The sequence below is a fragment of the Amycolatopsis sp. NPDC039088 genome (assembly GCF_055598845.1).
Window position 1 is genome coordinate 1 of sequence record NZ_JBVKAE010000025.1, and the last position, 56,289, is coordinate 56,289.

51 protein-coding genes and 1 pseudogene (1 of these 52 only partly in view) are annotated in these 56,289 nt (G+C 68.7%); 23 read left to right on the forward strand and 29 right to left on the reverse strand.

The features are described from left to right. The first annotated feature begins 911 nt into the window (after positions 1–911). The gene (locus tag ACZ7KI_RS28375) at positions 912–1,391 is read left to right on the forward strand and encodes a cysteine dioxygenase (protein ID WP_470276118.1); all 480 of its coding nucleotides are present in this window, start codon (positions 912–914) and stop codon (positions 1,389–1,391) included. Between the two features lie 17 nt (positions 1,392–1,408). On the opposite strand, the gene ACZ7KI_RS28380 is transcribed toward ACZ7KI_RS28375, so the two are convergent. The 6 genes from ACZ7KI_RS28380 to ACZ7KI_RS28405 are packed head-to-tail and all read right to left on the reverse strand — an operon-like array spanning position 1,409 to position 6,231. Next, positions 1,409–2,419 (reverse strand): asparaginase, encoded by a 1,011-nt coding sequence (locus ACZ7KI_RS28380; protein ID WP_470276119.1) that lies wholly within the window; start codon positions 2,417–2,419, stop codon positions 1,409–1,411. A gap of 49 nt (positions 2,420–2,468) precedes the next feature. Next, a complete protein-coding gene (locus tag ACZ7KI_RS28385) occupies positions 2,469–3,293 on the reverse strand; it encodes a class I SAM-dependent methyltransferase (protein WP_470276120.1) in 825 nt (274 codons plus the stop codon). Continuing rightward, on the reverse strand, positions 3,290–3,670 hold the full coding sequence (locus ACZ7KI_RS28390; protein ID WP_470276121.1) for a VOC family protein: 381 nt from the start codon (positions 3,668–3,670) through the stop codon (positions 3,290–3,292). The genes ACZ7KI_RS28385 and ACZ7KI_RS28390 overlap by 4 nt, the downstream gene beginning before the upstream one ends. A 42-nt stretch (positions 3,671–3,712) precedes the next feature. After that, complete coding sequence (locus ACZ7KI_RS28395) at positions 3,713–4,450, reverse strand: FAD:protein FMN transferase (protein ID WP_470276122.1); 738 nt, start codon at positions 4,448–4,450, stop codon at positions 3,713–3,715. Beyond that, positions 4,447–4,866, reverse strand: coding sequence for an FMN-binding protein (locus ACZ7KI_RS28400; RefSeq protein WP_470276123.1), 420 nt, complete (start codon positions 4,864–4,866; stop codon positions 4,447–4,449). Before ACZ7KI_RS28400 ends, ACZ7KI_RS28395 begins: the two co-directional genes overlap by 4 nt. Before the next feature lie 18 nt (positions 4,867–4,884). Further along, on the reverse strand, positions 4,885–6,231 hold the full coding sequence (locus tag ACZ7KI_RS28405; protein WP_470276248.1) for a ferredoxin reductase family protein: 1,347 nt from the start codon (positions 6,229–6,231) through the stop codon (positions 4,885–4,887). Between the two features lie 146 nt (positions 6,232–6,377). Between ACZ7KI_RS28405 and ACZ7KI_RS28410 the strand changes: the two genes are divergently transcribed. Together ACZ7KI_RS28410 and ACZ7KI_RS28415 are read left to right on the forward strand one after the other, a co-directional pair. After that, on the forward strand, positions 6,378–7,076 hold the full coding sequence (locus ACZ7KI_RS28410; protein WP_470276124.1) for a response regulator transcription factor: 699 nt from the start codon (positions 6,378–6,380) through the stop codon (positions 7,074–7,076). Beyond that, positions 7,073–8,509, forward strand: a complete 1,437-nt coding sequence (locus ACZ7KI_RS28415; RefSeq protein ID WP_470276125.1) for a sensor histidine kinase — start codon at positions 7,073–7,075, stop codon at positions 8,507–8,509. Before ACZ7KI_RS28410 ends, ACZ7KI_RS28415 begins: the two co-directional genes overlap by 4 nt. 15 nt (positions 8,510–8,524) lie before the next feature. On the opposite strand, the gene ACZ7KI_RS28420 is transcribed toward ACZ7KI_RS28415, so the two are convergent. Further along, positions 8,525–9,178: a pyridoxamine 5'-phosphate oxidase family protein gene (locus ACZ7KI_RS28420; RefSeq protein WP_465501499.1), complete on the reverse strand. Its 654-nt coding sequence runs from the start codon at positions 9,176–9,178 to the stop codon at positions 8,525–8,527. A 90-nt stretch (positions 9,179–9,268) separates the two neighbouring features. On the opposite strand from ACZ7KI_RS28420, the gene pdxR reads away from it, so the two are divergent. Together pdxR and ACZ7KI_RS28430 are read left to right on the forward strand one after the other, a co-directional pair. After that, positions 9,269–10,630, forward strand: a complete 1,362-nt coding sequence (gene pdxR, locus ACZ7KI_RS28425) for a MocR-like pyridoxine biosynthesis transcription factor PdxR (protein WP_470276126.1) — start codon at positions 9,269–9,271, stop codon at positions 10,628–10,630. A 39-nt stretch (positions 10,631–10,669) separates the two neighbouring features. Further along, positions 10,670–11,638, forward strand: coding sequence for a zinc-binding dehydrogenase (locus ACZ7KI_RS28430; protein WP_470276127.1), 969 nt, complete (start codon positions 10,670–10,672; stop codon positions 11,636–11,638). Between the two features lie 6 nt (positions 11,639–11,644). On the opposite strand, the gene ACZ7KI_RS28435 is transcribed toward ACZ7KI_RS28430, so the two are convergent. Together ACZ7KI_RS28435 and ACZ7KI_RS28440 are read right to left on the reverse strand one after the other, a co-directional pair. Beyond that, positions 11,645–12,187, reverse strand: a complete 543-nt coding sequence (locus ACZ7KI_RS28435) for a DUF3515 domain-containing protein (RefSeq protein WP_470276128.1) — start codon at positions 12,185–12,187, stop codon at positions 11,645–11,647. Between the two features lie 19 nt (positions 12,188–12,206). Beyond that, a complete protein-coding gene (locus tag ACZ7KI_RS28440; RefSeq protein WP_470276129.1) occupies positions 12,207–12,440 on the reverse strand; it encodes an Lrp/AsnC ligand binding domain-containing protein in 234 nt (77 codons plus the stop codon). Positions 12,441–12,573: 133 nt separating this feature from the next. On the opposite strand from ACZ7KI_RS28440, the gene ACZ7KI_RS28445 reads away from it, so the two are divergent. Further along, on the forward strand, positions 12,574–13,530 hold the full coding sequence (locus tag ACZ7KI_RS28445; protein WP_470276130.1) for a thiamine-phosphate kinase: 957 nt from the start codon (positions 12,574–12,576) through the stop codon (positions 13,528–13,530). Here the strand turns inward: ACZ7KI_RS28445 and ACZ7KI_RS28450 are convergent. After that, positions 13,527–14,075, reverse strand: a complete 549-nt coding sequence (locus tag ACZ7KI_RS28450; protein WP_470276131.1) for a GNAT family N-acetyltransferase — start codon at positions 14,073–14,075, stop codon at positions 13,527–13,529. The genes ACZ7KI_RS28445 and ACZ7KI_RS28450 overlap by 4 nt on opposite strands. Before the next feature lie 70 nt (positions 14,076–14,145). Here ACZ7KI_RS28450 and ACZ7KI_RS28455 point away from each other — a divergent pair, with 70 nt between their 5' ends. The 3 genes from ACZ7KI_RS28455 to ACZ7KI_RS28465 are packed head-to-tail and all read left to right on the forward strand — an operon-like array spanning position 14,146 to position 15,860. After that, entirely contained in the window at positions 14,146–14,616 is a 471-nt protein-coding gene (locus tag ACZ7KI_RS28455) for a GNAT family N-acetyltransferase (protein ID WP_470276132.1), read from the forward strand. 9 nt (positions 14,617–14,625) lie between these two features. Next, positions 14,626–15,171, forward strand: a complete 546-nt coding sequence (locus ACZ7KI_RS28460; RefSeq protein ID WP_470276133.1) for a gamma carbonic anhydrase family protein — start codon at positions 14,626–14,628, stop codon at positions 15,169–15,171. An 11-nt stretch (positions 15,172–15,182) separates the two neighbouring features. Further along, on the forward strand, positions 15,183–15,860 hold the full coding sequence (locus ACZ7KI_RS28465) for a uracil-DNA glycosylase (protein WP_061986757.1): 678 nt from the start codon (positions 15,183–15,185) through the stop codon (positions 15,858–15,860). A 129-nt stretch (positions 15,861–15,989) separates the two neighbouring features. Here ACZ7KI_RS28465 and rpmB read toward each other — a convergent pair whose 3' ends face one another. Continuing rightward, the gene (gene rpmB, locus ACZ7KI_RS28470; protein WP_007031450.1) at positions 15,990–16,181 is read right to left on the reverse strand and encodes a 50S ribosomal protein L28; all 192 of its coding nucleotides are present in this window, start codon (positions 16,179–16,181) and stop codon (positions 15,990–15,992) included. Positions 16,182–16,314: 133 nt separating this feature from the next. Here rpmB and ACZ7KI_RS28475 point away from each other — a divergent pair, with 133 nt between their 5' ends. The 5 genes from ACZ7KI_RS28475 (at position 16,315) to ACZ7KI_RS28495 (ending at position 23,134) form a co-directional block, all read left to right on the forward strand. Beyond that, complete coding sequence (locus ACZ7KI_RS28475; RefSeq protein WP_470276134.1) at positions 16,315–17,898, forward strand: DAK2 domain-containing protein; 1,584 nt, start codon at positions 16,315–16,317, stop codon at positions 17,896–17,898. Between the two features lie 4 nt (positions 17,899–17,902). Continuing rightward, positions 17,903–20,056, forward strand: a complete 2,154-nt coding sequence (gene recG / locus ACZ7KI_RS28480; RefSeq protein ID WP_470276135.1) for an ATP-dependent DNA helicase RecG — start codon at positions 17,903–17,905, stop codon at positions 20,054–20,056. Between the two features lie 98 nt (positions 20,057–20,154). Further along, entirely contained in the window at positions 20,155–20,535 is a 381-nt protein-coding gene (locus ACZ7KI_RS28485) for an effector-associated constant component EACC1 (protein WP_470276136.1), read from the forward strand. Next, positions 20,532–22,628 (forward strand): caspase family protein, encoded by a 2,097-nt coding sequence (locus tag ACZ7KI_RS28490; protein ID WP_470276137.1) that lies wholly within the window; start codon positions 20,532–20,534, stop codon positions 22,626–22,628. The genes ACZ7KI_RS28485 and ACZ7KI_RS28490 overlap by 4 nt, the downstream gene beginning before the upstream one ends. A gap of 2 nt (positions 22,629–22,630) precedes the next feature. Beyond that, complete coding sequence (locus ACZ7KI_RS28495; protein ID WP_470276138.1) at positions 22,631–23,134, forward strand: GNAT family N-acetyltransferase; 504 nt, start codon at positions 22,631–22,633, stop codon at positions 23,132–23,134. Here the strand turns inward: ACZ7KI_RS28495 and ACZ7KI_RS28500 are convergent. Then, the gene (locus ACZ7KI_RS28500) at positions 23,124–23,531 is read right to left on the reverse strand and encodes a hypothetical protein (RefSeq protein ID WP_470276139.1); all 408 of its coding nucleotides are present in this window, start codon (positions 23,529–23,531) and stop codon (positions 23,124–23,126) included. The two genes, ACZ7KI_RS28495 and ACZ7KI_RS28500, sit on opposite strands and share 11 nt — an antisense overlap. 44 nt (positions 23,532–23,575) lie before the next feature. On the opposite strand from ACZ7KI_RS28500, the gene ACZ7KI_RS28505 reads away from it, so the two are divergent. Then, the gene (locus ACZ7KI_RS28505; RefSeq protein WP_470276140.1) at positions 23,576–23,749 is read left to right on the forward strand and encodes a hypothetical protein; all 174 of its coding nucleotides are present in this window, start codon (positions 23,576–23,578) and stop codon (positions 23,747–23,749) included. 369 nt (positions 23,750–24,118) lie between these two features. Here ACZ7KI_RS28505 and ACZ7KI_RS28510 read toward each other — a convergent pair whose 3' ends face one another. Further along, the gene (locus ACZ7KI_RS28510) at positions 24,119–25,378 is read right to left on the reverse strand and encodes an HNH endonuclease signature motif containing protein (protein WP_470276141.1); all 1,260 of its coding nucleotides are present in this window, start codon (positions 25,376–25,378) and stop codon (positions 24,119–24,121) included. A gap of 270 nt (positions 25,379–25,648) precedes the next feature. On the opposite strand from ACZ7KI_RS28510, the pseudogene ACZ7KI_RS28515 reads away from it, so the two are divergent. Next, positions 25,649–26,200: pseudogene (locus ACZ7KI_RS28515) on the forward strand (transposase); the annotation flags it as partial. Between the two features lie 27 nt (positions 26,201–26,227). Here the strand turns inward: ACZ7KI_RS28515 and ACZ7KI_RS28520 are convergent. Beyond that, positions 26,228–26,836 (reverse strand): TetR/AcrR family transcriptional regulator, encoded by a 609-nt coding sequence (locus tag ACZ7KI_RS28520; protein WP_470276142.1) that lies wholly within the window; start codon positions 26,834–26,836, stop codon positions 26,228–26,230. A gap of 31 nt (positions 26,837–26,867) precedes the next feature. On the opposite strand from ACZ7KI_RS28520, the gene ACZ7KI_RS28525 reads away from it, so the two are divergent. The 5 genes from ACZ7KI_RS28525 (at position 26,868) to ACZ7KI_RS28545 (ending at position 34,888) form a co-directional block, all read left to right on the forward strand. After that, a complete protein-coding gene (locus ACZ7KI_RS28525; protein ID WP_470276143.1) occupies positions 26,868–28,037 on the forward strand; it encodes an erythromycin esterase family protein in 1,170 nt (389 codons plus the stop codon). Positions 28,038–28,082: 45 nt separating this feature from the next. Continuing rightward, on the forward strand, positions 28,083–29,006 hold the full coding sequence (locus tag ACZ7KI_RS28530) for a S8 family peptidase (protein WP_470276144.1): 924 nt from the start codon (positions 28,083–28,085) through the stop codon (positions 29,004–29,006). Positions 29,007–29,094: 88 nt separating this feature from the next. Continuing rightward, the gene (locus ACZ7KI_RS28535; RefSeq protein WP_470276145.1) at positions 29,095–32,472 is read left to right on the forward strand and encodes a pyruvate carboxylase; all 3,378 of its coding nucleotides are present in this window, start codon (positions 29,095–29,097) and stop codon (positions 32,470–32,472) included. A gap of 107 nt (positions 32,473–32,579) precedes the next feature. Then, a complete protein-coding gene (locus ACZ7KI_RS28540; RefSeq protein ID WP_470276146.1) occupies positions 32,580–33,374 on the forward strand; it encodes an arginase family protein in 795 nt (264 codons plus the stop codon). Between the two features lie 230 nt (positions 33,375–33,604). Next, entirely contained in the window at positions 33,605–34,888 is a 1,284-nt protein-coding gene (locus ACZ7KI_RS28545) for a PucR family transcriptional regulator (RefSeq protein WP_470276147.1), read from the forward strand. A gap of 18 nt (positions 34,889–34,906) precedes the next feature. Here the strand turns inward: ACZ7KI_RS28545 and ACZ7KI_RS28550 are convergent, their stop codons facing one another. Next, positions 34,907–36,274: a DUF6801 domain-containing protein gene (locus ACZ7KI_RS28550; RefSeq protein WP_470276148.1), complete on the reverse strand. Its 1,368-nt coding sequence runs from the start codon at positions 36,272–36,274 to the stop codon at positions 34,907–34,909. A gap of 70 nt (positions 36,275–36,344) precedes the next feature. Continuing rightward, a complete protein-coding gene (locus tag ACZ7KI_RS28555; RefSeq protein WP_470276149.1) occupies positions 36,345–36,971 on the reverse strand; it encodes a DUF6801 domain-containing protein in 627 nt (208 codons plus the stop codon). Positions 36,972–37,317: 346 nt separating this feature from the next. On the opposite strand from ACZ7KI_RS28555, the gene ACZ7KI_RS28560 reads away from it, so the two are divergent. After that, positions 37,318–38,235: an RCC1 domain-containing protein gene (locus tag ACZ7KI_RS28560; RefSeq protein WP_470276249.1), complete on the forward strand. Its 918-nt coding sequence runs from the start codon at positions 37,318–37,320 to the stop codon at positions 38,233–38,235. 576 nt (positions 38,236–38,811) lie between these two features. Here the strand turns inward: ACZ7KI_RS28560 and ACZ7KI_RS28565 are convergent. From ACZ7KI_RS28565 to ACZ7KI_RS28620, 12 genes are all read right to left on the reverse strand, one after another. After that, positions 38,812–39,468 (reverse strand): hypothetical protein, encoded by a 657-nt coding sequence (locus tag ACZ7KI_RS28565; protein ID WP_470276150.1) that lies wholly within the window; start codon positions 39,466–39,468, stop codon positions 38,812–38,814. Positions 39,469–39,530: 62 nt separating this feature from the next. Further along, positions 39,531–40,133: a hypothetical protein gene (locus tag ACZ7KI_RS28570; RefSeq protein WP_470276151.1), complete on the reverse strand. Its 603-nt coding sequence runs from the start codon at positions 40,131–40,133 to the stop codon at positions 39,531–39,533. Next, positions 40,130–40,633 (reverse strand): hypothetical protein, encoded by a 504-nt coding sequence (locus ACZ7KI_RS28575; protein WP_470276152.1) that lies wholly within the window; start codon positions 40,631–40,633, stop codon positions 40,130–40,132. Before ACZ7KI_RS28575 ends, ACZ7KI_RS28570 begins: the two co-directional genes overlap by 4 nt. Continuing rightward, positions 40,618–41,808, reverse strand: a complete 1,191-nt coding sequence (locus ACZ7KI_RS28580) for an MCE family protein (protein WP_470276153.1) — start codon at positions 41,806–41,808, stop codon at positions 40,618–40,620. The genes ACZ7KI_RS28575 and ACZ7KI_RS28580 overlap by 16 nt, the downstream gene beginning before the upstream one ends. Then, a complete protein-coding gene (locus ACZ7KI_RS28585) occupies positions 41,808–42,863 on the reverse strand; it encodes an MCE family protein (RefSeq protein WP_470276154.1) in 1,056 nt (351 codons plus the stop codon). Before ACZ7KI_RS28585 ends, ACZ7KI_RS28580 begins: the two co-directional genes overlap by 1 nt. After that, positions 42,863–43,855 (reverse strand): MCE family protein, encoded by a 993-nt coding sequence (locus ACZ7KI_RS28590; RefSeq protein ID WP_470276155.1) that lies wholly within the window; start codon positions 43,853–43,855, stop codon positions 42,863–42,865. The genes ACZ7KI_RS28585 and ACZ7KI_RS28590 overlap by 1 nt, the downstream gene beginning before the upstream one ends. Further along, positions 43,852–44,841 carry an MCE family protein gene (locus ACZ7KI_RS28595; protein ID WP_470276156.1) on the reverse strand — a complete coding sequence of 330 codons (990 nt, stop codon included), beginning with the start codon at positions 44,839–44,841 and terminating at the stop codon, positions 43,852–43,854. Before ACZ7KI_RS28595 ends, ACZ7KI_RS28590 begins: the two co-directional genes overlap by 4 nt. Then, positions 44,838–45,839 carry an MCE family protein gene (locus tag ACZ7KI_RS28600; protein ID WP_470276157.1) on the reverse strand — a complete coding sequence of 334 codons (1,002 nt, stop codon included), beginning with the start codon at positions 45,837–45,839 and terminating at the stop codon, positions 44,838–44,840. The genes ACZ7KI_RS28595 and ACZ7KI_RS28600 overlap by 4 nt, the downstream gene beginning before the upstream one ends. Beyond that, positions 45,836–47,101 carry an MCE family protein gene (locus ACZ7KI_RS28605; RefSeq protein WP_470276158.1) on the reverse strand — a complete coding sequence of 422 codons (1,266 nt, stop codon included), beginning with the start codon at positions 47,099–47,101 and terminating at the stop codon, positions 45,836–45,838. Before ACZ7KI_RS28605 ends, ACZ7KI_RS28600 begins: the two co-directional genes overlap by 4 nt. Positions 47,102–47,174: 73 nt before the next feature. Continuing rightward, positions 47,175–48,029, reverse strand: a complete 855-nt coding sequence (locus tag ACZ7KI_RS28610) for an MlaE family ABC transporter permease (RefSeq protein WP_470276159.1) — start codon at positions 48,027–48,029, stop codon at positions 47,175–47,177. Then, the gene (locus tag ACZ7KI_RS28615) at positions 48,029–48,823 is read right to left on the reverse strand and encodes an MlaE family ABC transporter permease (protein WP_470276160.1); all 795 of its coding nucleotides are present in this window, start codon (positions 48,821–48,823) and stop codon (positions 48,029–48,031) included. The genes ACZ7KI_RS28610 and ACZ7KI_RS28615 overlap by 1 nt, the downstream gene beginning before the upstream one ends. A 694-nt stretch (positions 48,824–49,517) precedes the next feature. After that, the gene (locus ACZ7KI_RS28620) at positions 49,518–50,513 is read right to left on the reverse strand and encodes an LLM class flavin-dependent oxidoreductase (protein ID WP_470276161.1); all 996 of its coding nucleotides are present in this window, start codon (positions 50,511–50,513) and stop codon (positions 49,518–49,520) included. A gap of 173 nt (positions 50,514–50,686) precedes the next feature. On the opposite strand from ACZ7KI_RS28620, the gene ACZ7KI_RS28625 reads away from it, so the two are divergent. Then, the gene (locus ACZ7KI_RS28625) at positions 50,687–54,502 is read left to right on the forward strand and encodes an nSTAND1 domain-containing NTPase (RefSeq protein WP_470276162.1); all 3,816 of its coding nucleotides are present in this window, start codon (positions 50,687–50,689) and stop codon (positions 54,500–54,502) included. 268 nt (positions 54,503–54,770) lie between these two features. Here ACZ7KI_RS28625 and ACZ7KI_RS28630 read toward each other — a convergent pair whose 3' ends face one another. Beyond that, positions 54,771–56,289: the 3' portion of a HelD family protein gene (locus ACZ7KI_RS28630; RefSeq protein WP_470276163.1), read on the reverse strand. The gene runs 596 nt beyond the window's last position; the window shows 1,519 of its 2,115 coding nt (coding positions 597–2,115); its start codon lies beyond the right edge, outside the window; its stop codon occupies positions 54,771–54,773.

Consider the following 56,289-nt stretch of genomic DNA (forward strand, 5'->3'; position numbering starts at 1 on the left):
CTCGTCGGCGAACCAGCGCCGCCCGAACGTCCGGTACCCGCTGGAGCCGGACCACCTGACCAGGGAAAACACGCTAAAACAGCACCACGCCACCGCCCTTAAGTTCCTGGCATTGGCGCTAGACGCAGTGAAGGGGGCCTTCACGTAGTTACCTGATCGAGTCGGCGCGAAATCGCCACACGGCGGGCCAGTCCACTGCCCACTGGACCGCAGTCTTCGGCACAAACAGCCCCTGGCAGGGCGAGCTCGCCGGAAGTCCGTGAAGGCCCCCTTCACTACCTTGAAGGTCAATGCCAGGCACTCAAGCCGCGGTTTCTGAGGCTCTCCAGTCGTTCATGCGGGATCCTCCGTTGATCAAGCTCGTGCCGATCAAGACCTGTGGGCCGGCGGCCGAGCGGGGAGGATTCCGGACGCTCAACGACCGGAATCTTCCCCACCCGAACGGGCGGCACTTACCGGAGTCAGGCCGCCCGACCTGGGCGAACATGTCCGACACCCGACCGCCCCACCGGCCTCAAGTTCCTGGCATTGACCGTGAGGGCAGGCAAGGAGGCCTTCACGGACTGGTCTATCCGGTCAAACAGTGGTGAGTCGGACATTTCTGCTCGGCTTGTGTCCCTTGAGGAGGGCCGAGAACCCCGGTGCGCGCAAGCAAGACCGCACGATCGCGACAGACCAGGGCGGATTCGTGCTGCCAGCATGGTCGGTACGTGCGGAACTCATGGTCCACGGTGTGAGATCGGTTGACCGCCGGGCTCCGCACTGGTTCGCTGAGGGCATGTTCGCACGTGGGATGACTGTGTCGCGGGGCCTCTCGGGTCTTGGCGTGGTCGCGTGCGTGTGTCGCTGTTGTCGGTGAACCCAGCACCCGGCCCAGCTCGACACCCTTTTCTTCCTGCGAGGACTCCTTCATGTTCGCCGTCCCGGACAACACGCTCGTCATTCCCGAAAACCCCGCCCTGCGCCACCCGGTGCGTGTCGCGCTCGAGTTCGCGGCGGACCGTGACCGCTGGCGGCATCTGCTGCGCTACGACCCGGAGCAGCGGTTCTCCGCGCTTGTCGACAGCGACGAACTGCAGGAGATCTGGCTGATGAGCTGGCTGCCGGGCCAGCACACCGACCTGCACGACCACGAATTCGCCGCGGGCGCGTTCACCGTGGTCAGCGGGCAGCTGAACGAGACCGTCGCCCGCCGCGCTGTCGACGGGCGGGCGGTGACGGAGCTGCATTCGCTGTCGGCCGGTCAGTCACGCGTCTTCGGGCCGGGCTACATCCATGAGGTGCGCAACGAGGGTCCGGACCCCGCCGTCAGCGTGCACGTCTACCGGCACCAGCCGCGTGCCATGCGCCCGTACCACCTGGACCCCATCTCCGGCCCGATCCGGGACTGACCGCCGGGTGTCGAGGGTCAGGTGAGGTCGCCGCGGAGGCGGAATTCGGCCTCGACGCGCTCTCGCGGGGCACCGGTGGCGAGCAGGGTGTGCAGCAGGAGCCGGGATTTACGCGGGTCGAGCCAGCCGGCCATGGTCGCGCCCATCGCGATCAGGTCCGACTCCGAACCACGGAAGCCATAGGTACTCCGGAACGTCGGCCCGGCGCCGGTGCGGCCGGCGACCACGATCGGCACCTCCGGCAAGGCGCGCTCGATCACGTCCGCGGTCGCGGCCGAAACGTGCCCGGCGCCGTTCGCGGCGAGCACCACCCCCTTGACCCCGGCCTTGACCAGCGTCTCCAGCAATTCCCCGGTGTCCTCGACGCCGCTCTCGACGATCGGCACCAACCCGGAGAAGTCGGCGTTCTCCACCGACAACGCCTCCGGGCGCGGCGCGACCGGGTGGAAGTAGTGCACCGCGCCCTCCGCGAGCAACCCGAGCGGGCCGGCGGGATGCGACGAGAACGCCTCGACGTGGCTCGAATGCGTCTTGCGGACCCAGCGCGCGAGGTGGACGTCGTCGTTGAACGCGACCAGCGAACCGCGTCCCCGGCTGCGGGGTTCGGCCGCGACGGTCAGCGCGGCGAGCAGGTTCGCCGCGCCGTCCGCGCTGGGCAGGCTGGGATTGCGCATGGCGCCGGTGATGACGATCGGCGCCTCGGAAGCCCAGGTCAGCTCGAAAAAGTACGCCGACTCTTCGAGCGTGTCCGTGCCTTGGACCACGACGACGCCTTGGGCGCCTTCGTCGACGGCTCGCGCGGCCCAGTCGCGGGTCTTGATCAGCGTCGCGAAGTCCATCGAGGCGCTGGAAATACCCGCGAGCGTCTCCGCGCGGACGTCCATCGCCAGGTCCTCGCCGAGGCCGCCGAGGAGGTCCTTGGCGCTGAGGCGGGGGACCGCGTGGTCTTCCCCGTCGCCGGGGACCATGGAGATGGTGCCGCCCAGGGCGGCGACGGCGACCAGCGGCCGTCGGGATTCACTCGACATACTGCCCATTCTCCAAACCTCGCCGGACCTGGGACAAGCGTTCAGTCCTCTAAACGCGTTTGACGGCCTCGATGGTGAAGCTCGCCGCCAGCCGCTCAGGATCCTTCGCCAGCCGCCATTCCTCCGTCGCGGCGTCCAGGCTCATGAAGCCCGGCAGGGCGTTCCACGGCACGCTGTCGTGTTCCACCAGCCGGGTCAGCGTCAGACCCGCGTCGAGCAGCGACATGACGATCTCGCCGAGCCCGTGGTTCCACTCGTGCGTCCGGTTGTGCTGGAACTCCACGTCGGTGTCCACATAGGTCCCCGGCTCGTCGAACACCAGAGGTTCGGCCTGCTCGAAGTACGGATAGCGGGGCGTGATCAGCGGCTGGGTCTCGTCGAGGGTGCCCAGCATCGGGTGCATGTCCCGGATGAACAGCCGTCCGCCCGGCTTCAGCAGCGAGCCGACGACCTGTCCCCAGCGGGCGATGTCGGGAAGCCAGCAGATCGCGCCGATTCCGGTGTAGACGAGGTCGAACTCCCCGGCGCCCAGCACGTCGGCGGCACTGTACACATCGGACTCGTGGTAGTCGATCTCCGCACCGGCCTCGGCGGCCAGCCGTCGCGCGATCTCCAGCGCCGGCCGGGAAAAGTCGAGTCCGGTCATCCGCGCGCCGAGGCGTGACAGGGAAAGCGTGTCGGTGCCGAGATGGCACTGCAGATGCACCCCGCGCAGGCCGTCGACGTCGCCGAGCAGCGGCCGGTCGAAGCGGACCACCCCGCTGAGGTGCGCGGGGTCCTTCACGAACCGTTCGTAGCCGTAATCCGCCGACGCCGCGTGCGCCGGGGCACGTTCGTCCCAGTTCGCCCGGTTGACGGTCACGTAGTCCGTCATGAAGTGGCGGCCTTTTCGGCGGCACTGCGCAGCACACAGAACTCGTTGCCTTCGGGGTCACCGAGGACGGCCCAGCCGGTGCCGTCCGGGTTGCGCCGGTCGTGCAGGAGGGTCGCGCCGAGCTTCAGCAGCCGCTCCACCTCTTCGTCGCGCGGGATGTCCGGCTGGAGACAAAGGTGCATGCGGTTCTTCACCGTCTTCGGTTCGGGGACCTGGCCGAAGAACAGGGTCACGCCGTTGTCCATTTCGATGATCGCTTCGGGGTCCCCGGGCTGATCGTCATCGGCCATCGGCTTGCCGACGACGCCGCTCCAGAACCGTCCCAGCTCGTAGGCGTCGGCACAGTCGAAGAAGAAATTCTGTACGACAGAGGTCATGACGCCGCAGTCTGCCCGAGCCCGCGAAACCCGGCCAACGGTTTAAGCGAGCCGAAGCCCCGGCGACCGGTGCACCTGCCGTTCCGCGTCGATGATCAGCACCTGGCAACCCGGCTGCGACGCGACCCAGGAAATCCCTTCGGTCCCCATCGCGAAAGCGGCCGTGGCCAGGGAATCCGCCGTGACGAGGTCGTCGGCGACGACCGTGACACTCAGCAGCCCGGTGGCCGGGAGCCCGGTCCGCCCGTCCAGGATGTGCGCGCCGCGCTCGTATTCCGCCGACGTCGCGACGGCACCGCCGGACGACTCCACCACGGCGCAGATCGCGTCCGGCTGTTCGGGATGCCGGATGCCGACGCGCCAGGGACGGCCGGGTTCCGGTTCGCCGGCGGTGACGACGTCGCCGCCCACGTTGATACAGAAGACGTCCAGCCCTTCGGCCAGCAGCGACGCCGCCGACCGCTGCACCGCCCAGCCCTTGACCACCGCGTTCGGGTCGAGCCGCCGTCCGGGCAACCGGGCGGTGAACGCCCCGCCGGACAGCCGTTCGTAGTGGTCGCACAGCGAAAGCACCTCGAGCAGGTCGTCACTCAGTTCCGACGGCGCGAGTTCGCCGCGGTCGTAGCGGCAGACCTCGCTGCCTGCCTTGAACGGGCTGAACCGGGCGTCGACCTCGCGCAGCCGGCCGAAGACGCCGTCGATCGCGCGCTCCACGAGGTGGCCACCGGCCCGGACGTCGACCGAGACCGGCAGGCCCATCACCTGCTCGACGCGGTTCATCTGGCGTCCAGCGCCGCCTGCAGCGATTTGACGTACGACTCGCTCGTCGCCGTGGCACCGGAGACGGTGTCGATGTCGGCGCTCTGCGCGGTCAGCGTCTCCTCCTGCAGGACGGGGATCGCGGCGACCCCGCGCCCGCTGGTCGGCCGCTGCAGCAGCCGGACTTCGGAGATCTTGTCCTCGGCCGAGATCACGAGCCGTACCTGGACGGTGCCGTAGCGGTTGCTTTCGACCGAGCCGTCCAGGGTGCGTTCGGATCCTTCGGACGCGCCACCGTCCGAAGTGGACGTGCTCGGTGCCGCGGGCGCGGCGACGGCCACGGTCTCCGAACCGAGCGGACCCGGTTCGTACAGCCAGACACCGAGGAAGCCGGCGGCCGAAAGGGCGACCGTGGCGGCGACGATGGTCTTCTTCATGATCGGGGACTCCCTGTCTCAGGCGGCGAGGCTGAAGCGTTCGGCGTGGACCTGCTGATTCGGCACCTGGAGTTCGCGCAGGCTGCGCAACGTCGCCGACGTCATCCCGGGCGGACCGCAGACGAAGACGTCCCGTTCCGTCACGTCCGGCACCATCCGGCGCAGGTTGTGCGGCCCGAGCACCGGACCGTGCGGACCGGCCAGATCGGACGGTCCACTGAGGACACGGACGACCGCGCCGCGCGCCCGTGCCAGCCCCATCAGTTCCGGCAGCAGGACGGCGTCGTTTTCGCTGCGCACGCGGTAGAGCACCACGACATGCCCGGAGATCTCCTCCAGCAGCGCGCGGATCGGCGTGATCCCCACCCCGCCCGCGACCAGCAGCGCGTCCGGTTTCCGTTGGTGCATCGTGGTGAACGCGCCGTACGGGCCTTCGGCGAACACCCGCGTGCCGACCTTCAGCGAACGCAACGACGCGCTGCCGTCACCGGCCGCCTTGGCGGTCAGCCGCAGGGTTCGGCCGTCGGGCGCGGCCGACAGCGAGAACGGATTGGCCTGCCACCAGCGATCCCTGGTCATGAAGCGCCAGAGGAAGAACTGTCCGGCCTTCGCGGGCATCTTGTCGAGATGCTTGCCGGTCATGTAGACCGAGACGACGTCGTGGGATTCGGGGACCACGGCGACGACCTTCAACCGGTGACGCAGATTCCGCGCCAGCGGCAATATCACGCGGCCGGCGATCACCGAGCCGAGCGCGACACCCCACATCGCCCACCAATAAACCTGTGCTCCCGGCGACGACGCGAACGAGCCGCCCAGCGCGATCTGATGGGTGAAGGCCAGCACGACCGCGGCGTAGGTGTAGAGGTGGATGAAATGCCAGGTCTCGTACGCCAGGCGGCGGCGGGCGAAGCGCGCGGAAACGGCGCCGACGAGCAGGATCAGCGCGAACGCGACGACAGCGCGCAGGATCCCCTCCAGTTTGGTCACCATCGTGACGAACTCGTCCACCACGCCGTTGTCCTCGACCTGGGCGTAACCCATGACGATGAAGACGAAGTGGGCGAGCAGCGTCCACAGCAGGCTGAACCCGGTCCAGCGGTGCCAGACGGTGAGCCGGTCCATGCCGAGGCGGCGGTCCAGCCACGGCAGCCGGGCGACCAGCAGCAGCTGGAACGCCATCGCCAGCGCCCCGTACAGCCCGGCGAGCCTGCCGACGCTGATGAGGACGTTGTCCGAGGGCCCGGCGGAGAAGAAGAGCATGGTCACGGCGGCCACGTTCGCCCCGATGAAGGTGAAGAGGCCCGCACGTGCCGCGATCCTGGGACGGATCGCCGGGCGCGGTCTCACGGCGGTCTGCGTCATGGTGGTCACACGTGGTTCCTTCCGGTCCGGTTCAGCTACCGAGCCTGCTGTGCCAACCTGTGACCTTTCTTGGCGGAAGCTGTCGGCTTCCTGTCGGGTGAGCTCCCGCCTCGCCCTCGCGCGCGCGTTCACGGAGGATGGGCCTTGTGCACACCGAGAACCCCGTTCGCCTGCTCGTGGTGGACGACGAGCCGCATATCGCCGACCTGGTGGCCACCGTCGCCAGGTACGAAGGCTGGGAAGCCGTCACCGCCGGATCGGGTGAGGCAGCGCTCGCCAAGGCCGCCGAATTCGCGCCCGACATCGTCGTGCTCGACCTGATGCTGCCCGGCATCGACGGGTTCACCGTGCTGGACAAGCTCCGCGAGGCGGGGACGGCCGTCCCGGTCGTCTTCCTCACCGCGAAGGACGCGACCGCCGACCGGGTCGCGGGACTCACCCGCGGCGGGGACGACTACCTGGTCAAACCGTTCTCCGTCGAGGAGCTGATGGCGCGGCTGCGCGCGGTCCTGCGCCGCAGCGGCGGCCGTCCGAGGACCGCGGCCTTGCTGCGGGTCGGTGACCTGACCCTGAACGAGGACACTCGCGAAGTCGTGCGCGGCGGCAAATCGGTCGAGCTGACGCCGACCGAGTACGAACTGCTGCGCTACCTCATGCGGCGTTCGCCCTCGGTGCTGACGAAGGCGCAGATCCTCGACCACGTCTGGGAATACGACTTCGGCGGCCGGTCCAATGTGGTCGAACTCGTCATCTCGCATCTGCGCCGCAAACTCGACGCCGGCAACGAGCCGCTGATCCACACCGTGCGTGGCGTGGGGTACGTGGTCCGGCAGGCGGCGAGATGAAAATGCTGCGCCGGTGGTTCGACGCCTGGCGCTCCTCCAGGCTCGGCACCCGCCTGGCGCTGGGGCTCGGCGTGCTGGCGCTGGTCGTGTTCGCCGTCGTCGGCACCGTGATGGTCGGCATCATGAAGGGCTACCTGGACGACCGGCTCGACGAACAGCTCGCCAAGACCCAGATCAGCCAGGTCCCGTCGCTGCGCACCACGCACGGTGGGAAACCGCAGCAGGCCTATGGCTGGTTCTCGGCGGTGTTCTCGGTGCGGAACGGTGATGCCCTGCCGCAGGCGGGCGGTTCCCTGCCGCCGGACACGAAGGCGCTCGAAAAGGTCGCCGAGGGCGCGACGCGGACCGAGGTGCTGCGCACCGTCTACATCGAGGACATGGGCACCTACCGCGTCCGGGCCTGCCCGATCGAGCCGAGCCAGAACATCGTGCTGGTCAGCGCCGCGCCGCAGGCGGATCTGGACCGGACGGTGAGCCAGCTGGTGATGGTCGAGGTCGTCGTGTTCCTGCTGGCGCTGGCGGTGCTGGTGATGGTCGGACGGCTGGTGCTGCGGCGCGGGCTGCGGCCGCTGAGCGACATGGCCGGGACGGCACACGACATCGCTTCGCACGATCTCACCACGAACGCCGATCTCCCGGTGCGCGCCAAGGCGAACGGCGGCGGCGCCGAGGTCGAGGAACTGCGGACGGCGTTCAACGTGATGCTGGCGCACCTCGATTCCTCGCTGGCCGCGCGCCGGGAGGCGAACGAACGGCTGCGGCGCTTCATCGCCGACGCCTCCCACGAACTGCGCACACCGCTGACGTCGATCCGGGGCTACGCCGAGCTTTTCCGGTACGCGGCGGCGAACGAACCCGTCGAACGCGAAGCACACCTGTCGAAGATCCGTGAAGAGACCGAGCGGATGAGCGTGCTCGTCGACGACCTCCTGTTGCTCGCGCGTCTCGACGCCCCGGAGACCGAAGCGCCGCTGCGACTGGTCGACGTCGACGTCGCCGAACTGGTCGCCGACGCGGGCGAGGCCTTCGCCGCCGGTCGCCCGGACCATCCGCTGACCGTCGGTTCGTTACCGGAAGGTGTTGTCCTGCAAGCGGATCCGGTGCGCCTGCGGCAGGTGCTGGACAATCTGCTCGCCAACGCCGCGGTGCACACGCCGCCGGGGACGGCGGTCACGCTGTCGGCTTCGGCGACGGATTCGGAGGTCGTCCTGCGGGTGAGCGACGTCGGGCCGGGGATCCCGCCGGACGCGCGGGAACGGATCTTCGACCGGTTTTACCGGGCCGACACCGCCCGCACCCGCGGCAACGGCGGGACCGGGCTCGGGCTTTCGGTGGTGCTCTCGCTGGTCTCCGCGCACGGCGGGACGATCAACGTCGAGAGCGTGCCGGGATCGACGACGTTCACCGTGCGGCTGCCACATCACCGCCCGTAATCCCCCCGGCGCGCGCTATCCGACACGCGCCTTCACGTGATCCGGGACCACCCACTCCGAAGCCAGGTCCGCCGACGGCTCCGGCTCCCCGAACACGGTCCGCACCGGCAGCACCCCCGCCCACGACAGATCCGCCGCGACCTCGTCCTCGGGATCGTCGGGACCTTCGCCGCGCATCTTCACCGACGCCTCGGTGAGGTCCAGTTCCAGCACCGAAACCGACGCGAACTCCTTCGCGTTGACGTCCCGCGCGTGCTCCCACGAACCGGGCGCGAGGTGGTCGGTGAGTACGCGGAGGCCGTGCATCTTCCGTTCGGCGTCGGTGACCGCGGTCGCCTTGCCCAGAATCACCGCGCTGCGGTAGTTCATCGAATGGTTGTTGACCGAGCGCGCGTAGACGATGCCGTCGAGCAGGGTCACCGTGACGCAGACCTCGACCCCGTCGGAGTCGCGCATACTCCTCGCGCCGGTCGATCCGTGCAGGTAGAGCGTGTTCCCGTCGCGGCCGTAGCCGGTCGGGATGACCAGCGGGAAGCCGTCGCGCACGACGCCGAGGTGGCAGATCAGGGCTTCGTCGAGCACCGCGTACAGCGCCGCGCGGTCGGTGAGCGCGCGGTTCTTCTTGCGGCCGAGAGTGGTTCGGTCGGTGGGAGAGAGCGGGGTGGACATGCGAGCAGTCTCACCCACGAGAGTGGCCTGTAATAACGGCCAATTCTCCTATACTCGAGAAGGCCACTTCTCGGAAGCGCGGAGTACAGCATGTCCGACACCGCTCTGCCGGTCAGTCTCGACCGCGATTCCGCCGTCCCGCTCGCGGTCCAGCTGGCCGACGCCTTGCGCGCGGCCGCCGGCGACGGGCATCTGCGTGGCGGCGACAGGCTGCCCTCCACCAGGGCGCTCGCCCACCGGCTCGGCGTCAGCCGCACGGTGACGTCGGCGGCGTACGAGCAGCTTCATGCGGAGGGCTGGATCGCGGGCCGCCACGGCTCCGGCACCTATGTCACCACCACGCCGCCCGCGGACAGGCCGTCGAAAGGTCCCGCCCCCGGCGCGCCCGCCACGCCGCCCACGCTGGTCGACCTCACCCCTGGCGTGCCGTGGGCCGACGGACTCGACAAGGCGGCCTGGCGCCGTGCGTGGCGGGCCGCCGCCGACCCGCGGCCGACGTATCGCGAGGACAGGTCCGGTCTGCCCGCGTATCGCGACACGGTCTCCGAACATCTGCTGCGGCACCGCGGCCTCGCCGCCGGAACGGTCTTGGCCACCGGCGGTACGACGGCGGCGGTGATCGAACTCGCGGGCGCGGTCCTCACCCGAGGAGACCGGGTCGCGATCGAGGAGCCGGGTTACCAGCGCGCGGTGCAGGCGTTCCGGCGGGCGGGGCTGGAGGTCGTCCCCGCACCCGTCGACGAGGAGGGCCTGCGTCCGGACGCGATCCCGGCCGGCGTCCGCGCCGTCTACTGCTCGCCCGCGCACCAGTACCCCCTCGGGAGCCGGATGAGCGCGTCCCGCCGGGTCGAACTGGTCGAACTCGCCCGAGCCGAGGGCATGCTGGTGATCGAGGACGACTACGACGGCGAGCTGCGGTTCGACGTCGCGCCGCTGCCGTTGCTGGCCGCGCTCGCCCCCGACGTCGTCGCGCATCTCGGGACCACGAGCAAGATCCTGACCCCGGCGCTGGGCGCGGGCTGGATGGTCGCGCCGCCGCCGGTCGCGGCCGCGGTGCTGGAATACCGGGAAGCGACCGGAACGCGCCCGTCACCCGCCGGTCAGCGGGTGCTCGTCGAGTTGGCGCGGCACGGCGATCTGGGGCGCCACTTGCGGAAGCTCCGGCGGGAACTGTCGGAACGCCGGTCGCTGGTTTCGGATGCCCTGACCTCGGCCGGTATCCCGGTGCTCGGCGACGACGCGGGGGCGCATCTGGTCGTCCCTTGTGGATCGGCGCCCGAGGAGGCGGCGCGGATGGCGGCGGCGGAACGCGCCGGGATCCGGCTCGACGGTCTCGCCCGGCACTTCGCCGGGACACCGACGGTGTTCGGGAATCTCATCGGCTACGCGGGTTGTTCGCGAGAAGCGCTCCAGTCCGCGTTGAAACCGCTGATCTCCCTGCTCGGCTGCTGATCTTGACCTCCACTTTGCTGGAGGTCGTAGCTTGCGGTCATGCAGCAGATCAGAGTGTCCCGTTTCGGTGATCCCAGCGTCCTCGAACTGGTCGAGTCGCCCACCCCCGAACCCGCCGAGGGTGAGCTTCGCGTCGCCGTGACCGCGGCCGGAGTCGGCTGGCTGGACGCCCTCATCCGCCGGGGCGAAGGCCCCGACGTGTTCGCGATCGAGCCGCCGTACGTGCCGGGCGGCGCGGTGGCGGGCACCGTCGACGCGGTGGGAGCCGGAGTCGACGAAACCTGGCTGGGCAAGCGGGTCCTCTCCCATGCGGAGGGCGGATACGGCGGGGGATACGCGGACACGGTCATCGCGCGGCCCGACGACACCTTCCCGATCCCCGAAGGCCTCGATTCCCAGCACGCGGTGGCCCTGTTCGACGACGGCAGCACCGCGCTGGCCCTGTTGGAGAAGACCCCGGTCCAGGCGGGAGAACGGGTTCTGGTGGCCCCGGGCGTCGGCGGTCTCGGCAGCCTGCTGGTGCAACTTCTCCGCGCGGCGGGGGCCACCGTCATCGCGGCGGTCCGCGGCGCGGAAAAGGCGGCGATCGCCCGGAAACTGGGCGCCGAACCGGTCGACTACTCGACGGCCGACTGGACTGGCGAGGTGCTCGCCCGCACCGGAGGCCGACGGCTGGACGTGGTGTTCGACGGCATCGGCGGCGAACTGGGCGCCGCCTCGCTCGCGCTGCTGGGGAACGGCGGCCGGTTCTCCGGCTACGGCATGTCCAGCGGTGCGGAGACCGTGATCGGCGACGCCGACCGCGCCCGGCTGACCATTGTGGACATGGCACAGCTGGTCGGTTTCTGGCCGGAGACACCGCGCCGGGTCCGGGAAGTGCTGCGGCTGGCCGCCGACGGCGCGCTGACGCCGGTCATCGGCCGGACGTATCCGCTGGCCGAGGCGGCCGCCGCGCATTCGGACATCGAGGCGCGGCGCTACACCGGGAAGAGCCTGCTCGTGCCCTGACGGGGATCAGAAGCGCAGCGGTACCGCGGGGAGATTGGCGGCGATGACGTCCGAAACGGTCTGGAGCGGCCCGGTCCCCGCGGTATCCGGCACGGTGAGCGCCGCGTAGACGGGGCGGTCCACCACGAACCAGGTCGCGCTGCCCTCACCCTCGACCTGCAGCCACTGGACACCGTTGATCGTCCGCAACTGCGAGGTCGGGGTCAGCTCCGGCGGCTTCCCGAGCCCGCACCGCAGCACCACCGGGTCGCCGGTGCCCCAGCCGATCGTCGCCTCGGGGGCGGGATCGGCCAGCTTCCGCCGGACCAGGGTGGTCCCGGACGACGTGAGCTCGTGTGGCAACGCGCCGACGAGCTTCGCGCATTCGGGCGATCCCGACTGCGGTGCCGGGACCGGGACGAGCGGAAGGGGGCCGTCGGCGGCCGGGGCGCCGGAATCCGCGCCCCGGGTCAGCCCGAAGACGGCCACGCCCGCGACGAGCAGGATCGCCAGGCAGGCGGCCGTGATCAACAGTGGTTTCGGGGGAGCGCCGGTGTCCGTGTCAGCCACCGGACCACTACACCACTCGCTACAGATTGACCACCGGGCAGGTCAGCGTCCGAGTGATGCCCTCCACGTTCTGCACCTTGGCGACCACGAGCTGGCCGAGCTGGTCGACGGTGTCGGCCTCGGCCTTGACGATGACGTCGTAGGGACCGGTGACATCCTCCGAACTGGTGACACCGGAGATGGTGGAGATCTCCGCGGCGACCGCGGCGGCTTTGCCGACCTCGGTCTGGATGAGGATGTATGCGTGGACCACGGCGCGCCCCTTCGTAAAAGTCGGCTCAAGGTAGGAACGTTGTAGCAACGTATCGCCAGCCCCGGGAAAAACCTAGGGCTTCCGACTATCGGTGATCGACATTTGTCCGGACAAGGGAAAGTGGAGGTGACGGGTGTCACCGAATGACGGCACGGTCGCCGGGACCGGTGAATTCCGGCTGATCGAAGCGGTGACGACCGGCCGGAAACAGCCGGAGACGACACTGCTCGGACCGGGGGACGACGCGGCCGTCGTGGCCACCCCGGACGGCCGGACGGTGGTGTCCACCGACGTTCTCGTGCAGGGAGTGCATTTCCGTCTCGACTGGTCCAGTGCCGAACAGGTCGGGCGCAAGGCGGTCGCGGTGAACCTCACCGACATCGCCGCCATGGGCGCCCGCCCGACGTCCGTCCTCATGGGATTCGCCTGCCCACCGGACACCGAGACGGCGCTCGTCACCGAACTCACCCAGGGCATGTGGGCCGAAGCCGACCGCGCCGGCGTCGGGATCGTCGGCGGCGACATGGTGCGAGCCGACCAGATCGTGATCAGTGTCACCGCGCTGGGCGACCTCGGCGGCCGGGAACCGGTGACGCGGTCCGGCGCGCGCCCCGGCGACGTCGTCGCGGTCTGCGGACGGCTCGGCTGGGCGGCCGCCGGACTGGCCGTGCTCGGGCGGGGTTTCCGCTCCCCGGTCAGCGTGGTCAACGCGCAGCGCTGCCCCGAACCGGACTACGAGGCCGGGATCCGCGCGGCCGACGGAGGCGCGACCTCGATGATCGACGTCTCCGACGGCCTCCTGTCCGACCTCGGCCACATCGCCACCGCCTCGGGCGTCGGGATCGACGTGCGGACGGCGGATCTCGACGTGTCGAGCAGACTGACCGAAGTCGGCACCGCGCTCGGCGCCGACCCGCTGAAATGGGTGCTCACCGGCGGTGAGGACCACGCGTTCGCGGCCACCTTCCCGCCGTTCGGCGACCTACCGGAGGGCTGGTCGGAGATCGGGGTCGTGACCATGCCGGATTCCGGGGTGACGGTGGACGGGAAGAAGTACGGACACGACAGCGGCTGGCAGCACTGGCGCTAGGAGCGGGTGGCCCACCAGGTCGACGGCGCGGCGACGGTGAAACCGAGGGATTCGTACAGCGGCCTGCCGAGCCGGGAAGCGGTGAGGGTGACCGGCAGCTCCGCCAGCGGGGCGAGGGAACCGAGCATCACCGCCCGGCCGACGCCGCGAGAGCGGAAGGCCTCGGGCGTGCCGACCCAGTAGTGACTGCCGAAGCCGTCTTCGACGAACGTGACGCACGCCCCGGCGACCTCGCCGTCGAGCCGTGCGACGAACACGGCGACCCCCGGCTGTTCGAGGATGGCCATGGGGAACATCTCACCCGGCCGGAACCGCGCCAGTTCGAAACCCTCGATCACGGCACTTTCCGCCGCGCGCAGCTCCGCCTCCTCGACCACCCGGGTCACCGCCATGGCGGGTTCGGCGACCGGGGCCGGCGGGCGCAGCATGACGGGCATCTGCCAGCTGCGCATCTCCCCCAGGTGGTTCAGGTCGGTGGCGCTGAAGGGATCTTCGGCGTCCACCGGGCCCGTTGCCCGCTCGGCGAGCTCGGTGATCTCCGCCACCTCGTCGGTGGATCACCTCGTGGCCGCGGGAAAGACCGGTCGCGGCCCAGAACTCGCTAATCTCGCGCTCATGGACATTCGCGTGCTGCCCTACGATCACCCCGACGCGGCGAAGCTGCTGGCCGAAGCCCAGCTCGAGCTGACCGCCCGGTACGGCAGTGAAGACGAGACGCCGATGGACGCGGCGCAGTTCGCCTCGCCGAGGGGACTGTTCCTGGCCGCCTACCTCGACGACGTCCCGGTCGCGTGCGGCGCGTGGCGATCGCACGACGGTCCTGAGCCGTTGGTGCCCGGTGACGCCGAGATCAAGCGCATGTACGTGATGGCTTCGGCGCGAGGACGCGGGCTCGCACGGGGCCTCCTCGCCGAGCTGGAGCGGACGGCCGCCGAGGCCGGACGGCGGCGCATGGTCCTGGAGACGGGGGACAAGCAGCCGGAAGCCATCGCTCTGTACGAGTCGGCGGGCTATCGGGAGATGCCGGGTTTCGGGTACTACAAGGACGAACCGGAAAGCATCTGCTACGCGAAGTCGCTGATTTAGGGAGAACACATGCCGATCTACGCACTGGGTGATCGCGAACCCTCGATCCACCCGGACGCCTACGTCCACCCCGACGCGACGGTGATCGGCGACGTCCGGATCGCGGCGTTCGCGTCGGTATGGCCGCAGACGGTGCTGCGCGGCGACTTCGGCTACATCGAGATCGGCGAGCGGTCCAACGTCCAGGACGGCTGTGTCCTGCACTGCACCCGGAACGAACCGACGGTGATCGGGAACTCCTCCGCCGTCGGGCATGCCGTGCACATCGAGGGCGCGCGAATCGGCGAGGGCTGCCTGATCGCGTCGGGATCGGTGGTGCTGAACGGAACCGTCGTCGAGGACGGCGGGATGGTCGGCGCGGGCGCGGTTCTCTCCTATGGGTCCCATGTGGACAGCGGGCAGATCGCGCTCGGCGTCCCGGCGAAGACGCGGCCGAACACGTCGTTCGGGCCGGACATGATCAAGCTCGTCGTCGACGGATATGTCGAGCGTGCGGCCCTTTTTCGTAAAGAACTCCGTCGGGTCGAACTCGGGCGCCTGGACCGACGTGAGTAAGCTCGCACGCCGTGACCGCACGACCGCTGCAGGACATCGTCGAAGCAGGCTGGGCGCAGGCCCTCGAACCGGTGGCGCCGCAGGTCGCCGCGATGGGGGAGTTCCTCCGCGCGGAGATCGCCGCGGGCCGGACCTACCTCCCGGCCGGGGAGCACGTGCTGAGGGCTTTCCAACAGCCGTTTCACGACGTGCGGGTGCTGATCGTCGGGCAGGACCCGTACCCGACGCCAGGGCACGCGGTCGGGCTGAGCTTCTCGGTGGCGCCGGACGTCCGGCCGATCCCGAAGAGCCTGATCAACATCTACAAGGAGTACTGCGAGGACCTCGGGCACCCGTTGCCGTCCAATGGTGACCTGACGCCGTGGGCCGAGCAGGGTGTGCTGCTGCTCAACAGGTCGCTGACGGTGCAGCCCGGGAAATCGAACTCGCACCAGGGCAAGGGCTGGGAAGCGGTCACCGAGCAGGCCATCAAGGCCCTCGCCGCGCGGGACGAGCCGATGGTGGCGATCCTGTGGGGTCGCAACGCGCGGAACCTGAAGCCGATGCTGGGGAAGGTGCCGTGCATCGAGTCGGCCCACCCGAGCCCGCTCTCGGCGCACGCCGGATTCTTCGGCTCGCGTCCGTTCAGCCGGGCGAACCAGCTGCTGGAGCAGCAGGGCTCCGCCCCCGTGGACTGGAAGCTCCCCTAGCCCCTCACCCCCGCGTTCAGTCCTCTGAATGCGGTACTTGCACGCGCAACTACCGCATTCAGAGGACTAAACGCCCATAAAAAATGGCGGATGCTCCGAAGAGCACCCGCCATTTCCCAAAAACCCGGCTCAGCCGCGAACGACCTTGCCCGCCTTGATGCACGAGGTGCAGGCGTTCAGGCGCTTGCGCTGGGACAGACCGATCTTGGCGTGAACAGTCTGGATGTTCGGGTTCCACCGGCGGTTGGTACGCCGGTGGGAGTGCGAGACCGACTTGCCAAAGCCCGGTCCCTTGCCACAGACGTCGCACACGGCAGCCACGTCGAACTCCTCTGGATCTGGGACAAAGAATGACGCGCCCAGCATGCTGGGCAACTCGACCATAGTAACCAGTGGCTCAGCGGCCTCCGGCACCGGGTCGATACCCTCGCTGGAACAGGTAGGAGGTTACGGGGTGCGGGTGCTGGACGTGGCGGCGGTGTCGGCCTGGTCGGCGGCCTGTGTGCACAGCTTGGCGGTACTGCGGCCGTCGATCGACGGCATCAACGTCTACCCGGTCGCCGACTCCGACACCGGCTCCAACCTGCTGTTCACCATGACCGCCGCCCGCGACGCGCTGGCCGGGACCGAGCCGGAGGACACCGCCGAGGCGCTGTCGGCCTTCGCCAAGGGCGCGGTGGCCGCGGCCAAGGGCAACTCCGGCGTGATCATGTCGCAGGTCGTCCGCGGTATCGCCGAGACGGCGGCGGCCAGGGAACTCGACGGGCCGGGGCTCGCGGCGGCGCTCGAATGCGCCGACAAGGCGGCCACGGGGGCGGTGAGCCGTCCGGTCGCCGGAACCATCCTCACCGTCCTCCACACCGTCGCCGCCGCCGTCCGCGACGCGACCGGGTCACTCGAAGAGGTGGCCGCGACGGCGGCGAGCGTCGCCGCCGAGGCACTGGAAGAGACCCCGAAACAGCTTCCCGTCCTGGCCGTGGCCGGGGTGGTCGACGCGGGCGCCCGCGGCCTCGTCGCGGTCCTCGACGCCCTTTCCGGCGTGCTCTCCGGCGGCGTCACCGAACCGGAGCATCCGCTCGAAGCGCATCACCACCACACGATCGAGGCGCCGACCGCCTGGGAGGTCATGTACCTCCTCGACGGCGTCGACGAGGAAAGCCTCCCCGCCCTGCGCAAGACCCTCAGCGGGCTCGGCGACAGCGTCACCGTCGCGGGTGACGGCGCGGGCGGCTTCGCCGTCCACGTGCACTGCGCGGACATCGGCGCGGCGCTGGAGGCCGGAATCGAGCTGGGCCGTCCTCGAAAAGTCCGGGTCGAGCCACTGATCACGCCGACGCCGGTCGAGGTCGGCGGCGGGATCGATCGTTCGGTGGTCGCGGTGGTCCACGGCGGGCCGCTGGCGGAGCTGCTACGTGCGGAGGGCGTCGCGGTGCTGTCCGTGCCGCAGGGGGTCTCGCCGACGGTCGAGGAGATGCTGGGCCTGATCAACGAGGCCGCCGGGCATCACGTCACCGTCCTCCCCGGCGGCCATCGGCTGACCGCGGCGGCGGACGCGGCGGCGGGCCACGCGATGGCCGCCGATCGCGACGTCGTCGTCATCCCGTGTGTCTCGCCGGTCCAGGTACTGGCCGCGCTGGCCGTGCACGATCCGGACCGCCGCACCAACGACGACGTGGTCGCGATGGCCGAAGCGGCCGCCGCGACCAGGCGTGGCGAACTGCGGATCGCGCAGGAGGAATCGCTAACCTGGGTGGGCAGGGCGCAGGCCGGTGACGTCGTCGGCCTCGTGGACGGCGAGGTCGTGTTGATCGAGCCCGCGCCCGCCTCGGAGACGAACCTGGTCGCGGCCGCGGTCAGCGTGCTGAACCGGATGCTGGCCCTCGGCGGGGAACTGGTCACCGTGCTGACCGGGGTCGACGCGCCGGTCCGGCTTCCCGGTGAGCTCGCCGATCAGCTCCGCCTGGAACATCCCGAGATCGAGCTGACGAGTTACGCCGGCGGACAGTCCGACGCCGTGCTGCTGATGGGGGTGGAGTGACCGCATGACCAACCTGCGCGCGGACCTCAAGCTGGTCGTGGGCGCGGCGACGGCGAAGGCACTCGCCAACGGCCTCAAGATCGAGACGGTCAGCGACCTGCTGCGCCACTATCCGCGCCGCTACGCCGAACGTGGCCAGCTCACCGACATCGCCGGACTCGAACTCGGTGAGCACGCGACCGTGATGGCGCGGATCGAACGCGTCACCAAGCGCCGGATGAAGTCGCGCAACGGCACCCTGCTGGAAATGGTGATCACCGACGGCAAACGCCGTCTTCAGTGCACCTTCTTCAACCAGGCCTGGCGCGAAAAGGAACTCGCCCCCGGCAAGAACGGTCTCTTCGCGGGCAAGGTCACCGCCTTCCGCGACGTCCTGCAGCTGGCGAATCCCGAGTACGAACTGTTCGACGCCGAGCGGCAAGCGGAGGCGATGGACGACTTCCTCGCCGAGATCATCCCGGTCTACCCGGCGGCGCAGGGGATCCCGACCTGGGTGATCGCCAAGGCCATCCGGCAGGTGCTGGACGTGCTGGAGGTCGACGAGGACCCGATGCCGACGGAGCTGCTGGCCCGGTACGGCCTGCCCAGCCTGGAAAGCGCGCTCCGCGGCATCCACCGCCCGTCGAGCTGGGAGGCGCTGAACTCCGCGCGCCGCAGGCTCAAATGGGACGAAGCCATGGCGGTGCAGCTGATCTTCGCGCAGCGGCGGCACTCCCTGGTCTCCCGGCCCGCGAAAGCCTGCCCGCACACGGAGGGTGGCATCCTCGCCGCCTTCGACAAACGGCTCCCGTTCGAGTTGACGGCGGGGCAACGCGAGATCGGGGAAGAGATCGCCCGCGACCTCTCGACCGAGCATCCGATGAACCGGTTGCTGCAGGGCGAGGTCGGTTCGGGCAAGACCGTGGTCGCGCTGCGCGCCATGCTGCAGGTCGTCGATTCCGGACGGCAGGCGGCGATGCTGGCGCCGACCGAAGTGCTCGCCGCGCAACACGCGCGCTCGCTGCGCGAGATGCTCGGCGACCTCGGGCAGGCAGGCGAACTCGGCGGCGCGGAGAACGCGACGCGCGTGACCCTGCTGACCGGTTCGATGGGCGCCAAGGAACGTAAGAAGGCTTTGCTGGAGACGGTCAGCGGCGAGGCCGGGATCATCGTCGGCACGCACGCGCTCATCCAGGACACGGTGTCCTTCGCGGACCTCGGCCTGGTGGTGGTCGACGAGCAGCACCGCTTCGGGGTCGAGCAGCGGGACGCGCTGCGCTCCCGCGGTGCCGACGAGACCAGCCCGCACGTGCTGGTCATGACGGCGACGCCCATCCCGCGCACGGTCGCGATGACCGTCTACGGCGATCTGGAGATCTCCGCGCTGCGCGAGATGCCGGTCGGGCGGTCACCGATCAAGACGTCGGTCGTGCCGGTCGCGGAGCGGCCTGCCTGGCTGGACCGGGCTTGGCAGCGGGTCCGTGAGGAATGCGGCAAGGGGCATCAGGCCTATATCGTCTGCCCGCGGATCGGTGACGAACCGGCGTCGGACAAGGGTGACAAGCGGCCGGCGCTCGCGGTCCTCGAAGTCGCGCCCGAACTGGCCGAAGGTCCGTTGAAGGGACTCAAGATCGGGGTCCTGCACGGCCGGATGCCCAGCGACGAAAAGGACGCCGTGATGCGGGCGTTCTCCGCGGGCGACCTGGACGTCCTCGTCGCGACCACCGTGATCGAGGTCGGCGTGAACGTGCCGAACGCGACCGCGATGGTGATCATGGACGCGGACCGGTTCGGCATCAGCCAGCTGCACCAGTTGCGCGGCCGGGTCGGCCGGGGCAGCGTGCCGGGGCTGTGCCTGCTGGTCACCGAAACCCTGGACGGGACGACGACCCGTGAGCGGCTGGCGGCCGTCGAGTCCACAACGGACGGTTTCGAACTGTCCAGAATGGACCTCGAACTCCGCCGCGAGGGCGACATCCTCGGCGCCGCGCAGTCCGGCAAGAAATCGACGTTGAAACTGCTGTCACTCCTGCGTGACGAGGACGTCATCGCCGAGGCGAGGGCCCGCTCGTTGGAAATCGTCGAAAAGGATCCGGCCTTGGGGAATTTCCTGGGGCTCGCGCATATGATCGCCGACGTCGTCGACGAAGACCGCGTGGAGTATCTGGAAAAAAGCTGACATCGGGATCTCTGCCCGATCGGACCTTGTCGGCGGGCGGGGGCGAGGCGTTCCCTTGTTCTGCACAGTCTCGGCTGTGCGAGCGAGGGAGGCGGCGAATGACGTCAGCGGTGCGGGTCCAGCTGGGTGAGGACGGGGCCGACGCCGAACGGGTCGATCAGCTCACGGGATACCTCCGCGGGGAACTGATCGAACGCGGTGTCGCCGATGTCAAGGCGCTGCCTGCCGGTCCGGCTCCGCCCGGCTCGCGCGGATTCGACGTCGCCACGGTCGGCGGGCTGCTGGTCACGCTGGGGCAGTCGGCGGGCGGACTGCGCGCGATCGTCGCGACCGTGCGGGAATGGCTCTCGCGCGGTGGCCGGGTGAAGCGCACGGTGCGCCTGGAGATCGACGGTGACGTGCTGGAGCTGTCCGAAGCGACCCTCACCGACCAGGACAAACTCGTCGACCTCTTCGTGAGCAGGCATTCGGGATCATGACCGGCGAACGGCGTGCCCTGATCATCGCCAACGGGGAATACGACAACCCCGGGTTGAGCGCGTTGCGGTCCCCGGCCGCCGATGCCGAGGCGCTCGCCGAAGTCCTCGCCGACCGCGACATCAGCGAGTTCGACGTCCAGGTGGTACGGGACGAAACCGCGCACGTGATCGCGAGCCGGGTCGAGGATCTGTTCGCCGACAGCGCGCCGGACGACGTCCTGCTGGTGCACTTCTCCTGTCACGGCTTGAAAAGCGAATCGGGCGAGCTGTTCTTCGCCGCCCGCAACACCCGGCCGGAGCGGCTGGCGTCGAGTGCCGTGCCCGCCGATTTCGTCCAGCGCTGTATGCGGATGAGCCGGTCGCGCAGCATCGTCTTGCTGCTGGATTGCTGCTACGGCGGCGCTTTCAGCCAAGGGGTCGCGGTGCGCGCCTCCGGCGAGGCTGGAGTTCTCGACGCCTTCCCCGGCGGCGGTTTCGGCGGCCGCGGCCGCGCGGTGATCACCGCGTCGAACTCCATCGAGTACGCCTTCGAAGGCGATCACCTCGCCGACGACCACGCCCGGCCGTCGGTGTTCACCTCGGCACTGGTCGACGGGCTCCGTACCGGGGACGCGGACCGCGACGAAGACGGCTGGATCGCGCTCAGCGAGCTTTACGACTACCTGTTCGACAGCGTCCGCGAGCGGAACCCGAACCAGACGCCCAGCCGCGACATCGAAATGCAGGGCGAGCTCTACCTGGCCAGGAGCAGACGCCGCCGGATCAAACCGTCTCCCGTCCCGGCCGATCTGCGCGCGGCGAGCGAGGATCCGAACATGTTCACCCGCCTCGGCGCGGTGACGGAACTCCAGCGACGGCTCACGAGCGAGAACCTCTCCGTCGCGATCGGCGCCCACGAAGTCCTCACCACGATGGCGCAGAACGACATCCAGCACATCGCCGACGCGGCGAGCACGGCGCGGGAGGAAGCGCGGGTGCGCACCGAGCCCGAGGTGCTGCGCTTCGGCCAGGTCGTCCGAGGAACGCGGCCGGTAGCGAGGATCCGGCTCGCCGGGCCGCCGATCGCGCGAGCCTGCCGGTTCGCGTCGTCGCATTCCTGGCTGCAGGTGACCGAAGTCGCCGACGGGGCCGAAGTCTCACTGGACCTCGTGGAGGTCGGGCCGTTCGACGGCCGGGTCACCGTGACCGGACCGACCGGGGAGGTGGAGGTACGGGTCGAGGGCGAGGTCGTCCAGGAACCGGAACCCGTGCCGGCTCCCGAGCCCGAACCCGCGTCCGTCGCGGAACCCGAGCCCGTGCCGGAACCGGTTCACGCTCCCGCACCGACGCCCGTCCCGCACCCCATGCCGCCCGCCGAGACCGTGACCCCCCGGGTGAAGCCTGACCCGTTCGCCATCGCCGCCGCCTTGTTCGCGTTCGCGGCCGTGGTGTACCTAATGATCATCTCGTTCTCGCTCAGCAGCAGCGTGGAGGACTTCTTCGAGGATGGCGGCTGGACCGTCATGCCCCTAGTCGCCCTCGCGGCCGGGGCGGGGATCGCGATGTTCCCGGCGAGAACCCGCCGGATGACCGGGCCGGGGTTGGTGTGCGGGCTGGCGCTGCTCTCGATGATTCCGTTCGGCCCTGGTGCACTCGTACTCTCGAGCGGCTGTCTGCTCATCGCAGCCATCTGCGCGCTGGTGTCGATGCGCCGTGACCGGAGTTTTCGGCTGGGGCTGGCAAAACCGCGAGGCGGCCTCACCGTGGCGGCGCTGGCTTCCGGGATCGGCGGCGCGGTCGGTCTCGTAGTGGAGGCGATCGAGCTCCTCGACTACTCGTCGAGCCGGGCCGACGAGGCCGCGATCTACCTCCTGGTGTCGATGCTTCTCCTGATCGGGACCGTGCTCGGCGCGTTTCTGCGGCCGGCGGCGTTCGGGGTCGCCTTCCTCGGCGGCGTGGCAGGAGGCGGTGTCGTCAGGGTGTGCATGCTCATCTACGCGCTCCCGAGCAGCTCGCACGTGACCGGGGCGGGCTGGGCGATCGCACTGGCGATGGTGATCACGCTCGCCGTCGTCACCGCCTTCGCCGCGCGCAAGGCGACGGCGAAGAACTGACGATGGTCACGATCCGGCCCGCGACCGTCGAGGACGCCTGGCCCATCGCCGAGGTGAACGTCCGGTCATGGCAGTCGGCGTACCAGGGCCTGCTGCCCGAGGTCTACTTGCGCGATCTGTCGGTCGAGGGCAGGGCCGCCCGCTGGCAGCGGATCCTCGCCGATCCCGCCAACCAGGGCGACATCCTGGTCCTCGTCGAGGACGGGGCCCTCCTCGGTTTCACCGCCGTCGACCGGATCCGCGGCGAACTGCGCGCGATCTACCTCGCGCCGGAGCGCTGGGGCACGGGACTGGGCAGGCTGCTGCACGACACCGCCGTCGCCGCCCTGCGGGACGCGGGGCATCGCGAGGCGACGCTCTGGGTGCTCGACACCAACGAACGCGCCCGGCGGTTCTACGCCGCCGCGGGCTGGGTGCCGGACGGGGCGAAGAAATCCGACACCATGCCCGGCGAGGACGTCCTGCTTTCCGAGACGCGCTACAGGATCGACCTCGTCAGCGGGTGAACCAGGCGCGTTCCTCGGGTTTGTTGAGCGTGACGATGATGCCGATGGCGATGCCCATCCCGATCAGCTGAGTGATCGGGCCGCCGCTGATCAGCCCGATCACCGCGATTACCACGTTCAGTCCCTCCACGACGATGACCGCCACCCGCACCCAGGGCGCCCCGCTGGAGATCCGCACCGCGCTCGCGATCAGCACGGCGGCGACCACGAAACCGAGCAGCGCCAACACCAGTGCGAGGCCCGCCTCCTCGTTGCCGTGGTCGAGTGCGTTCATCGAGACCGCGGTCACGAGGGCGCTGACGAGAATGTTGAGGACCGCCTGGAGCCAGAGAAAGCCACGGACGAATTTGAGCTGGCGCGGCATTTCCAGCGGCCGGTTCCGGACTTCTTCGGTCATGACGGCTCCCTCTCTCGACACGAGGAGAACAGTGTGGGGCCCGGATGCCGTTGGTGTTGACGGCAAAACTGACCTCCAACGGCGGCGAATGGGTGGCGCCGGGGCAGGGTCGCGGCAAAGTCGGTGTGGGGTTCTTCCTGCGCATGGCCTGCGCTGGGATGACGGTTCAGCGGCTGCTGGGATCGACGACGGAGGATTGGGACGTTGAGTGTCCCTGATCCTCCGTTGATCAACGTCAGGTCGGCCATGACCTCCGGCAGACCCCGAGCGGGGAAGAATCCGGACGTCCAACGGCCGGAATCTTCCCCGCTCATCCACCTGGTTGGGATGGGTGAACGTGTCGTGGGGTGAGGGGGTGTGTGGATTTCGGGTCATCTAACGCGCCAAAATCCACACAGTGAGGGGACACCGTCCGCCGGGACCCGGTCACCGGCACACCGCACCCCGAACAAGCATTCCCGACTTTGCCGCGACCCTGACTCTGAGGGTAGGGAAGGTGGCCTTCACGGCTTTCTCCAGAGTGATTTGTGGGCATGGCGAGGGGCCCGTCGCCTACGTGGCTGGCGGGCTCCTCGGGTGATGCGGGGTTAAGCGGTGGCGCGGTGGAGGGTGTTGCGCCTGGGTCTTCGTAGCGGATCCAGATACTGCGGTGGTGTGAACTCCGGGAGGCCGTCGGGGGCCATGCGGACTTGCCAGTCGCCGTGGTGGATCAGCCGGTGGTGAAAACCGCACAACAAGGTGAGATTCCGCAGGTCGGTCGGTCCGCCGTCGGCCCAATGATCAATGTGGTGGGCGTGGCAGTGTTTCGGCTGTCGATGGCAGCCGGGGAAGGCGCAGCCTCGGTCGCGGATGTTGAGTGCCCGTCGTTGGCCTGGGGTGACGAATCGTCGTAGCCGTCCCATGTCGAGGGGTTCCCCGGCGGCGCTCAGCACTACCGGCAGCATCAAGCAGTCGCAGGCGGCGAGGCGTGCTTCGCGGGCGGTCATTTCCCCGACGAAGTCCAGGCACGCGGTCCCGACCCCGGACTTCAACTCGTCGAGGCCGATGGTGACGTGGAGCAGCGTCCGGTAGCCGGAGGTGCCGGGCTGATCCGGGCAGGCGATCGCCAGGTCGAGGATCTCGGCGAAGGCGTCGCCTTGGCGTTCCGGTTTGGTGCGAGGGTCGGCTTGGCCGAACTCGTCCACCGGGCGTGGTTTCGCGTAGGCATCAAGCACCGCCGCAGTCCGGGCCCCGAGTTCGTCATCCAGCAGGCCGGTCAGTTTCCAGAAGCCGTCTTTGCGGCGTTCCAGCGTGACTTCCCGCGCGGGCTGGGCGGGTTCGGGGTCCTTCGGCTCCTTGCCGTCAGGATTTAGCCAGGCCAGCAGGTTTTCTTCGGCCTGTCTGAGCTGTCTCGGCCCGGCCTCGCGAGCGAGGTCGGCGAGGATCTTTTCCGCGCACTCCCGATCCTCCGCAGCCACCTCCGCCGGGATCTTCTTCAGGAACTCCAGTATCTGATCGATGCGATGGTCTCCGATCGCACCATCAGCGGCCGCCGCGGCGGTGGCGGGCGCCAACGCCGGAATCTCGGTGCCGTCCAAGGCGCGGGTCGGGTTCAACGCGATCGCACGCCGCACGATCGGCCCCGCCTCGCCACGGGTCAATCCCGCGACATCGGCGAACCACGACACCGTGGAACCATAGCCATACAAGTCTTTCGGACCACGAGACTCAATCTCCGCCAGAAACCGCCCCAACGCGGCGGAAGCCACCCGGATCACTTGCAGGGACTGCTGCACGCCATGGCCAAGCTCCAGCTTGCCAGCGCGCCACAACTCCTGCGGCAGTTCAGGAAGGAAGGTCTCGGACACCTCTCAATAATATCAAACAATGATCGAACGTGTGTTCGTAATTTTAAGCGACATTGAATCGGCCGCATTGACCACTGAAGGGTGATGTAGCCAAATCAGCCGACTACGTTGCGAGACCCCGCCTTTAGAGGCCCCGACACTTGATGCGGCGTGTTGATCTTGAATGTCCGGTGGTCGGGCAAGCACGGGCATAGGTAATCATGAAGTTTCTGACGCTACGTGATCACCTGGACTGCCCGTGCCTGCTGTGCCATCTTCCCTCATCGACAACTCGATGACCTCGCGATCGATGGCTGCATCACGAAAGCCCCCTGTGGCGGGGATAAAGCGGGTTCGTCACCGGTGGATCGCCGCAAAGGCGGCCTGAAACGCTCCGCCGCCACCGATGCCGGCGGCGTACCCGTGGGCATCTTCTCAGCCGGAGCGAATCGGCACGATTCACCCTTGCTCGATCCCACTAACAAGGCTGTCAAAGAACAAGTCGGTGCTTTACCGCATAAACCGTTGGCGCACCTGGACTCCGGCTATGACGGCCAGCCCAGCCGTGACGTGCTCACCGACCACCACCTCGACGGCGAGATCGCGAAAAAAGGCATTCCCAGCCCTATCCAGGTCGGAAAACGCTGGGTCGTGGAACGCACGCACTCCTGGATGAACAACTATGGCAAACTCCGCCGCTGCACCGACCGCGACGGCGACATCGTCGACTTCTACCTCTACCTCTACCTCGCCGCCGCGTTCGTCACCCTACGTTGCCTGATCCAGCAAGCCCGCCAGACCTACCGCTGGGACGGCCGCCCCACGACCCGCCGACTCAAATAGCCCCTATTGCCGGAGCCTTTTAGTCGACTAAACGCGAAAGACCACAAAAGCGCCTTCCCGTGCCGCCACCGCCACCGCCCGCGCCGTCACCCGTGCGTCCGCCGGCGTAACGCCTTCCCGCGACACGAAAAGCCGGTAGAACACCGGCCCGCACACCGCCCGCACCACCTCGACCGCATCGGTCCCTTCGGGGACCTCGTCTCGCGCGATGGCCCGCTCCACGATCGGCGTCATGCGTTCATGCCGGTCCTGATAGAAGCCGTGCAGCGCCTCGGCCGCTTGCGGTGACTGGAACGCCGCCAGTACCGACGCCGTCGGAAGTTCCTTCAGTGCCGGTTCGGTGAAGTACCGCACGACCTCCGCCGCCACCTCGTACAGGTCGTCTTCGATCGATCCGGTGTCGGGCGCCTTCCAGTCGTCTTCGGTGCCCATCCGCAGCGCGGCGGCGACGAGGCCGTCCGGTGACGACCATCGCCGGTACACCGTCGTCTTGTGCACTCCGGACCGCTCGGCGACCGCGTCCACGGTCAGCTCGCTGAAGCCGCGTTCGGCCAGTAGGTCGAGGGTGGCGTGCAAGACGGCGAGACGCGTGCGTTCGGTCCGGCCGCCGGGCCGCTGGGTGCCGGAGGTTGCCAATTGCTACTCCTGTTGCGTTAGTGTGCTCAGTATGTCAGACCCAGCCGAGATCGCCGAACTCGTCGGCGACGCGAAGATCGTCGCCATCGGCGAGAACAACCACCACATCCACGAGTTCGGTGAACTGCGCAAGCGTTTGCTCCAGCACCTCGTCGAACAACACGGCTTCCGCGTGATCGGCTTCGAATCCGGCTTCGCCGAGGGGAAGCTTGTCGAAGAGTGGCTGAAAGGCGGCCCCGGTGACGTCGCCGACATCGGCCGTGACGGCTTCACCTTCTCCCTCGGCGAGTCGCCCGAGGCGCACGACATGCTGACGTGGCTTCGTGAACGCGGTGACGTCCGCTACTTCGGACTCGACGTGCCGAGTTCCGCGGGCTCGCCCGTGCCGTCGCTCGACGCGGTCCGCGCCTACCTGTCCACTGTGGACGAGCCCGCCACGAGTCTTGTCGACGCGGCGATCGAGGCCACCAGCGGTTACGCGTCGGTCAGCAGCGCGGACGCGCCTGCCAAGTACGCCGCCCTCGACGCCGCCGCGAAAGACAAGGCGACCGCGGCACTCACACGGCTCAAGACGCATCTGACGTCGCTGCGTCCCGTCTACGGGAACACCGAGGCGCAAACGATCGCGGAGCATCACGCCGACGGCGCACTGCGGGTCGACACCTACCTCGCCGAGGTCGCCGCGATGATGTCCGGTGGCGCGCCCGCCCTGCAGAGCGGTTCGCGTGACCTGTACATGGCCCAAACCGTCCGGCTGATCCGGCGGCTTCACGGCGACGACACGAAGATCGTCGTGATGCTCCACAACGGACACCTCCAGCGCGTGCCGTTCTCGCCGTTCCCCGGGCTGACCGCACCTTCGGCGGGCACGCATCTGGCCGCCGAGTACGGCGACGACTACTTCGCGCTGGCGCTCACCGCGGTCACCGGCAAGACCACCGGCCTCAAGCCGGATCCGGCCGCACGACTCGGTTTCACCGTGTACGAACAGGATCTCGACGGCCCGGCCGACGGGAGCGTCGAAAGCGAAGGTCCCGGGCTGGTGGACCTCCGTGCGCGACGTGGTACCGAAGGGCCCCGGAGCATCCGGCACGCGCATATGTTCAACCCCGTCGACGTCGTCAACGCGTTCGACGCGCTCGTCTGCTTGCCGGAATCGACGGTCAGTGGCCACATCGGACAAGACGAACCGAACGGGTGACACTCCGGGGTTGCCGCTCCCGGGGGACAGGCGTAGAGCCAAGGCATGATCATTCGACTGGTACGAGTCATGGCCGCGCTGGCCCTCTTGCTCTTCCTGGCGCAGCCTGCCTCCGCGACGGAAGTCCAGCAGAACCCGCCGAACTGGGGACTGGACCGGATCGACCAGCGAACGGGCCTCGACCAGCTCTATCACTACGAGACCGACGCCAAGGACGTCACGATCTACGTGATCGACAGCGGGGTCGACGCGGCGCATCCGGACTTCGGCGGGCGGGTGAAGCCCGGTAAGGACTTCCTCGACGGCGGCACCGACACCTCCGACACCAACGGTCACGGCACCTATCTGGCCGGGGTCGCCGCGTCGAAGACCTTCGGCGTCGCCAAGGGCGCGCAGATCGTCCCTGTCCGGGTGATCGACGCACAGGGCGGCGGCGCGACGGACAAGATCATCGCGGGTATCGACTGGGTGACGCAGAACGCGCGGCAGCCCGCCGTCGCCGTCCTCGGCATCGGCGGTGCGCCGAACGACCAGCTCGACGCCGCGGTCCGCGCGCTCGCGGCGGTGATCCCGGTCGCCCTCCCGGCGGGTGGTGAGGCCACCGACGCGGGGCAGTTCTCCCCCGGCCGGGTGACCGAAGCGCTCACGGTCGGCGCGACCGACGCCAGCGACCAGGTCGGCTCGGCGTCGAACTACGGCGAGGTCGTCGACCTGTTCGCCCCCGGTGTCGACGTGCCGGGACCCAACGCCGGGGGCAGCGGCGGCAAGGTACTGAGCGGGACGTCGTCGGCCGCCGCGCATGTCGCCGGGGTGGCCGCGCTGTACCGGAGCCTGCACCCGGGCGGCTCGGCGGCGGACGTCGCCAAGGCGCTTGTCGACGGCGCCGCGGTCGACGTCCTGACCGGTGTCCATGAGGGCACCGGGAACCGGTTGCTGCAGAGTCCGGGTACGCAACTCAAGCGGGGATGATGTCCATCACCTGGGCAACGGCTCCCGCCCTCCGGGAGCGAACAGGTAACGTGCCTCACCTACCGATCCGATGATGGGAAGGACCGGCATGTTCCGCAAGGTACTGGTCGCCAACCGGGGTGAGATCGCCATCCGCGCGTTCCGCGCCGGATTCGAGCTCGGCGCGGGCACGGTGGCTGTGTTCCCGCACGAAGACCGCAATTCGCTCCACCGGCTGAAGGCCGACGAGGCCTATGAGATCGGCGAACCCGGTCATCCGGTGCGGGCCTATCTGTCGGTCGAGGAGATCGTGGCGGCCGCCAAGAAGGCGGGCGCGGACGCCGTTTACCCCGGCTACGGCTTCCTCTCCGAGAACCCCGACCTCGCGCGCGCGTGCGAAGAAGAAGGCATCACCTTCGTCGGGCCGAGCGCGGACATCCTCGAGCTGACCGGGAACAAGGCCCGCGCGGTCAAGGCCGCACGCGAGGCCGGAGTGCCGGTGCTGGGCTCGTCCGAACCCTCCTCCGACATCGACGCGCTGGTGGCCGCGGCCGAGGAGATCGGCTTCCCGGTCTTCGTGAAGGCCGTCGCCGGCGGTGGCGGGCGCGGGATGCGCCGCGTCGGGGACCCGGCACAGCTGCGCGAGTCCATCGAGGCCGCCGCGCGCGAGGCCGAGTCGGCCTTCGGCGACCCGACGGTGTTCATCGAGAAGGCCGTCGTCGAGCCCCGCCACATCGAGGTCCAGATCCTCGCCGACGGCGAGGGCAACGTGATTCACCTCTTCGAGCGCGACTGCTCGGTCCAGCGGCGGCACCAGAAGGTGATCGAGCTGGCCCCCGCGCCGAACCTGCCGTCCGAGTTGCGGGACCGGATCTGCGCGGACGCGGTCAAGTTCGCCCGCCAGATCGGTTACCGCAACGCCGGCACCGTCGAGTTCCTGCTCGACAAGGACGGCAACCACGTCTTCATCGAGATGAACCCGCGGATCCAGGTCGAGCACACGGTGACCGAGGAGGTCACCGACGTCGACCTCGTCCAGTCGCAGCTGCGCATCGCCTCCGGCGAGACACTCGACGACCTCGGGCTCTCGCAGGACAAGGTGTACCTGCGCGGTGCCGCCCTGCAGTGCCGCATCACCACCGAGGATCCCGCCAACGGGTTCCGCCCGGACACCGGGATGATCAGCGCGTACCGCTCGCCCGGCGGTTCCGGCATCCGCCTCGACGGGGGGACGGCGTTCGCCGGCACCGAGATCAGCGCGCACTTCGACTCGCTGTTGGTGAAGCTCAGCTGCCGCGGCCGCGACTTCAAGACCGCCGTCGGCCGCGCCCGCCGCGCCGTCGCCGAGTTCCGGATCCGCGGGGTGGCCACGAACATCCCGTTCCTGCAGGCCGTCCTCGACGATCCGGACTTCCGCGAAGGCCGGGTCACGACGTCGTTCATCGAGGAGCGCCCGCATCTGCTCACCGCGCGCCACTCGGCCGACCGCGGGACCAGGCTGCTGACCTACCTCGCCGACAAGACGGTCAACAAGCCGCACGGCGAGCGTCCGCGCACCCTCGAACCCCAGGTCAAGCTGCCGAAGCTGGCCAAGGACCTCGAACCGGCCCCCGGGTCGAAGCAGAAGCTCACCGAACTCGGCCCGGACGGCTTCGCGCGGTGGCTGCGGGAGTCGCCGACCATCGGGGTCACCGACACGACCTTCCGTGACGCGCACCAGTCCCTGCTCGCCACTCGCGTGCGGACCAAGGACCTTCTCGCCGTCGCGCCGGTGGTCGCGCGCACCACGCCGCAGCTGCTCTCGTTGGAGTGCTGGGGTGGTGCGACCTACGACGTCGCGTTGCGGTTCCTCGCCGAGGACCCGTGGGAGCGGCTGGCGAAGCTGCGGGAAGCGGTCCCGAACATCTGCCTGCAGATGCTGTTGCGCGGCCGCAACACCGTCGGTTACACGCCGTACCCCACCGAGGTGACCCATGCCTTCGTCGAGGAGGCGACGGCGACCGGTATCGACATCTTCCGGATCTTCGACGCGCTGAACGACGTCGAGCAGATGCGTCCGGCGATCGAGGCCGTGCGCGAGACCGGATCCGCCGTCGCCGAGGTCGCGCTCTGCTACACCTCGGACCTGTCGGACCCGGCCGAGAAGCTGTACACCCTGGACTACTACCTCAGGCTGGCGGAGCAGATCGTCGGCGCGGGGGCGCACGTCCTGGCCATCAAGGATATGGCGGGCCTGCTGCGGGCACCGGCGGCGGCACGGCTGGTTTCCGCGCTGCGCAAGGAATTCGACCTGCCGGTGCATATCCACACGCACGACACGGCGGGTGGCCAGCTGGCCACCTACCTCGCCGCGATCCAGGCGGGCGCGGACGCCGTCGACGGCGCTGTCGCCTCCATGGCGGGCACGACGTCGCAGCCGTCGCTGTCGGCGCTCGTCGCCGCCACCGACCACTCGGACCGGCCGACCGGGCTGGACCTGCAGGCCATCGGCGACCTGGAGCCGTACTGGGAGAGCGTGCGCAAGATCTACGCGCCGTTCGAGGCAGGGCTCGCCTCGCCGACCGGACGCGTGTACCACCACGAGATCCCGGGCGGGCAGCTGTCGAACCTGCGCACGCAGGCGATCGCGCTCGGCCTCGGCGAGCGGTTCGAGGACATCGAGGCGATGTACGCGGCCGCCGACAAGATCCTCGGTCACCTGGTGAAGGTCACGCCTTCGTCCAAAGTGGTCGGTGACCTCGCGCTGCACCTCGTGGGCGCGGGCGTCTCTCCGGAGGACTTCGAGGCGGAGCCGAACAAGTTCGACATCCCGGACTCGGTGATCGGCTTCCTGCGCGGTGAGCTGGGCGACCCGCCCGGCGGCTGGCCGGAACCGTTCCGTACCAAGGCCCTCGAAGGCCGCGCGCAACCGAAGCCGGTGCAGGAACTGTCCGAAGAGGACCGCAAGGGGCTGGCCGAGAACCGCCGTTCGACGCTGAACCGCTTGCTGTTCCCCGGGCCCACGAAGGACTTCGAGGCACACCGCGAGCAGTACGGTGACACCTCGGTGCTGCCGTCGAAGGACTTCTTCTACGGGCTGCGTCCGGGCGAGGAGTACTCGGTCGACCTGGAGCAGGGTGTCCGGCTGCTGATCGAGCTGGAGGCCATCGGCGAGGCCGACGAGCGCGGCATGCGCACGGTGATGGCCACGCTCAACGGCCAGCTGCGCCCGATCCAGGTCCGCGACACCTCGATCGCGTCCGACATCCCGGCGACGGAGAAGGCCGACAAGTCCGACCCGAAGCAGATCGCCGCGCCGTTCGCCGGTGTGGTCACGCTGCAGGTGTCCGACGGTGACGAGGTCGAAGCCGGTGCGACGGTCGCGACCATCGAGGCGATGAAGATGGAGGCGTCGATCACCGCGTCCACGGGCGGCAAGGTGTCGCGGCGCGCGATCAACGCCGTCCAGCAGGTCGAGGGCGGAGACCTGCTGCTCGTCCTGGAGTAACCCCCGATGCATTTCGTCCTCTAAGTGCGGTACTTGCGTGAGCAACTACCGCACTTAGAGGACTAATTGCGGTGAGGTGAGGCCGGGGGCGCACTAACCTGGGCCGGGTGCTGATCAACGCCGTACCCCAGTTTCAGGGCGCGCTGACCGAGCGTGCGCCGGAGTTGCCCGAAGGCTGCGTCGCGCTCGCCGAACTGGCGGGCCACGTGCTCGGCGTGCCGGTGCACCACATCCGGCAGACTCGCGAGACCTCACCCGTGGTCGACGGCGTCGCCAACCGCGCGGTCCTCACCGGCGAGAACCGGGCCGCGCAGCTCGCCGCGCTGGAGGCGCCCGGCGGGCCGGTGCTCACCATCGGCGGGGACTGCGGCGTCGAACTCGTCCCGATCGGCGTCGCCCGCCACCGGTTCGGGTCCGGTCTCGGCGTCGCCTGGTTCGACGCCCATGCCGATCTCAACACCGCTCAGACCTCGCCGTCGGGCGCGTTCCACGGCATGGTGCTGCGGTCGCTGCTCGGCGAGGGCGACCCGGAGTTCGCCGCCGACCCGCCGATCGAACCCGGCCGCGTCGTGCTCGCCGGTACCCGGGTCTTCGACGAGGCGGAGCGGGCCGTGGTCGACCGTGGGCTCGTGGTGGAGACCGCCGATCTCGCCGCCGGGCTGGCCGGCGCGGACAAGGTGTACGTCCATCTCGACCTCGACGTGCTCGACCCGGGGGAGTTCGACGGCTTGAACTACCCGGAGCCAGGTGGCTTGACGATCGAGCGCCTGGTGACGATGCTTCGCGGGCTGAGCGGTTTCGAGGTCGTCGGCGCGGGGATCACCGAATGCGCCGGGACCGAGGTCCGCGGTCTCGAGCCCGTGATCGAGGCTCTCGGGGAGTTGCTCACCGGAAAGCAGTGACGCTCCGTCACGGCGGTATCCCTTTCGGCCGTTCGTACGTACCGCGCGAGGCGTTTGCCGGGTATTTGTCAGCAAAGCGGCAAGAGACCGCGTGATTTTGTCACACGGTGACAAGAAATCGGTTTCTTCTGCGAAAGGTGACACATTCACGGCCACATCTCCGATGTGTTCGTTGTCACCTCACGACGAACGTGGGATGTCAGGACGCTGGGCGGAGCAAAGGAGCTGCGATGTCGGTGGAGCGCGGAATCGAACACGCTGCGCAGCCTCCCGCGGCACTTCCCCGCAAGCTCGCCGACATCCTGCGCCCGGAACTGGGCAGTCTCGCCAACGAGATCGTCGACGAGATCCGGGCGACGATTCCCGCGTACGCGCGCCCGCTCGACGGCCCGTACGGGAAGTCGATCCGCGCCGGCGTCGAGTACGCGATCACGTTGTTCGTCGCGCAGATCGCGGACCCCTCCGTCTCGAAGGAACAGTCACACGAGGTCCATCACCGGCTCGGGCAGAACGAGATGCGGGAAGGCCGCAGCCTCGACACCCTCCAGTCGGCGTACCGGGTCGGCGCCCGTGTTTCGTGGCGGCGCATCATGCGTGTCGGCAGGCGCAGCGGGCTCTCGTCCGCGGTGATGTCGCAACTGGCCGACGCCATGCTCGCGTTCATGGACGAGCTGGCGTCCGTCGCGTTGGACGGCTATCTCGAAGCGAAGGCACGCACGGCTGGGGCACTGGACACGTGGCGCCGCAAGCTGCTGCACCTGGTGCTGGAAACCCCGCCCGCGCCGTCGAAGGCGATCGCGGAACTCGCGCAGCTGACCGGCTGGACGATGCCCGAACGCGCGACGCCGGTGGTGCTGCAGCCGATCGACGACACCGTCAGACCCCGGCGGCACAACGTGGTGGATTCGGACGTCCTTGCCGAACTCGACTGTGCTGAGCCGCGTCTGCTCGTATCCGGCGAGATCTCCGGTGCCCGCCTGGCCACCTTGCAGGCCGCGCTGCCGGACTACCGGCTGTCGATCGGCCCGTGCCGCCGGCTGGACTCCGTCGCCGATTCCCTCCGCTGGGCTCGCGACGCCCTGCGCCTCTCCGAACGCGGGATCATCCAGGCCCGCCGCGTGATCCGCGCCGAAGACCACCTCTCGACCCTGCTCGTGAACGCCGACACCGCGCTGACCTGCCTCCTGCGCGACCGTCTTTTCGCACCGCTCGCCGAGATGACCGGGAAGCAGCAGGAACGGCTCCTCGAAACCCTTCGCGCCTGGCTCGACAGTCAGGGCAACGTCGTCGACATCGCCGAGCGGTTGCAGGTCCACCCGCAGACCGTCCGGTACCGCATGCGGCAGTTGCAGGCGACCTTCGGTGAGCACCTGCGTGACCCGGGGGCGCGGTTCGAGATGGAACTCGCGCTGCGAGCGGGTGTCGCGCCTGCCGCGTCGTCGGCGGGATACGCGCTGCCGGAGCTGCTGCCGTCGCCGCGCACGAGTCCACAGTGGACGCCCAGCGGATCCTGAGTCGCGCGGGCGACGGCCTCAGCGGCGCGCCACCGGCGGTTCCGAGTTCGGGCACTTGCGGACGTCGTCCCAGGGCAGGCCGACCTGGTTGACCCCGACACAGGCCTGGTTACCCGTGCCCGAACTCATTCCGGTCAGCAGCGAGTCGAGGTCTTCCTTGACCCCGCAGCCGGAGAAGGCGGGCAGGGTGAAGCCTCGGTAGGCGGGCTCCGGGTCGTTCGGATCGGTACGCAGCACGCCACCGTTGAACGGGTCCCAGTTCGGCCCGCGCAGGTTCAGCACGATCGGCTCGCTGGTCATGCAGTGGTCGCCGACGTCGAGGGTGACGCCGTTGATGGTGATGTTCTTCAGTTTCCCGAAGAGTTCGAGCCGCAGGATGGCCGTCGTCGTGGTGTCCCCGTGCAACATGGTCTCGACGTCGATGACGGTGTTGCCGGTCTTGTAGTCGGTCGGCAGGAGCTCCATCGTCCCGTTGATCGGCACGAAACCGAAGCCGAGGATCTTCACCTCGCTCGCCGGCATCATCGTGGAGCCGGTGGTGCGGTGTGGAGGCTCCGGGTAGAGGTAGTAGAAGGCGTTGAAGATGAACGAGGGGGTCAACCGGACGAGCGCGCCCAGTTTCGCCACCGTCGACGTGCCCTGCGTTTCGAAGGGCTGCAAGGGAATCACGGCGATCGGCTCTGGCGCCGGCTCTTCGTTCGCGGCGCGCGCTCCGGGCTCGGGCTTCTGCCCGGATTTTCCGGGCTGCGGCTTCGCGACGTTCAGTTTCATCAGCGTGACGCGGCCCAGTTCGCTGTTCTGATCCGGAGCCTGCTTGCAGGTGATCGGTTTCAGCGGCGGATCCGCCGGTACCCCGGTCAGCGTGAGGGACGGCGCGCCCGTGGTGAGCCGGAGTTCACCGGGGAGGCTCACCACGATGTCGGGCACCTTGCCCGTCGCGACCAGTTTCAGTTCACCGGCGGCGGGCACCTTGGTCGAGGGGATCTCGAGGGTCACCGGAACCGGGGTCTTCTTGTCCTCGTGCGTGGCCGTGAGTTCGAGCGTCACCGCGCCCGCTACTTCGGTGAGGCCGGTCAGCGTGCCTTCTCCGATGGTGAAAGTGAGAGAGAAGTCCTTGACCTGTAAAGGTTTTCCAGTCGGGACGACCTTCGGCAGGGTGGCCTGGACGTCCATGGTGACCGGACGCTCGCCGACCGGATCCGCGAAGACACAGGTGTTCGTCAGGGTCTGGCGCGCAAAGGCGGCGCCCTGCAATAGCGGTGGCCTCGGCGAGGTCGCCGGATCGGTCGCGGCCGAAGAGGCCAGCGCGCCGTTCACCCCAGCGAGCAGGATCACGCCCGCCAGAACGGGAAACCTCCCGAGTGCCCGGCGAACCTGCTGCGTCATCTGGGTTCCTCTCGAATCCGGTGGTGGAGACCGTGCGGGGCGGGCGTCCCCGCCCCGCACGGATGGTTCATCAGGTGATGGTGATGGACGGGGTGAACGCCCGGTTCTGCGCCGGGTTGGTGTTCTTCACGGTGCAGTTGAAGCTCCAGGCGGTCCAGGAACCATCCTTCTTGTGGAACTCCAGCGGTGCGCTGATCGTGGTGCCCAGGCTGGCGGTCGCCGAGCCGGGCGTGCCGGCGGTGAAGGTGGGAACGCCGGTGCCCGTGTCCTGGACGATGTTGAACGTCCGCGCTCCCGGCACGTACGGGGTGACCTGTGTCGGGACGTCGAGGTTCGTCACCGTCGCCGAAGCGGGGGTGGCGTTGGTGACGGTGACCGGCATGTTCACCTTGCCGCGGACGCCGTCGTAGTTGGCGCTGTTGAGCAGCGCGTTGATGGTGGCGCTGATCGTCGCGGTGCCCGAGATGTTCGACGGCGTGAAGGTGCCGCCCGAGGCGACCGAAGCCGGTCCGTCGAACTTGGCCGTCACGTCCAGCTGCTGCTGGCCGATGGCGGGAAAGTTGCACATGTACGCGACTTTGCCCGTCGTGTAGGGGGTGAGGGCCGAGGCCGTTCCGGCGGTGAGGCCTGCGACCGCGCCGAACACGACGGCGGTGGTGGCGACACCGGCTGACAACCTGCCAAGTCTGCGGGACATACCTGTCATCTCCTTTGATCCAGTTTACGTCTCGGACGGCTTTCCCCATGCGCCTTTCGGCGATATTTTCTGATCTTTTATGCTCGACTCGAGTCGACTATCTCGGTGGTGGGGTAAACCGAGGTTACCCGCGAGTTATGTACGTAACAAGGATTCATGTCGACATGTTTCCGGGTGGGTGAGGGATCCGTTCTTTCTTGTCAGTGGGTGCTGAATGCGATTATGAAGTTTGTCCGAGGATGACAAAGCGACGGCCGATCGGCGGAATCGGGTTAACATTTCGCGTATGGCTTCAGTCAATCGACGATCCGCGACCCGGCGCGTGGCGAGTACCGCGATAGCCGTAATGATCGCCACGGTTTCCCTGTCCGGTACCGCCGACGCCGCGCCGACCGGCGAACCGCGCCCGTGGGGAAGCAACGACTACCAGCAGGGGCAGGGCACGGTGCCCGTCTCGGCGTTCGGCGCGAGCGCGGTCTCCGCCGGCGGGATCACCCATCTGGCCCTCAAGGACGGAGGTGTGGTCGCCTGGGGCAACAACAGCTACGGTCAGGCCACCGTGCCGGCCGCGGCCACGTCGGGGGTCTCGGCGATCGCCGCGGGCTGGGCACACGGACTCGCGCTCAAGAACGGCGGCGTCCTCGCCTGGGGCAACGGTTTCTACGGCCAGAACGTCGTCCCGGCCGCCGCGACGTCCGGCGTCACCGCGATCTCCACCAGCGCCTACTTCAATCTCGCCCTCAAGAACGGGGGAGTGCTGAGCTGGGGTTCGCGGACCGCCGTCCCCACCACGGTTTCCTCGGGTGTCACCGCGATCGCCGCCGGCGTCGACCACGGCCTCGCCCTCAAGAACGGCGGCGTCCTCGGCTGGGGTGGCAACTCGAAGGGGCAGATCACCGTGCCGTCGGCGGCGACGTCCGGGGTGACGGCGATCTCGGCCGGGTTCCGGCACAGTATCGCGTTGAAGAACGGCGGGGTCCTCGCCTGGGGCGACAACACCTACGGCCAGGCGACGGTTCCGCCGGAGGCGCAGTCGGACGTCGTCGCCATCGACTCCGGCTACAACCACAACGTCGTGCTGAAGGCCGACGGAAGCGTCTTCGCCTGGGGCAGCAACCTGAAGCAGGAGAGCCGGGACACCAGCTCGGAACCGCCGATGGACATGTGGAAGTTCTCCGGCGTGTGCACTCCGGTCTACGCCGTTTCCGCTGGTGACGGCACCGGGGTCGCGCTGGTCGACCCCACGGCGCCGCAGTTCTGCTGAGGCGTTCCGCCGTTAGTGAGGGCCTCCTTGCCTACTCTGACGGTAGGGAAGGAGGCCTTCGCTACCGTCAGATGTGATCCTTGGTGACAGTGGGACGGCTGTGACATCAACGTCCCGTCTTGAAGTCCGTGAAGGCCTCCTTGAGGGACCCAGAGTCCCTCAAGGAGGCCTTCACGGACTTACCACCCACCACGCCACCTTTGCCTTACCCCTCAATAGAACGCTCATTATCACTCACGACCCTCTCCCAAAACCGCGCAAAACGCCTCAAACAGGCGTCATGGTCGTGGGAAGTGTCCCTTAAGGACAATCAAGAGTGAGCTGATCGAGGTCAGGGTGCGGTGAGGTCGCGACGATGGAGGAATCGGGACGTTGAGTGTCCCGATTCCTCCATCGTCGATCCCGTCAACGGCTGAACCGTCTCCCGGCTCTGAGCACGCGACACCCTACGGGGGTGAGTGGTAGCGGGCGGGTTGTGAAGGCCTCCTTGAGGGAATCAGATTCCCTCAAGGAGGCCTTCACGGCCCGAAAATGCCACCACGATGCTCAGCGGCACCACTCACGAGCCTTACGCCATCAGACGTTCGACTTCATGTCCAAGTTGATCGTGTTGCCCGGACCGGAGATCAACGCCCCCAGCGCGAGGTCGTTGATGAAGCAGTCCTTGAACTCCGGGATGGTGAACACGCCCGACGACGGGATGGACGGGGCGAACAGGTCGACGTTCTTCGACACCAGGGTCAGGTCGAGCGGCTTGACCGTCTTGCAGGCGCTCGGCGCCGTCGGCAGCGGGATGACCGGCCAGAACAGGCCGACCACGATGTTGTCGATCAGCATGTTCGCCTGCGAATGCGTGGTCAGGTCGCCGTTGGCCAGCGTGCCGGTGACCGGGCCGGTCGGCTCGATCCGTACGCGGGCCTTGATCTTGAAGACGCCCGAGACCAGCGAGATGTTCGCCGTCGAGGGCGGCAGGGACAGGTTGCCTCGGATCCCGACGTTGTCACCGTCGATGACGAGGGCGCCGTCGAGCTGGCCTGGGCCGAGGTCGAGGGTGCCGCCGGTCTTCTTCACCGTGGTCTTGCCGGTGACGGTGTAGGACACCGGGATCTCCACCGGATCGTCCGCGAGGGCGGGGGTGGCGGCGAGGCTGCCCGCCACGGCGATCGCGGAAGTGAGCGCTACGACCGTTCCGAGACGGCGACGGGCGGTTTTCGGGCGCGTTCGACCGAACATGGGTATCTCCTCGTTTTCTCTCCTGTTTTATAACGCGGACGAAAGGGGGATTGACCGGTTTGTCACCGGGGGACGAGCTCGGTGATGACCCAGTTTTCGCCTTCACGTTCGGCGGTGACCGAAAGCTGTGCGGCGGCCGTTGTCGACGAATTGTTGTCGGCTCTCGTCGCCGCTTGATCGAGGAATACCAGCAGCCTCGCTTTGCCACCGCCGAGTTCCTGGACCGCCGAGGACGAGACGCGGGTCGTGAGGACGAGTTTCTGCGCCGGAGCCTTTTCCCTGACCTGGGTGAACAACTGGTTGTAGGACTCCAGCGCCTTACCTCTCAGCGCCGAGGCGGCCGCCTTTTCGGTGACGTCGGTCCGGTCGTAGGAATAGGAGAAGATCTTGTTGAGCGCCACCGTCACCGCCGAGTTCACCTCGGCTGTCGCGCCGACGTCGGTGAGCGCGGTGTTGGCCGCCGACGGCGTCGCCGAGATCGACTTCGCCTCCAGCGTGAACCACACCCCGGCCGCCGCGATCACGACCGCCGCGACCAGCAGGATCAGCGGCAGCTTCGGACGGCGGCCCGGTGTTTCGGTGACCTCGTCCGTGACGGCTTCGGTCTCGGTTTCCGTCTCGGCGATGGTCTCGGCGGTGGGTTCGGTGTCGGCGGTGGCGGTCATCGCGCACCCACCGGGAGCTGGTCGAGCGCGCTGAGTTTCCAGCCTTCGCCGGTCCTGGTCAGCCCGGCGGCGAACCGGTTGCGCTTCGTCGTCGGCGCCGCGCCTTCCTTCGCCATGGTGATCTCCACCGAAGCCAGCATCTTGGCCGTTCCCGCGTGGTCGTCCAGCTCACTGATCGCCGCGTCGAGCACCTTGCCGGTCGACACCGTCGCGTCCTTGGCCAGCGTCTGCTTCGTCGCGTCGTCGGTCTTGCCCAGCTGATCGCGCAGCGGACCGGTCGACGCGGCGAGCCAGTCGGCGATGCCCTGGTCGACGCGGTGGTGGTCGAGGCTGGTCAACCGGGCGACCAGTTCACGGCCGGTCTTCAGCGCGTCGTCCCGCGAGCTCCCGTAGGTCACGGCCTCGGACCCCGTCGCGGTGAACCAGGTGTACCCGGCCCATCCGGTGAACGCGCAGGCCGCGGCGAGCACGGCGATCGCGATCTTCAGTTGCGCAGCCACAACATCTCCTCGAGGCTGGTGGACGTCGGCTGGCCGTCGGCGCCGAAGCCGCCGGGGACGGCGGCGGGCGGTACGCCGCCCTTCGGCGCGTTCTGCGAGCCGCGGACCGAACTCGGGTTGCCCTTTTCGAGCGTGCACGCGGCACCGGTGTTGAACGGCAGCGCCGAGAGTTCCCGGCTGCTGCGGACCTGCGTTTCGCCGTAGCCCTTGGTGCACGGCATCGGCTCGAAGAAGGTCAGTACCAGCCCGATCTTCCCGGTCTCGTCGATCGCCGTGTCGACCGCGGAGACCGCCTTCGGGACGTTGATCAGCAGCTGCCGGAGGCCGTCGGTGCGTGCGGAGAACACGTGCGAGGTGGTGAGCAGGTTCGCCAGCAGGATCGGCAGCCCCGGCTCGTTGTCCCGCAGCAGCCCCGAGATCTGCGTCGCCGCCTCGGGCGCGGTCGTGATCAGCTTGCGGAGGTCACCGTCCGAACGGGACAGTTGCTCCGCGAACTGCTTGGCGTTGTCACTGAACTGCCGCCACGCCTGCGACGAGTCGACCTGGGTCTTCAGCACGGTGGAGCCGTCGGTGAGCAGTTTCTCCGTCTGCGGCAGGTGGTTCGCGGCCTGCTTGGTGAAGTCGGTGGTGGAGTCCAGCAGCACCTGGAGGTTCGCGCCGGAACCGCGCAGGGCGTTGTCGAGTTCGTTGACGACGGTCCGCAGATCCTCGGTCGGCACGGACGCGGTCAGCGAGTCCAGGTCGGTCAGCAGATGCTGCACCGGAAGCGGAACGGCCGTCGCCTCCCGGGGGATGACCGAACCGTCGGCGAGGAACGGCCCGTCACCGGTGCGCGGCTGCAGGTCGACGAACTGCTCGCCGACCGCGGACCGGTTCGCCACGACGGCGCGTGAGTTCGCCGGGATCGGCGGCGCGTCGTCGTCGATCAGCAGATCCGCCTCCATCCCGCCTTCGGTGAGCCGCAGGTCGCCGACCCGGCCGACGGCGACGCCGCGGTAGGTCACCTCGCCATTGGTGAACAGCCCGCCGCCATCGGTCAGCGCGAGCTTCACGGTGTACCCGCTCGCACCGAAAAGCCGGTCGAGCCCCGCGTAGCTGGCCCCCACGAACGCCGTCGTCGCGAGCGCGATGATGACGAAGGCGATCACCTGGATCCGGACACGGATGGTGAGCATCAGCTACCTCCGGAGGGCGGTAGCGGCAGGGTCGGGAGTCCCGGCGGGACACCTTCACCGGGCGGCGGGAGTTCGACGCCCGGCGCGGGGATCATCGACGCGTAGACGTTCAGGTAGTCGCCCTTGATCCCGTCGAGGACCGCGTCGGTGAACGGGAACGTCGGCAGGATCTCCAGCGACTGCGGCAGGCTCTGTCCCGCGTCGGCCAGGCGCTTGAGGATCGGCGCGAGCGCGGTCAGATCCGCGACGAGGTCGTCCCGGCTCTTCTTGATCACGTCGACGCCGACGCCGGAAAGCCGGTCCAGCGACTGCAGCATCGAAACCAGCTGGGTGCGCTGTTCCGACAGGCTCTTGAGGCCGGGGGTGAGATCGGTGAGGGCGCCCTCGACCTGCGTCTTCCGGTTGGCCAGTGTCGCCGACAGCCGGTTGAGCCCGTCGAGCGCCGAGGTGATGTCGGAGCGGTGCGAGTCCAGGTTGGACACCAGCTGCTCCACAGTGGACAGGAACGAGCGGATCTCCTCCTCGTTGCCGTCCATCACCTTCGACAGCTCTCGGTTGATGGTCTGCAACTGGCCGATCCCACCGCCGTTGAGCAGCAGGGAAAGCGCGCCGAAGACCTCCTCGAACTCGGGGTTGCGGTTCGTGTTCGCGACGGGGATCACCCCGCCGTTGCCGAGCCTGCCTTCCGCCTTCGCCGCGCTCGGCGCGAGTTCGATGAACTTCTCACCGAGGAGGCTGGATTGCCGCAGCCGCGCGATGGCGTTGGCCGGCAGGTGGACGTCACCGTTGACCGCCAAGACGGTTTCGGCCGTCCAGCCGTCCTCGCCGAGCTTGATCGTCTCGACCCGGCCGACCGGGACGTCGCCCACCTTCACCGCCGCCTGGGGGACCAGGTCGAGGACGTCGGCGAATTGCACGGTCACCCGGTACGGATGGTCGCCGATGTCCGCGCCGCCGGGGAGCGGCAGGTCGTAGACGCCCTTGAAGTCGGAGGAACAACCGGTGAGCGCGACACAGCACGCGGCGAGCACGGCGATCGACCGTTTCGTGGCCATCAGCGCCCCCCGGTGTAGGTGTCGCCGGCGACCGGCAGCGGGAGCGGGGCGTATTCGAGCAGGTTGCCGCGGCTTTGCAGCTTCCCGGTCTTCGGGTCGACGGCTTCGAGCACGTTCGTCACCGCCAGCGGGATGGTGTCGAGGGTTTCGGCCAGCGCGGCGCGTTTGTCGACCAGCGTCCCGGTGGTCACCGCGAGCTTGTCCACATTGGACTTGATCAGTGCGCGGTTGTCGCGGATGAACTGCTGGATCTCGGCCAGCGCGCTCCCGAGACCGGTGAGCGCCTTGGCGAGTTCGTCCTTGTTCTGCGCGAGGGTTCCGGTCACCGAGGCCAGCTGCCGGTTGATCTCGCTGACGTTCCGGTCGTTGGTCGCCAGCATCGAGGTGAACCGCTGCAGTTCGTCGACGGTGGCGAAAAGGCTCTCCGAGTTCCCGGACAGGGTCCTGGCGAGATCGGCGAAGTTGCGCACGGATTCGTTGAACGGCTTCCCGTTGCCCTGCAGGTTCTTCGCGCCGGTGCGCAGCAGTTCCGAAAGCGCGCCGTCGGCGTTCGCGCCCTGGGGGCCGAGTGCCTTGGCGAGGGTGTCGAGGCTGGAGTAGAGCTGGTCGAGTTCCACCGGCGTGCCGGTGCGCTCGACCGGGATCACCGCGCCGCCGTCCAGCCGGTTCCCCGCCCGGGTGAGTTTGGTGAACTGGACGTACCGGTCGGCCACCACGCTCGGCGCGACGACCAGGACGCCCGAGTCGGCCGCGATCGGCGTCGAGCCCTCGACCGTCAGGACGACCTTGACCTGTTCCCCTTCCGGGGTCACCGATTCGACCTGGCCGACCCGGACGCCGAGCACCCGGACGTCCGATCCACTGTAGACACCGACCGCGCGCGAGAAGTACACGGTGACGCGGTCGAGCCCGCTGCCGGAGAAGATCCACCAGAGGCCGCCGACGACGACCAAGGCCAGCACGAGTGCCAGCGTGACGAACCTGCTGATCATCGGCCACCTCCCGGCATCTTCGGGGTGCACGGGTCCCGGTTCTCCGGGACGAGCCCGCACAGGTAGCTGTCCACCCAGCGTCCGTTGCCGAGCGAGTTGTTCACCACGCGGAAGTAGGGCCCGGCGAGGTCGAGACTCTTGGCGAGATTGTCGTTCTGCCGCTGCAGGATGTCGGTCACCTCTCCGAGCTGGCTGAGCGCGCCGCCGAGCTGGTCCTTGTTGTCCGCCACCAGGCCCGACAGCTGAGTGGCGAGCTCTTGCGAGCCGGTCAGCAGGTCGTGGATCGCCTGCCGCCGGTTGTCCAGCTCGGTCAGCAGGAGGTTGCCGTCCGCGAGGAGCTTGGCGAAGTCGTCGTTCGAGTTCGCGAGCGTCGTGGTGAGGCCGTGCGCGTTGGACAGCAGGCTGGCGAGTTCGTTGTCCCGCGACGACACGGTCTTCGACAGCGACGTCAGCCCGTCGAGTGCCTTCCGGATGTGCTCCGGCGAATTCTTGAACGTGTCGCTGAGCGTGGTGAAGCTTTCCGCGAGCTGACCGGTGTCGATCGCGCCCGCGGTGTCGGCCAGCCCGTTGAACGCCTCGGTGACGTCGTAGGGGGTCACGGTCCGGGTGCGCGGGATGGTCTGCTTCGGGTTCTGCACCGTCTCGCCGGTCGGGCGCAAGGCGAGGAACTTCCGGCCGAGCAGGGTCTTGATCTTGATCTCGGCGGCGGTCTTGTCGCCGACCCACGCGTCCTTGACCCGGAAGCTGACCAGTACGTGGTCTTCGGCCAGCTCGACGGCGCTCACCTCGCCGACCTTGATCCCGGCGATGCGGACCTCGTCGTCGGCCTGCAAGCCTGCCGCTTCGGAGAATTCCGCCTGGTAGGTGGTTCCGGCGCCGATGATCGGGAGGTTCTCGTAGTTCAACGTCGCGACCAGCAGCCCGGCGGCGACGGCGCTGCCGACGAGACCGACGACGATCGGGTTCCGTTCCTTGAAGGGTTTCACGACGTGCACCTCTCCGCCGTCGCCGGTACCCCGCGGGGAGGGGTGCTCCGGAGCACGGCCGAGCACAGATAGAAGTTCATCCAAGATCCGTAGGAGCTGATCCGCCCCAGTTCGTTCAGTTTCTTCGGGAGCACGGTGAGGGACTGCTCGACGTCGTCCTTGCCCTTCACGAGTTGTCCCGAGAGCAGACCGAGGCCGTTGATGCTGTCCTTGAGCGGCTGCCTGCCCTGTTCGAGCAGACCGGCCGTGGCGGTGGTGAGTTCGGCGAGGCCGGAGACCGCTTCGCCGATCTCGGCGCGGTCACCGGCCAGCCCGGAGACCAGCTCGCGCAGCGTGGAGACCAGGGTGGCCAGCGCGTCGCCTTTGCCGTTGATGGTCTTCAGCACCGTGTTCAGGTTCGTGATCACGTCGCCGATCACCTTGTCGCGGCCCGCGAGCGTGGTGGTCAGTGAACCCGTGTGCGCCAGCAGGCTTTCCACGGTGCCGCCCTCGCCTTGGAGTACCTGGACGATCTCGCCGGAGAGCTGGTTGACGTCCTTGGGGGACAACGCCTGGAACAGCGGTTTGAAGCCGTTGAACAACTCCGTGAGGTCCAGCGCGGGCGTGGTGCGCTCCAGTGGGATCTCGGCTCCTGGCTCCAGGAGCCCGCCCGTCCCCTTGCCGCGTTCGAGCGCGATGTAGCGCTGGCCGACCATGTTGCGGTACTTGATGACGGCGCTCACGTCGGCGGGCAGCCTGCGCTGGGAGTCGAGGGAGAACTTGATCCGCGCGTAAGTGTGGTCGGCGATCTCGAGTTCCTCGATCTGGCCGACCCGCACCCCGGAGATCCGGACGTCGTCGCCGACGTTCAGTGACGTCGCGTCGAGGAATTTCGCGCTGTAGGTCCTGGTGTCGCCGAGGCCGGTGTTCGTGATGGACACCGCCAGCAGCACCGTGGCCAGTGTCGTGACGACGACGAAGATCAGCCCCTTGATCAGCGGGCTCACGAAGTTCCTCATCGCAGGGTCACCTCCGTTCCCCGGTAGAGCGGGCCGACGAGCACGCTGCCCCAGGCGGGAACCTGATCGGCCGGGACACCGACCGACGGCGCGACCAGGGTGGAGATCAGTTGCCTTTCCTGTGGCGAGTTCGCGAGGCCGAGGTCACCCTGCACACCTGGGAGCGCGGCACGCGGCTCGCCGGTCGTCTGGATTCCTTGGCCCATCAGGCCGTTCGAGGGATAGCAGCGTGGTTCGCCGGTGGCGTTGTAGACCGGGTCGTCCTTGCCGGGGACGTATTTCCCGCGCGGCTGGCTGATGGTGATCTCCGCGTGCAGCCCGGGTTCGCCGGTGCCCGCGCCCAGGACCTTGTCCATCTGCGGCTTCAGCTTGGCCAGCGCGTCCAGTGTGCAGGCGAAACTCGGCGAGTATTTCGCGCCGATCTCCAGCGGTGCCCGGCTGTCGACCGCGAGCGCGATGATGTTGGCGCGGTTGTTCGTGAGGAACGTCGTGACGTGCTGGGAGGACGACGTCACCTGCTGGTACACGGTCGCCAGTTCGGCTCGTTTCTCCTGGACGGTGTCGAGGGTGACCGCCGAGGCGCTCAGCGCGTCGAGCAGATCCGGCGCGATGTCGCCGTACAGCCGGGAAACCGTCGCGAGGTCGCGGATGTTCTCGTTCAACGTCGGGAGGTTCGGGTTGAACTTCTGGAGGTAGTCGGCCGCGGTGGCCAGGGTGTCGCCGATCTGGTCGCCGCGGCCCTCCAGCGCGGTGGCGACGGTGGTCAAGGTGGTGGCGAGTTTCTGTGGCTGTACCGCTTTGAGCAGGGGCAACAGGTTGTCGAAGACGCGCTCCAGTTCGATCGCGTTGGCCGAGCGGTCCTGCGTGATCACGTCACCGGAGGCGAGCGGCCCCACCTTCGAACCGTCCGGAATGGACAGTTGCACGTACCGCTCGCCGAACAGGGTCTTCGGCACGAGCAGCGCGGACACGTTCTTCGGCAGCTGGGCGACCTTGCCGGGCTCCATGGCCAGGTCGATCTCCGCGCCACCCGGCGTCGCGCGGACGTCACGGATCTCGCCGACCACCACGCCGCGCGCCTTGACCTGTCCGCCGGTGCGCAACTGGTTGCCGACCCGGTCCGCCTGCAGCGTCACCGGCACGGATTCGACGAAATCCTTGCGGTAGATCTTGATCGACAGCAGCACGAGGGCGGACATCACCACGAGGAACAGCACCCCGGCTGTCCTGACCCCGGCCTTGCGCAGCCCGCGCCGGCTCATGCCTCCTCCTCGTACGGGGTCACTTCGCGTCGCATGAGCGGGCACTGTGTTGATGATTCGCTCGCAGGCTCGCTCATCCGGCCACCTGCACCGTCGTCGTCGCGCCCCAGATCGCGAGGCTGAGGAAGAAGTCCAGCACGCTGACCGCCACGATCGCGGTCCGCACCCCGCGTCCGACGGCGACCCCGACCCCCGCCGGGCCGCCGCTCGCGCGGAAGCCGTAATAGCAGTGGGCGAGCACGATCACGACACTGAACACCAGCACCTTGCCGAACGACCAGAGCACGTCACCCGGTGGCAGGAACAGCAGGAAATAGTGGTCGTAGGTGCCCGCGGACTGGCCGTAGAACCAGACGGTGATCTGGCGCGACGCGAGATACGAGGTCAGCAGGCCGATCGCGTACAACGGGATGACCGCGAGGAAGCCCGCGATGATCCGGGTGGTCACCAGGTACGGGACGCTCGGGATGCCCATCACTTCCAGCGCGTCGATCTCCTCGGAGATCCGCATCGCGCCCAGTTGCGCGGTGAACCCGCAGCCCACGGTGGCGGAAAGCGCGAGACCCGCGACCAGCGGGGCGATCTCGCGGGTGTTGAAGTACGCGGAGACGAACCCGGCGAACGCCGACGTGCCGACCTGGTTGAGCGCCGAGTACCCCTGGAGCCCGACGACCGTGCCGGTGAACACGGTCATCCCGATCATCACGCCGATCGTGCCGCCGATGACCGCGAGCGCTCCGCTGCCGAAGCTGACCTCGGCCAGCAGCCGGGTGATCTCGCGGAGGTAGCGGCGCACCGCGCGCGGCACCCAGGCGAGTGCCTTGAGGAAGAAGAGGATCTGGTCGCCGAGCGTGTCCAGGAAACCGAACCGGCGGTCCACGGCCTCGCGGACCCGTGCCGAACGCGTGGGTGAAGCAGTCGTGACCATCAGCTGCCCTTCGCCGGGACGAGCTGCAGGTAAAGCGTCGTCAGCACCAGGTTCAACAGGAACAGGAGCAGGAACGTGATCACCACGGATTGGTTCACCGCGTCACCGACGCCTTTCGGTCCGCCTTTCGGATTGAGCCCGCGATAAGAAGCGACGATCGCGGCGACGAAACCGAAGATGACCGCCTTGAGCTCGCTGATCCAGAGGTCCGGCAGTTGCGCGAGCGCGGAGAAACTGGCCAGATACGCACCCGGTGTACCGTTCTGCATGATGACGTTGAAAAAATAACCGCCGAGGACGCCGACCACGCTGACCATTCCATTGAGGAACGCGGCGACCCCCATCGCGGCGAGCACCCTCGGCACGATCAGGCGCTGGATCGGGGAGACCCCGAGCACCTCCATCGCGTCGATCTCCTCGCGGATCGTGCGGGAGCCGAGGTCCGCGCACATCGCCGACCCGCCGGCGCCCGCGATCAGCAACGCGGTCACGATCGGGCTCGCCTGCTGGATGATCGCGAGCACACTGGCCGCGCCGGTGAACGACTGCGCGCCGATCTGCGCGGTCAGCGACCCGATGTGCAGCGCGATCACCGCGCCGAACGGGATCGCGACCAGCGCCGTCGGCAGGATCGAAACACTCGCGATGAACCAGAACTGCTGGATCAGTTCGCGGGCCTGGAACGGCCGCCGGAAAGACAGGCGGACGACGTCGAGGCCGAGTGAGTAGAGCCTGCCGGTCTCCCGGAGCGCGCCCGCACCGGGAAATGAGGGTGCGTTAGTACGGACGCCCACGCCGACCCTCCAGTTTTCCGGGCACGGCGAATACACCCCAGGTTGCGCAATTCCTTTGCTCCGAATGGCGGAACGGAATCGTTGAATAGGGTCAACGGGGTGTTACCGTGCGGTTTCCTACTGGTCGGTACGCTAATCACGTGCCTGCTTGGTGACAAGAACTTCGGTGTGATCAAGACATCACGTCCTGGTAACCGGTGAATTCTTGTTCTTTTATGACAAAGGTGGGTCGGGAGGTTGTCGGTTCTTTCGTGCTCGGCGGCGCGATGGGCTGTTCGGGGTGCGGTGGGGGGGGGGGGGGGGGTGGGGGGGGGGGGGGGGGGGGGGGGGGGGGGGGGGGGAAAAACCCAACCCCCCCCCCACGACCAACCCGACCCACCCGGCACCGGCGCCCTGCTCGCGTGAAGTACGTGATGGTCCCCTTCCCTCGGCTGAGCCGCGTGAAGGGGGCCTTCACGCGCGGCCGTTGTGACTGGTGGGCTGCTGAGGCTTGTGATGGCGTTCCGGGTCCGTGAAGGACTCCTTGAGGGACCCAGAGTCCCTCAAGGAGTCCTTCACGGCGTGCCGCTGGCAGTGACGCAAGTAGTCCTCTGGACGCCATGAAAGGTCCTTTCCTCGCAAAATTTGCAAGGAAAGGACCTTTCATGGCGCGAGTCCGGCACTCCCCGCACCGGACGGCAACGCGTGAAGCCCCTCAGCGAGCCAGTTCGGCCACCAGTTCGTACGACCGCACCCGGTCCGCCTGGTCGTGCACCATGGTCGTGATCATCAGCTCGTTCGCGGCCGTGTCGGCCAGCAGCGTCTCGAGTCCCTTGTGGACCGTCTCGGGCGACCCGATGATGCTGCTCGAAGCCCGGTCCTCGATGAACACGCGCTCGATGTCGGTGTACGGGTACGCCGCGGCCTCCTCCGGCGTCGGCAGCGGGATGGGTCGGCCCTTGCGCAGGCTGAGGAACGTCAGACCGCTGGGGCCCGCCAGGTACTGGGCCCGCTCGTCGGTCTCGGCGGCCACCACGGACACGCCCAGCATCACGTACGGCTCGTCAAGGACGTCCGACGGTTTGAACGAGTCTCGGTAGAGCGCCACGGCGGGAAGCGTGTTCTCGGCGCTGAAGTGGTGCGCGAACGAGAACGGCAGGCCCAGCTCTCCCGCCATCCGCGCGCTGAAGCCGCTCGACCCGAGCAGCCACACCGGCGGCTTGTTGCCCTCGGCGGTCACGGCGTTGACCGCGCGCTGGTCGGAGTGCTCGAAGTAGGCGAGCAGTTCCGCGAACTGCTGTGGGAAGTTCTCCGCGGTGAGCCCGCCGGGGCCGCGCAGCGCCAGCGCGGTCCGCTGGTCGGTGCCGGGCGCGCGGCCGATGCCGAGGTCGATCCGGCCGGGGTGGAACGCCTCCAGGGTGCCGAACTGCTCGGCCACCACGAGCGGCGCGTGGTTCGGCAGCATGACCCCGCCGGAGCCGACGCGGATGCGTTCGGTGGCGGCCGCGACCTGGCCGATCATCACGGCGGTCGCGGAACTCGCGATACCGGGCATGTTGTGGTGCTCGGCGAGCCAGTAGCGATGGTAGCCGAGTGCCTCGGTCCGGCGGGCAAGGTCGAGGGTGTTGCGCAGCGATTCGCCAACGCCGCCCCCGGCCACGACGGGCGAGAGGTCGAGTACGGACAGCGGGATGTCAGGCAAGGAGGTCACGCACCGGTACAACGCGTCCGGCCCCCGATCCCTTCCCGTGACTCCGGACACCTATCAAGCGATCGAAATTAACCGACGCGAGGGAACCGGTACCCGGCGGACTTCCACCGTTTCCACGGTACGGTTGCCCCTTATACGGCTGTGGGAAAACCACTGAAAAGAAAGGATTAAGGGTGCCGCGTCCGGAGCGACCTTTGGACCCCGGGGACGATCCGTTGCTGGAGTTCGCCGCCGATCTCCGGCGGCTGCGGGAGAAAGCCGGAAACCCGACCTACCGTGAGCTGGGCAGGCGCGCCCACTACTCGGCGGGCACCCTGTCCGAAGCCGCCGGCGGGAAGAAGATGCCCAGCTTGGCGGTGACCTTGGCCTACGTCCGGGCCTGCGAGGGCTCCGAGGCGGAGTGGGAGGCTCGATGGCACGACGTGACCGAGCGGACGCGCCGTGGAGTCAGCGATTCACCGGTTGCCCCGGTCAATGGGGAATCGGCCCCTTATATCGGCTTGACCGCATTCGGGCCCGCCGACGCGAGCCGATTCTTCGGTCGCGAACGACTTGTCGAAAAACTCGTCACCCGGCTATCGAGGCAACGATTTCTCGCGGTTCTGGGAGCTTCCGGTTCCGGTAAGTCGTCTTTGCTCCGGGCGGGTCTGCTGCCCGCCGTCGCCGAGGAGTCGGTCACGCTGCTGATGACCCCCGGTTCGCGTCCGCTGCAGGAGTGCGCCGTCCAGTTCGGCGCCGCGCTCGGACTCGCGCCGGGCGGCCTGCTCGCCGAGTTCACCGAGCATCCGCGCAACCTCGGTCTCGCCGCCCGTCAGCTGGTCGCCGACCGCGATGGCGACGTCGTGCTGGTCGTCGACCAGTTCGAAGAGGTCTTCACGCTCTGCCAGGACGCCGACGAGCGGGCCGCCTTCCTGTCCGCGCTGGCCACGGCGACGACGGAGCCGGAGAGCCGGACCAGGGTCGTCCTCGGCATCCGCACCGACTTCTACACGCACTGCGCGCGGCATCCCGAGCTGGTCGAGGCCATGCAGGACGCGCAGATCCTCGTCGGCCCGATGAGCACCGAGGAACTGCGGCAGGCCATCTCGCGGCCGGCGATCGACGCGGGATACCGGGTCGAGAACGCGCTGGTCTCCCGCCTCGTCGCCGACGCGACCGGGCAACCCGGCGTGCTGCCGCTGCTCTCGCACGCCCTGCTGGAGACCTGGCGCCGCCGTCAGGGCAACACCCTCACCCTCGCCGGCTACGAATCCACCGGCGGCATCGAACGCTCGGTCGCGCAGACCTCCGAGCACACGTTCACCGCGCTGAGCGAACGTCAGCAGCGCCTGGCGAACCAGATCTTCCTGCGGATGACCGCGCTCGGCGAAGGCACCGAAGACACCAAGCGCCGCATCACCCGCGACGAGGTGGACGCCGACGATCCGGATGTCGCCGTCGTGCTGGACAGGCTGGCATCGTCGCGGCTGGTCACCCTCGACGACAACGGCATCGAGATCGCGCACGAGGCGCTGATCCGCGGCTGGCCGCGCCTGCGCGAGTGGCTCGCCGAGGATCGCGAGGGCCTGCGCGTGCACCGCCAGCTCACCGAGGCCACCGACGCCTGGGAATCGGTCGGCCGCGACGAGGGCTGGCTCTACCGCGGCGCGCGGCTGGCCATCGCCATGGAATGGGCAGGCGAGCACGAAAGCGCTCTCTCCCAGCGTGAACGCCGGTTCCTCGACGCGAGTGAGGCCATCGAGAACCACGAGCAGGCCATCGCGCGGCGCCGTACCCGGCGGCTGCGCCAGCTGGTCGCGCTCCTGGCTGTGCTCCTGGTGCTCGCCACGGCCGCGATGGTCTACGCCGTCCGTGCCGAGCAGACCGCGACCAGCCAGCGCAACAGCGCGCTCGCGCAGAAGGTCGCCGGACAGGCCCTCGCGATGCGCGCGACGAATCCGGCGCTGGCCGCCCAGCTCGCGCTGGCGGCGTACCGCGTCGATCCGAGCGTGGACACCCGCGGCAGCGTGCTCGGGATGCTCGAGTCGCCGTACTCGACCCGCGTCGCCGGGCATGGCAACCGGGTCAACTCCGCCGCCCTGCGCGGGGACGGTCAGGTGCTGGTGACCGGGAGCTGGGACCAGACGGCCAAGCTGTGGTCGGTCAAGGACCCCCACCGTCCGGTCGAACTGGCCACGCTGTCCGGGCACACCGCCAACGTCAACTCGGTGGCGTTCAGTGGTGACGGCGGTGCCGTCGCGACGGCGGGCTGGGACAAGACCGCGCGCCTGTGGAACGTCACCGATCCGGCGAAACCCGGACCGGGTGTGGTGCTCGGGCAACATCCGAGCCGGGTCAACGCGGTCGCGTTCAGCCCGGTGGCGGCGGTCCTCGCCACCGCGGACGGCGACGGTACGGTCCGCCTGTTCGACGTCCGGGACCTCGCGAAGCCGGTGCTCGTGGCCACCCTCCCCGGGCACGCCGGCAACGTCAACGGTCTCGCCTACGCGCCCGACGGCCGGACGCTCGCCTCGGCAGGCGCCGACAAGACCGTGCGGCTGTGGGACGTCGCCGACCCGCTCAAGGCCAGGCCGCTCGGGGTGGCGACCGGGCACACCGGCATCGTCCACGCCGCCGCGTTCAGCCCGGACGGCCGCACGCTCGCCACCGCGAGCGCGGACCAGACCTCGCGCCTGTGGAACATCGCCGATCCGATGGCGCCGCAGCCGCTGGGGACGATGGCCGCGCACAAGAGCATCGTGCGGTCCGTCGCGTTCAGTCCCGACGGGATGACGCTGGCCACGACCGGTTTCGACCGCAACGTGCGACTGTGGGACGTCGCCGAACCGCAGAAGCCCCGCGAGAAACTGCCGCTCGCCGGGCACACCGCCGCCGTGGTCTGGTCGCTCTTCTCCCGTGACGGCCGCACGCTGGTGACCGCGAGCGACGACCAGACGGCGCGGCTGTGGGATCTGCCCGGCCCCGCGATCAGCGGGCCGTCGAGATCGGCGTGCCGGGCGGTGTTCAGCGCCGACGGGAAACTGCTGGCCACCGGCAGCCAGGACGGCGCGGTGCGCCTGGTCGACGTCTCCGACAAGCGGAACCCGCGCGAACTGAGCAAGGTCACCGGCTTCGGCCAAGGCGTCTGCGGGCTCGCGCTCAGTCCCGACGGCCGGGCGCTCGCCGCCGGCTCTTGGGACCACACGATGCGACTGATCGACGTCACCGATCCGCGCAAGCCGGTCGACGCGGGCGTCTTCTACCGCCCGGAGGACGAAATCGACCCGGTCGCGTTCAGCCCGGACGGCCGGACGCTCGCGACCGCGGGCACCGGGCACACGGTGAAACTGTGGGACGTGGCCGACATCCGGCGACCCGTCGAACTCGCGACCCTCACCGGACACGAGGACGACGTCCACTCCATCGCGTTCGGCCCGGACGGGCGCACCCTGCTGAGCGGCGGCTGGGATCACACCGCGAGGCTGTGGGACATCTCCGTCGCGAAGGCGCCGAAGCAGCTTTCGGTGCTGAAGGGACACTCCGACACGGTGTTCTCGGTGGCCTACAGCCCCGACGGCAAACGCGTCGCCACCGGCAGTGCCGACCGCACCGCGCGGATCTGGGACGTGACGGACCCGGCGGCTCCCCGCGAGGCCGCGTTGCTGGCCGGACACACCGACAACGTCATCTCGGTGTCGTTCAGCGGGGACCAGAAAACCTTCGCAACCGGCAGCTACGACCGGTCCGTGCGACTATGGGATGTCTCCGACCCGGGGGTCGTCCGCGAGTCGGCGATCCTGACCGACGATGTCGACCGGGTCAACGCGGTGACGTTCGCACCGGACGGGCACACCCTCGCGGGCTCCGTCGCCGATGGGAGCGTGCGGTTATGGGAAACCAGCCCGGACCAGGCTGCCGAACGCATCTGCGCGACCGTCCACCCGCGGATCACGCCCGCGGAGTGGGAGCAGCACCTGCCGGGGCTCGATTACCGGCCACCGTGCCCGTGACCACCGCCAATTCGTTGTTCGGCGTTGTTGTTCGGTGGCGACGCCGTGACACCGAACAACGAATTGGCGCTAGAAATACCCCTGGACGTGCGATGCGTCCCCACATCGTTCACTCACCGGGGGTCTGAAGGGCTCCTTCAGGACATTCACCAGTGCCCTGAAGGAGCCCTTCAGCTTTTTCACGCCCGCACCCGCATGCGTTCAGTCCTCTGAATGCGGTAGTTGCGCGTGCAAGTACCGCATCCAGAGGACTAAACGCGAAGGTGGGTCAGGCCGCCGGGATCCAGTCGGGGTTCGAGGCGAGCACCGTCAGCTGCTGGGTGGCGCGGGTCAGCGCCACGTACAGCACGCGACGGCCGGTCGTCGACTCCGTGATGAGGTCGTTCGGCTCCACCAGGACGACGGCGTCGTACTCGAGACCCTTGGAGTCGAGGCTGCCGACGACCTTGAGCCGCTCGTCCGACAGCTCGGCGAGCCAGCCCTCGACCTCGGGCACCCGGTCCATGGCGGTGATCACGCCGACGGTGCCTTCGACGGCACCCAGGAGCTCCTTCACCGCGGCCTGCGTCGCCGCCTCCAGCCCGGCGGCCTCGACCGGACGGACCTCCGGCGTGATGCCGGTCTGCCGCACCGCGCGCGGAAGCTCGTCGGCCTCCGCGTGCCCGGCGACGACCTTCGCGGCCAGGTCGAAGATCTCCGCAGAGTTCCGGTAGTTGGTACGCAGGGTGAACCGGCGCCGCGTCGTCTTGAGCCCGAAAGCCTGGTCGCGCGCCATCGCCGCCTCGGCCGGATCCGGCCACGAGCTCTGCACCGGATCGCCGACCACGGTCCAGCTCGCGTACTTCCCGCGCCGTCCGACCATCCGCCACTGCATCGGCGAAAGGTCCTGGGACTCGTCGACGACCACGTGTGAGTACTCGTCGTAGTGCTGGGGCCGGGTCGGGGCGCCGCCGCGTTCCGGGTTGACCTCGATGCTCTGCCTGCCCTTGCGCCGCTTCGGTGGCTCGCCGAGCAGGACGCGCAGTTCGTCGAGGAGCGCGACGTCCGCGATGGTCCACCCGCGCGAGCGGTCCGCGAAGTCGGCCGCGAGCATGCTGATCTCGGTGCGGTTGAGCAGGCCCTTCGCCGCGGCTGCGAGCCGCTTCTCCGCGCCGAGCCAGCGAAGGATCTGCGCCGGGTACAGGGTCGGCCACCAGACCACCAGGAACCGGTGGAACTCGATGCGTTCACCGAGTTCGGTGATCAGCTCGGCCTTGTCGATCTGACGGCCGTCGTCCTTCGCGTGCTGGTCGGCCTTCGCGGCGAGCGCGTCGAGCAGCAGCTCGGCGGCCCGGATCCGCGACCGGTTCGGGGGCCCGCCCGCGGTGTGCACCTTGCGGCGCACCTTGTCGAGTTCGCGCGCGTTCAACCGCAGCACTTCACCGCGATAGACGATCTTCATGTCCTCGGGCGCGTCTTCCGGCGTGTCCCGCAGCGCGCGCAGCACGATCTTGCGCATCCGCAGCGATCCCTTGATCGCCGCCAGCGGCGCCGGGTCCTGACGGGTCGCTTCGAGGCCGTCGAGGACCTCGCCGAGCGCGCGCAGTTCGACGTTCGTCTCACCCATCGACGGCAGCACCCGCGAGATGTAGCTGGTGAACACCCCGGACGGGCCGATCACCAGCACACCGGCGCCGCCGAGCTGGCGACGGTGGCGGTAGAGCAGGTACGCCGCGCGGTGCAGCGCGACCGCGGTCTTGCCGGTGCCGGGGCCGCCGGTGATCTCGGTGACCCCGCGCCACGGCGCC

Bases quoted from the DNA above. Each gene is read 5' to 3' on its own strand.
- ACZ7KI_RS28590 (WP_470276155.1), bottom strand. From the start codon at position 43,855: ATGATCAGCAGGTTCGTCACGCTGGCACTCGTGCTGGCCTTGGTCGTC.
- ACZ7KI_RS28610 (WP_470276159.1), bottom strand. From the start codon at position 48,029: ATGGTCACGACTGCTTCACCCACGCGTTCGGCACGGGTCCGCGAGGCC.
- ACZ7KI_RS28605 (WP_470276158.1), bottom strand. From the start codon at position 47,101: ATGAGCCGGCGCGGGCTGCGCAAGGCCGGGGTCAGGACAGCCGGGGTG.
- recG (WP_470276135.1), top strand. From the start codon at position 17,903: ATGACCAACCTGCGCGCGGACCTCAAGCTGGTCGTGGGCGCGGCGACG.
- ACZ7KI_RS28535 (WP_470276145.1), top strand. From the start codon at position 29,095: ATGTTCCGCAAGGTACTGGTCGCCAACCGGGGTGAGATCGCCATCCGC.
- ACZ7KI_RS28385 (WP_470276120.1), bottom strand. From the start codon at position 3,293: ATGACGGACTACGTGACCGTCAACCGGGCGAACTGGGACGAACGTGCC.
- ACZ7KI_RS28430 (WP_470276127.1), top strand. From the start codon at position 10,670: ATGCAGCAGATCAGAGTGTCCCGTTTCGGTGATCCCAGCGTCCTCGAA.
- ACZ7KI_RS28460 (WP_470276133.1), top strand. From the start codon at position 14,626: ATGCCGATCTACGCACTGGGTGATCGCGAACCCTCGATCCACCCGGAC.
- pdxR (WP_470276126.1), top strand. From the start codon at position 9,269: ATGTCCGACACCGCTCTGCCGGTCAGTCTCGACCGCGATTCCGCCGTC.
- ACZ7KI_RS28565 (WP_470276150.1), bottom strand. From the start codon at position 39,468: ATGTTCGGTCGAACGCGCCCGAAAACCGCCCGTCGCCGTCTCGGAACG.
- ACZ7KI_RS28380 (WP_470276119.1), bottom strand. From the start codon at position 2,419: ATGTCGAGTGAATCCCGACGGCCGCTGGTCGCCGTCGCCGCCCTGGGC.
- ACZ7KI_RS28555 (WP_470276149.1), bottom strand. From the start codon at position 36,971: ATGTCCCGCAGACTTGGCAGGTTGTCAGCCGGTGTCGCCACCACCGCC.
- ACZ7KI_RS28490 (WP_470276137.1), top strand. From the start codon at position 20,532: ATGACCGGCGAACGGCGTGCCCTGATCATCGCCAACGGGGAATACGAC.
- ACZ7KI_RS28375 (WP_470276118.1), top strand. From the start codon at position 912: ATGTTCGCCGTCCCGGACAACACGCTCGTCATTCCCGAAAACCCCGCC.
- ACZ7KI_RS28570 (WP_470276151.1), bottom strand. From the start codon at position 40,133: ATGACCGCCACCGCCGACACCGAACCCACCGCCGAGACCATCGCCGAG.
- ACZ7KI_RS28405 (WP_470276248.1), bottom strand. From the start codon at position 6,231: ATGACGCAGACCGCCGTGAGACCGCGCCCGGCGATCCGTCCCAGGATC.
- ACZ7KI_RS28500 (WP_470276139.1), bottom strand. From the start codon at position 23,531: ATGACCGAAGAAGTCCGGAACCGGCCGCTGGAAATGCCGCGCCAGCTC.
- ACZ7KI_RS28420 (WP_465501499.1), bottom strand. From the start codon at position 9,178: ATGTCCACCCCGCTCTCTCCCACCGACCGAACCACTCTCGGCCGCAAG.
- ACZ7KI_RS28395 (WP_470276122.1), bottom strand. From the start codon at position 4,450: ATGAACCGCGTCGAGCAGGTGATGGGCCTGCCGGTCTCGGTCGACGTC.
- ACZ7KI_RS28580 (WP_470276153.1), bottom strand. From the start codon at position 41,808: ATGCTCACCATCCGTGTCCGGATCCAGGTGATCGCCTTCGTCATCATC.
- ACZ7KI_RS28530 (WP_470276144.1), top strand. From the start codon at position 28,083: ATGATCATTCGACTGGTACGAGTCATGGCCGCGCTGGCCCTCTTGCTC.
- ACZ7KI_RS28560 (WP_470276249.1), top strand. From the start codon at position 37,318: ATGATCGCCACGGTTTCCCTGTCCGGTACCGCCGACGCCGCGCCGACC.
- ACZ7KI_RS28505 (WP_470276140.1), top strand. From the start codon at position 23,576: ATGCCGTTGGTGTTGACGGCAAAACTGACCTCCAACGGCGGCGAATGG.
- ACZ7KI_RS28550 (WP_470276148.1), bottom strand. From the start codon at position 36,274: ATGACGCAGCAGGTTCGCCGGGCACTCGGGAGGTTTCCCGTTCTGGCG.
- ACZ7KI_RS28525 (WP_470276143.1), top strand. From the start codon at position 26,868: ATGTCAGACCCAGCCGAGATCGCCGAACTCGTCGGCGACGCGAAGATC.
- ACZ7KI_RS28485 (WP_470276136.1), top strand. From the start codon at position 20,155: ATGACGTCAGCGGTGCGGGTCCAGCTGGGTGAGGACGGGGCCGACGCC.
- ACZ7KI_RS28390 (WP_470276121.1), bottom strand. From the start codon at position 3,670: ATGACCTCTGTCGTACAGAATTTCTTCTTCGACTGTGCCGACGCCTAC.
- ACZ7KI_RS28545 (WP_470276147.1), top strand. From the start codon at position 33,605: ATGTCGGTGGAGCGCGGAATCGAACACGCTGCGCAGCCTCCCGCGGCA.
- ACZ7KI_RS28600 (WP_470276157.1), bottom strand. From the start codon at position 45,839: ATGAGGAACTTCGTGAGCCCGCTGATCAAGGGGCTGATCTTCGTCGTC.
- ACZ7KI_RS28495 (WP_470276138.1), top strand. From the start codon at position 22,631: ATGGTCACGATCCGGCCCGCGACCGTCGAGGACGCCTGGCCCATCGCC.
- ACZ7KI_RS28415 (WP_470276125.1), top strand. From the start codon at position 7,073: ATGAAAATGCTGCGCCGGTGGTTCGACGCCTGGCGCTCCTCCAGGCTC.
- ACZ7KI_RS28585 (WP_470276154.1), bottom strand. From the start codon at position 42,863: ATGGCCACGAAACGGTCGATCGCCGTGCTCGCCGCGTGCTGTGTCGCG.
- ACZ7KI_RS28400 (WP_470276123.1), bottom strand. From the start codon at position 4,866: ATGAAGAAGACCATCGTCGCCGCCACGGTCGCCCTTTCGGCCGCCGGC.
- ACZ7KI_RS28455 (WP_470276132.1), top strand. From the start codon at position 14,146: ATGGACATTCGCGTGCTGCCCTACGATCACCCCGACGCGGCGAAGCTG.